Here is a 56,420-nt window from a genome sequence, read left to right as displayed (position 1 = left end):
AGGACCGGTTGGCGGCGTGTTCGTGAGCACCGCGGACAGCAGCGCCGTGGCCGCGGGCACGTGGTAGACCGTGGTCATGATGCGCGAGCCGTTGGCCAGCGGCACATACGACACGGTATGGGCGCCGATATTGCCGATGATCTCGTTGTCTATGCCCAGGATGCGTCCTTGCGCATCGAATGCGATGGCCGCCCGTATGACCTGGTCGCGCCCCTGGTAGTCGGACAGGAAGGCCTCGTTGCGGTCGCTGGTCCATTTCACCGGTTGCCCGACGCGGCGCGCGGCCCACAGCACCGCAAGCTGATCGGGATTCACGCAACTGCGCGGACCGAAGCCGCCGCCCACGTCAGGCGACACCACCCGCAATTTCGCCGGGGATATCCCCAATGCATCGGCGATGCACATCTGCTGGCGCGTCACGCCCTGGCTACCCGAGATCAGCAGGTATTCGCCGGAACTGGCGTCGAAGCTGCCCAGCGCCGAGCGCGGCTCCATCTGGCAATTGACGACGCGGCTGTTGCGAAATTCCCGGCGCACGACGCAATGGGCGCGGGCAAAGGCTTCGCGCACCGCGGCCTCATCGCCCACCCGGGCCTGGAAGCACAGATTGCGCGGGGCGCCGTCCCACAATTGCGGCGCCCCGTCTTCCATTGCCTGCACCGCGTCCACCACGGCGGGCAAGGGCTCATAGTCGATCTGCACCATTTCGCAGGCATCGCGCGCCTCGCGCATGCTGCGGGCCACCACCAGCACCACCGGCTCGCCGACGTGGCGCACGCGATCCACCACCAAGGGCAGATGCCGCTGATTGAAAATGCTGCCGGTCAGCGAATGCTGGAAGGCGCGCTCCTTGAAGGCAATGGCATCGGCGGGATTGGGAATGTGGTCCATGCCGCGCAGGCCGTCATCCAGGTAATCCTGGCCGCGCAGCACGGCGATCACCCCGGGCGCCTGCGCCGCCGCCTCGATGTCGATGCCGCGGATGATGGCATGGGCATGCGTGGACCGCACGAATGCGCCGTAGGCCTGGCCGGGCAGATTCACGTCGTCGGTATAGCGGCCCTGGCCCCGCACCAGCCGCTGGTCTTCGGCGCGCGGGCGCGGCTGGCCGACCAATCGGCTATCCATGCTGCCTCCCGACCGGCTTGCCCGCTTCGGCACGGGCACGAGCCGCGTGCTTGACCGCCTCGATGATGTTGACGTAGCCGGTGCAGCGGCAGATGTTTCCTTCCAGGGCGCGATGGATGCGCTCGTCGTCCAGCGAGCCGTCGGTATCCAGGTAGTAGTCGATCGCCATCATCATGCCCGGCGTACAGAAACCGCATTGCAGGCCATGGCAGGCGACGAAGGCCGCCGGCACCTCGCCCAGCTGCTGCGGCGTCGACAATCCCTCCACGGTCAGCACCTCGCCGCCGCTGGCCTGCGCGGCCAGCACCGTGCACGACTTGACCGCGGCGTCGTCGAGCTTGACCGTGCATGCGCCGCACTGGCTGGTGTCGCAGCCGACGTGGGTGCCGGTCAGGCCCAGCTCGCCGCGCAGCAGTTCCACCAGCAGGGTCCGGTCATCCACCTCGCGGCTCGTCGCCACGCCATTGACGCGCAGTTCCACACGACTCATGGCGCGACCTTCTCTTCCACCTTGGCGCTGAAGCGTTCGAAGAACTCGGCCGCCATCTTGTTGGCGACCGAGCCCACCAGCCGCGCGCCTATCTGCGCGAGCTTGCCGCCGACCTGGGCCTGCGCCACGTAGGTCAGCACCGTGCCCTCCCCGTCTTCGGCCAGCTCGACATCGGCCACCATTTTCCCGAAGCCGGCGATGCCGCCGTCGCCCTGGCCGACGATGCGATAGCCCTGCGGCGGGCGCTTGTCCGCGATGCTCAGGGTCCCCTTGAAGCGCGCCTTCACCGGGCCGATGGCGGCCACCACCACGGCGGCGTACTCGTCCTGCGCCGCTCCGGCGGTGAACGATTCGCAGCCGGGCACGCATGCCTGCAGGATTTCCGGGGTGTTCAGGTATTCCCATACCCGTTCGCGGGGCGCCCGCAACGTATGCGATCCTTTCAGTTCCATGACTTCTCCACCTTGCTCGGCCTCGCTCCGGGCCGTCCGCGATTCAAGATAATTGCGCCCAGGCGCGCCGCGCCATCACCCTCACCAGGTTGGCGCGATAGGCGGCGCTGCCCGCGCGGTCGTCGTTCAGTTCATCGGCATCCAGGGGAACCGTGGCCAGCGCCCCGGCGTCGCCGCCGGCCAGCGCCGCCTCCGCCTCGTGCCAGCGGAAAACACAGGGCCCGGCCCCGGTCACCGCCACCCGCACGCCCTGCGCGGTATCGGCGATGAACACGCCCGTTACCGCGTAGCCCGTGGCCTTGTGGCGATACTTGGCATAAGCGCTGCGGCGAGGAATGGGAAACTCGAAGCCCACGATGATCTCGCCCGGGACCAGCGCGGTCTCGAACATGCCGGTAAAGAAATCGTCGGCGGCGATGCGCCGGCCGCTGCTGACCACGGTCGCCCCCAGCCCCAGCACGGCGGCCGGATAGTCGGCGGAGGGATCGTTGTTGGCCACCGATCCGCCCATGGTGCCGCGGTTGCGCACCTGCGGATCGGCGATCAGGCCGGCCAGGGCCGCCAGGCCCGGAATGGTCTCGCCCACCAGGGCCGATTCGGCCACGTGTACATGGCGCGTGGCGGCACCGATTTTCAGCATGTCGCCGTCGCGCGAGATGCCTTGCAGCTCCGGCAGGCGCGTCAGGTCAACCAGGTGCGAAGGCGCCGCCAGCCGCTGCTTGAGCGTGGGCACCAGGGTCATGCCGCCCGACAGGGGGCGGGCTTCGGGCTCGCGGGCCAGGCAGTCCAGCGCTTCCTGCAAGGTGGCCGGACGCACATAGCTCAGGGGGTACACATCGTCTCCGTCATTATCGTGGGCGGCCGCGACATGCCGCGCCGCCTGATCCCCGCTAACTGTAGAAGAAACACCGCAAAGGCTGAAACACGGGTTTGCGATGGCCTCACAAACATTTTCGATAAGTGTCGAAAATGGCGCTCAATCCTGGTAGCGCTTGAGCATCGTACGGGCGATGACCAGTTGCAGGACCTGGGAGGTGCCTTCGTAGATGCGCAGCGCCCGGGCATCGCGGTACAGGCGTTCGACGTGGTGATCGGCCACGTAGCCCGAGCCACCGTGGATCTGCAGGGCCCGGTCGGCGATGCGCGAAAGCGCCTCCGAGCAGAAATACTTGGCGGCCGCCGCCTGGTTGCGCACGTCTTCTCCGCGCGCCAGGGCCTGGCCCGCCTGCATCACCAGCGCGTGTCCGGCCAGGTATTCGGTTTCGGAATCGGCCAGCATGGCTTGCACCAGCTGGAATTCGGAGATGGGCTGGCCGAACTGCTTGCGCTGCAGGGCGTAGCGCGCCGCCTCGTCGATCAACCGGCGCGCCATGCCTAGCCCCGAGGCCGCCACGCTGATGCGGCCGTGATCCAGCACCTGCATGGCGGTCCTGAACCCCTGCCCCAGCGCGGGCTCCCCGCCTATCACGTTGGATACCGGCACCCGCACGTTCTCGAAGATCACGTCGCTGATGGGCGAGCCGCGCTGGCCCAGCTTCTTCTCGGACTTGCCTATGTGCAGCCCCGGCGTATCCCGATCGACCAGGATGGCGCTGATGCCGGCCGCGCCCGGACGGGACGGGTCGGTGCGCGCCATGACGGTGAAGACGTGGGCACGCGTGGCGTTGGTGATGAAGCGCTTGGTGCCGTTGATGACCAGCATGTCGCCGTCGCGCTCGGCACGCGTCCTCAGGCTGGCCGCGTCCGAACCGGCGTCGGGTTCGGTCAGGCAGAATGCCGCGCGCAGCTCGCCGCTGGCCAGGCCCGGCAGATACTTCTGCTTCTGCTCCTCGGTACCGGCCAGCACCAGGCCCTTGCTGCCTATGCCCACGTTGGGCCAGAACACCAGCCGGAAGGCCGGCGAGGTATAGCTGAAGGCCATCTGCACCTGCAATTCCTGCATCAGGTCCAGTTCGCAGCCGCCGTAGGCCTCGGGAATCCCCAGGCCGAACAGGCCCATTTGCTTCATTTCCTCGATGACCTCGGGCGGCACTTCCTCCTTTTCCTCCACCTGCCGCTCCAGCGGCATCAGGCGTTGGCGGATGAAGCGCTCGACCGAGTCCATCAACTGAGGAAAGGTCTCGCTATCGAATGACGACATAAGATTGCTCTCCGTACAAGCGCGGCGCCCTCAGGACGCCGGCGCCGCGTCCATGACGAACAGCGCGTCCAGGGCCACGACGCCCTTGCCCGCGGGCAAGGCAATCAGCGGATTGATGTCGATCTCCGCGATCCCGGGATTGGCCAGCATCAGCGCGGACAGGCGCCGCACCACGGCCGCGACCGCCGCCACGTCCACCGGCGGCGCGCCGCGCAGGCCGGACAGTAGTTTGGCGCCCTTCAGGCGCTGCAGTTCACGCATGATCTGCGCCTCGGTCAGGTCGGGCGGCAAAAGGCGTACGTCGTGCAAGGCCTCGATCCATATCCCGCCCAGCCCCACCAGCGTCACCACGCCCCAATTGGGATCGCGGCGCCCGCCCACCACCAGTTCCAGGCCGGGGCTGGACATGGCCTCGACCAGCATGCCGTCCAGCGCGATATCCGGGCAATGCCGGGCCACCGAGGATTGGATGCGCTGCCACGCATCGCCCAGCGCCGCGGCATCGCGCAGGTTGACCGCCACGCCGCCCACGTCGCTCTTGTGCATGAGCGTGTCGGCCTGGGCCTTGAGCACCACCGGATAGCCGATCTCGCGCGCCAGCGCCTCGGCTTCGGCCGGCGTGCGGGCCAGCCCGCCCCGTGGCGTGGAGATGCCCAGCTCGCGCAGCCATTGCTTGCCCTTGAACTCGGCCAGCGGCCCCGGCTGAAGATCGTCGCGGCGCAGGCCGGATTCCGCCCCGCTGCGTTCGGCCGCCTCGGCGTGCAGGCGTCCGTAGCGGTGCACGTGGGCCATGGCACGCATGGCGCGGTCGGGCGACCGCAGGAACGGCATGCCGCTCGCATGGACCCGCTCCAGGAATTCGCTGCCCAGCGGGCCGCTGTCGCCCATGATGACGAAGCACACCGGCTTGCGCGATGCCTGCATCACCGGCAACAGTGAATCCGCCTTGGCCACTTGCTGCGCGGGCGAGCCGCCCATCAGCGGCATGATCAGGCTCCCCACGCCGGGATCGTCCAGGATGGCCCGCGCCGACAGCCCGAAGATCTCCGGTTTCTGCATGCCGATCGCCGTCAGGTCCAGCGGATTGTCGGGCGCCATGAAGTCCGGCAGGATCTGCGACAAGGCCTGCATCGTGGCGGGCTGGAAATCGGCCAGTTGCAGGCCGATGTCTTCGCAGAAATCCAGCGCCAGTCCGCGCAGGGCGCCCGAGTTCGAGGCCACGGCGGCCCGGCCTTCGGTCACGGGCTGCGGGTAGCGCGCCAGGATGGCCGTCACATCGAACATTTCGTCCATGCTGTCGACCACCACCACGCCTTCGCGCTCGACCAGCGTGCGCATGACCTGGTGGTCGCCCGCCAATGCGCCCGTGTGCGACTTGGCCGCCTCGCGGGCGCGCTGGCTGCGGCCCGGGTGCATCAGCACGATGGGCTTGCCCAGCTCGCGCGCGCGGCTCGCCACGCGCAGGAATTCGGCGGGCTTGCGCAGCATTTCGACGAACACCGCAAAAGCGTCGACGTCGGGCGCATCGACCAGCGCGGACAGGAAATCCTCGGCGCCCAGCACCGCTTCGTTGCCGGTCGAGATCGAGAACGAAACCCCCAGCCCGCGCCCCAGGAAGGCCTGGCGCAGGTTGCCGCTCATCGCGCCGCTCTGGGCCACGATGCCTATGCGCGGACCGCTGCGGACCGGCGCCGGCTGCACCGGCTCGAAGGTCAGCGGGACGGCATCCGCGAAATTGATGAACCCCAGGCAGTTGGGCCCCAGCACCGCCACGCCATGGCGGTGCGCGATGGCGGCCATGGCCTCCTGCGCGGCCCGGCCTTCGTCGCCCATTTCGGCAAAACCCGAGGCGAACACCACCGCCGCGCCCACGCCCCGGCGCCCGCAGGCCGCGACGGAATCGGCCACCGCCACCTGCGGCACCACCAGCACGGCCACGTCCACGCCTTCCGGCAGTTCGTCGATGGACTTGAAACAGCGGATGCCGTTGACTTCGTCCCGGCTGCGGCTGACCAGATGCAGTTGCCCGGCATAGCCGAAGCGCTGCAGGTTGGCCAACAGCAGGCCGCTGACCGAACCCGGCTCGGGCGAAGCGCCGACCACGGCGATCGACTTGGGCCGCAGCAGGCGGTCCAGAGCGAATGAAGACATGCGATACCCCTTCGTGCCGTCTTAGCGCTGATACGCGCCGAGGCCGGGCTTGAACGACTTCTCGTCCAGGAATTGCTTCATGGCATTGTCGCGGCCGCGCTCGGGATCGTGGAAGGTGGACTGGTCGACCTTGGCCATCAGGTAATCGGTCGCCTGCTCCCAGCTCATTTCGGCCGCCATGCGATGGGCGATCTTGGCCGTGCGCAGCACGGTGGGGTTCTTTTCCATCAGGACCTTGGCCAGTTGACGGGTCCGCTCGCGCAGGCGCTCGCGCGGCACGGCCTCGTTGACCAGGCCGATATCCGCGGCGCGGCGGCCGTCGAAGGTTTCGCCCGTCATCACGTAGTACATGGCTTCGCGTTCGCGCACCAGCGAGGCCACCGCGCGGCTGACGACGCCGGCCGGGATGATGCCCCAGTTGATCTCGGAGAGCCCGAACTGCGCTTCCTCGGCGGCGATCGCCAGGTCGCAGGACACCAGCGGCGTGAAGGCGCCGCCGAAGCACCAGCCGTTGACCATGGCGATGGTGGGCTTGGCGTAGAAGCGCAACTGGCGCCATTGCCACTGGGCGTTGGCGCGATACAGCTTGATGCGTTCCTTGGGATCGTTGTCCGTGCCGCGGAAGTATTCGCGCAGGTCCATGCCGGCCGAGAACGCGTCGCCCGCGCCGGTCAGCACCAGGACCTTGCAGCGGTCGTCCGCCTCGAGTTCCTCCAGCACCCGGACCATGTTGTAGACGATGCCCGGGTTGATGGCGTTGCGTTTCGTGGGCCGGTTCAAGGTGACCCATGCGATGCCGTCTTCGAAATCGACGAGTACGGGCGATTGGTCGTTGGACTGGGCGGCGGTCTGGCTGGTGCTCATGGCTTGTCTCCTCGTGGATGCCGGATGAATTGCGTACGAGTCATTATATAAGATTACTTTATATAAGGAAACATTCTTTTATCCGGCGATGGCTCGGGGTTTTCCTTGATCGTCGATATTGTTTTTATCCATATAATTTTATCGACAAAAATTTTCATTCAGAGTTTTATCGATTTTTTTTCCAGACCGCCTGAACGACAACGACAAGAGGCGCGTCCCGATCCCGTCGGGAATACCGCCATGGAGGAGGAACACATCATGAAGAACCCGGTTTTTCTGGCTGGGCTTTCCACAGCCTGCCTCGCAGCCCTGACCATCGCCGCGCCCGCCGCCGGCGGCGACACGTTTCCCGACCGTCCCATCAAGCTGATCCTGCCCTTTTCGCCCGGCGGCAACCCCGACACCGTGTCGCGCATCCTGGCCCAGGAAATGGGCAAGCGGCTCAAGCAGGCGGTCATCGTGGAGAACCGCGCGGGAGCCAACTCCATCATCGCGTCGGAGCTCGTGGCCAAGGCGCCGGCCGACGGCTATACCCTGCTCTACACGACCGGCTCGCACGTCATCAATCCCCTGCTGTACAAGTCCCTGCCCTACGACACCGCCAAGGATTTCGTCCCCGTCGTGCTGGTGGGATCGACGCGCGGCCAGGTACTCGTGGTCACGCCCTCCCTGCCGGTCAAGACCGTGCAGGACCTGGTCAAGCTCGCCAAGCCGGCCAACTCCAACATCCCCTACGGCTCGGCCGGCATCGGCAACACCATGCACCTGGTCGCCGAGTACTTCAACTACAAGGCGGGCACCCACCTGGTACACGTCCCCTACAAGGGCGCCGCCCCCGCCATGAATGCGGTCATGTCCGGCGAAGTGAAGCTGGCCTTCCTCAACCCGGTCTCGGCGATCGAACAGGTCAAGAGCGGAACGCTGCGCGCGATCGCCGTGACCGGCTCGACGCGTTTCCCGCAATTGCCCGACGTGCCGACGATGGAGGAAGCCGGCGTCGCCGGCTATGAAGTCCAGGGTGGCTGGCAGGGGGCGCTGGCCCCGGCGGGCACGCCGCCCGAGATCGTGGCCAAGCTGAACCGCGCCTTCAACGACGCGCTGGCCTCGCCCGCGATCAAGGAGCGCCTTGCCTCCATGGGGCTGGACGTGGCGGGCGGGTCGCCCCAGGACATGGCGAACTACCTCGCCAAGGAAACCGCGACCTACACCGACATCATGCAAGCCGCCAGGATCGAAAAACAATAGCCACACAAGCGGAGACCCGATCGTGACCGAACCGAACACCCCAGCCCGGCATCGAGCCGCCCCCCATGCCCTCGTCTTCGAAAAAGACGTCGAGATCCCGATGGACGACGGCATCGTCCTGAAGGCGAACGTTTTCCGCCCCGCCGAACCGGGGCGCTACCCTGTCGTCATGGCCCAGGGGGTATACGGCAAGGACGTCCACTTCGCCGACGGCTTCAAGCCGCAATGGGAGAAACTGCAGCGCCTGCATCCCGGCCTGTGCCAGGACGGCTCCACTGGCCGCTACCTGCGCTGGGAAACCGTGGACCCCGAGCGGTGGGTGCCCGACGGCTACGTCGTCATCCACGTCGACGCGCGCGGCAGCGGCAAGTCGCCGGGCTACCTCGACCCCATGTCGCCGCGCGAAATCCAGGACTACCGCGACGCCATCGAGTGGGCCGGCACGCAATCCTGGAGCAACGGCAAGGTCGGCCTGATCGGCATCTCGTACTATGCCGCCACCCAATGGCGTGTCGCCGCGCTGCGTCCCAGGCACCTGGCCGCCATCGTGCCCTGGGAGGGCCGGTCCGACCACTACCGCGACTACGGCTACCATGGCGGCATCCGCAGCAACGGCTTCCTGAACTCATGGTGGCCCAAGCAGGTGCTGTCCAACCAGCATGGCAACGGCGATACCCCCTATCGCGACCGCGACGACGGCCAGCCCACGACCGGCCCCGCGCTGAGCGCAGCCCTGCTGGCCGCCAACCGCAGCGACTATCCCGCGGAAATGGCGCGGCACGGCTTGTGCGACGCCTGGCACAAGGAACGCACGCCCGACCTTTCCCGCATCACCGTCCCCGTCCTGTCCGCCGGCAACTGGGGAGGCCCCGGCAACCACCTGCGCGGCAACATCGAAGGCTACCTGCGTGCCGGCTCCACGCAGAAATGGCTGTCGATGCACATCGGCACCCACTACGAAAGCTTCTACCTGCCCCGCTACATCGCGCTGCAAAAACAATTCTTCGATCACTTCCTGAAAGGCCTGCCCAACGGCTGGGACCAGACCCCGCCCGTCCTGCTGTCCATCCGGACCGTAGAGGGCGAAATCCGCCGCGCCGAACACGAGTTTCCGCTCGCGCGCACCCGGTGGACCAGGTTCTACCTGCATCCGGGCAACGCGACCCTCGATACCGCCGCTCCCGCCCAAGCCGCCAGCGCCGGCTTTCAGGCCCAGCACGAGCACCTGGACTTCACCACCCCGCCCTTCGAAGCCACGACCGAGATCACCGGCTTCATCCCGCTGCGCATCTGGGTGTCCTCCTCCACCCGGGATGCCGACCTCTTCGCCGTCCTCCGGCTTTTCGATCCCGACGGCAAGGAAATCGTCTTCGACGGCGCCCACGAACCGACGCCTCTGACCCGGGGATGGCTGCGCGCCTCGCACCGCAAGGTCGACGAACAGATGTCCATGCCTTACCGGATCTTCCATGCGCACGACGAGGTCCAGAAGATCGAACCCGGTACCGCCTATCCCCTCGACCTCGAAATCTGGCCCACCTCCATCGTCATCCCGCGCGGCTACCGCCTGCGCCTGACGATACAAGGCAGGGATTTCGAATTCGAAGGCATCAAGGGCCGGCTCACCCATACCGACCCCGCGGATCGCGGCGGCGAGGATTTCCAGGGCCGTACCACCGTGTACAGCGGACCGGAACAGGCGTCCTATCTGACGCTGCCCATCATCCCCGCCAGCGACTGACAGGCTATCGTGCCGCTTCGGGGGCGAACACGCGCAACCGATGCCCGTCCGGATCCCGCGCGACGAAGGAGCGGCCGAACTCCAGGGTCGTGGGAGGCATGAGCAGCGAAATGCCGCGCGCCGTCCAGTCCGCGCAGCGCGCGTCGACCGCCTCGTAGCTGTCCATGCGCAAGACGAGTTCGCTGCCGCCGGCCGGCGCGCCGGGCGGCGGCTCGACGGTGTGCCGCGACCACAGGCCGAGCATCAGGCCGGTATCCAGCGCGAACAGCACGAAGGTGGGCGAGGATTCGATCGGGCGGGCGCCCAGCAGGTCCGCATAGAACCGGCCGCTGGCCTCGGGTTGGTCGACGTAGAGAATGACGAAGTTGGGATGGTCCATGAAGTCGCTCCTGGTTGGTAGACGTGTCCAGGATAGCGACCCATGCTGCCAATTTCTGGCAGCATCAAACTTCCTGTGGAGGAATGCCCTCTTTCTCGCGCCATGCCTTCAGCAAGGCCTGGCGCCGGCGCGGGTAGCGCTGGTCCGTGGCGGTCATGGCCTGGATGCGGTCGGTCCGGAAATGGCGGAAATCCTGGCGCAGTTCGCACCAGCCCAGCACCACGCGCGACTGCTCGAAGAACCCCAGGCCGAACGGCCAGATGAGGCGATGCGAGGCGGCGCCGTCGCCGTCGCGGTAGACGATGTCGAGCTTGTGTTCGGCACGGATCGCACGGCGGATCTCGGACAGGTCCACCCGCTCCTGGGCGAACGCCGGCCCCACCAGCAGCGCGGACGTATCCAGGCCGCGGCGCAGCTCGTCGGGCAGGACGGCGGCGATCTTGGCCAGGGCATTGCGGGCCGCCCAGGCCAGCGGCCCGTCGGTGCGGCGGGCCACCCATCGCGACCCCAGCACCAGAGCCTCGATCTCTTCTTCCGAGAACATCATGGGGGGCAGCAGGAAACCCGGTTTCAGCACGTAGCCCAGGCCGGGCTCGCCCTCGATCTGGGCACCCTGGGCCTGCAGGCTGGCGATGTCGCGATAGAGCGTACGCAGGCTGACGCCCATCTCCTCGGCCAGCAGCCGCCCGCTGACCGGCCGCCTGCGGCGCCGCAGGGCCTGGAGCAAGGCGAACAGGCGCTCGGACCGGGACACGGCGGCAGGCTCGCGGCCGCTATCCGGCCAGGGCCCGCAACGAAGCCGGCACGGGAAAATCCGCGGCCATGTCGCGGAAGGCCCGGTCGGCCCAGGCGGCCCCGACCTCGGTCCCATGAGTGGCCTTCCAGGCGGGACGGCGGTCCTTGTCGATCAGCAAGGCCCGGATGCCTTCCTGGAAGTCGCCGCGGGTACAGCACCACAGGGCGACCTGGTACTCCAGCTGGAAGACCTGGGCCAGCGACATATGGCGCGTGCGATGCTGCAGTTCCCAGGCCAGCCGCGCGGTGCTCGGCGCGCCCTTGGCCAGGGCATCGCGCGCCCCCTCCAGCCACGGGTCCCCGCCGTCGTATTGCAGGATGGCGCCGATGACGTCGTCCAGCGCCGGTGCCCGGCACAGCGCCGCCACGGCATCCAGATTGCGCCGCAACGGGCCTTCCGCCGGATCCGGGGCGGCGTGGCAGGCATCGAGCACGTCGTGCAGCAGGAGGTCGTCGGTGCGGCGATCGCCGGCCCAGGCCTGCCTGGCCAGCGCATCCAGCACCTGCTGCTTGCGGGCATGGGCGATGTGGTAGTCGGCCCAGCCGGCGAACAGCGCGTCGGCGGCTTGCAGCGTCGCGCCGGTCAGCCCCAGGAACAGGCCCGACTTGCCCGGCATGCGGTTCAGGGCCCAGGACATGCCCACGTCGGGAAACAGGCCGATGACGATCTCGGGCATGGCCAGGCGCGACGTTTCCGTGACGACGCGGTGGCTCGCGCCCATCAGCAGGCCCATGCCCCCGCCCATGACGATGCCGTTGCCCCAGCACAGCAGCGGCTTGGGATAGACATGGATCGCGTGGTTCAGGCCGTATTCGCGCTCGAAGAAACGGGCGATGCGGCGCGGCGGACCGTCGCCCCGGTGTTCGAGCATCTCGCGGTACACGCTTCGCAGGTCGCCGCCGGCGCATAGCGCGCGCCCTTCCCCTTCCAGCACCACGACCGCGATGGCCGGATCGGCGGCCCAGGCATCGAGCTGCGCCGCCAGGCTTTCGGCCATTTCCAGCGACAGGGCATTGAGCGTGGCCTGCGCATCGAGCGTGGCCACGCCCAGGCGCCGCCCTCCGCCGGCGGAGATTTCACGGAAGTGGACCGGAGGCGTGGCGCGGGCCTGCATGACGGACTCCTATTGGGCGCCGCCCGCGAACAGCGATCGCGGACGCCGGCGCAGCATCAGGGCGGCAATGCCTGCCACGGCCAGCACCGCGAACAGCAGCACGCTCCATATCTCGTATCGTACGCCCAGCAGGTCCACCGCCGCGTCGGCGCAGGTCGCATAGATGCCGAACACCGCGGGCAGCGCCCCATCCAGGCCCGAGCCCGTCATGAAGCGGTCGGCGAAGGTCTGGTCGCAGCTCATCAGCTGGGACGCCACGTTGTGCTGGTAGATGGCGGTGGCGACGCCGGCCAGCGCCAGCACCGCCACGATGCCGGCGCAGGCCTTCTGCGCCGCCGCCAGCCGGCGAAGAACCAGCCCCAGCACTGCGAATACCGCAATCGCGAGATAGATCAGGCGTTGCAGCACGCACCAGGCGCAGGGCTGCATGTCGAAGACGTGCTGCGACACCAGCGCGACCGCCACGGCTCCCAGGCTGGCGATGGCGGCGAATGCGAGCAGGCGATCAACGAGTACGGTTTTCATGGATAAAGGCCGCGAGGGCTCTCAGGTAGGTGGGTGCAGCGGGACCTGGCGCAGTACGCTCAGGAGCAGTTCGGAGGCCCCATCCCATACGATCTGGACCCCGAGGCAAAGCAGAATGAATGCTGACAAGCGCAGGAACACGACAGTTCCCGTATCGCCCAGCAGACGCAGCAACTGCTGGGCATAACGGAAACACAGCAGCACCGATGCCGCCACCAGCGACAGCCCCAGCACCGCGCCGGCGATGCGGGTGCCGCTGATGAACAGCGAGGCGTGATCGTGCAGGCTCGCCCCCACGGTGATGGCCGCGGCGATGGAGCCCGGACCGCAGGCGATGGGGAACGTCAGGGGATAGAAGGCCCGGCGGTTGGCCATTTCAACGGTGAAACCCTCGGCCAGGCGGGCCGAGCGCTCCGCGCCGCCATCGCTGGAGTTGAGCAGGCGCCAGGCGCTCGCGACCACCAGCAGCCCCCCGCCCACGCGGACGATGGCCAGCGAGATGCCGAAGAAATCGAGCACGATGGACCCGATCAGCATCGCCGCGAACAGCAGCAGGAGAACGTTGCGGGCGATGCGGGCCGCGAGCACCTCCCGCACGCCGGGGGAAGCGCCCTCGGTCAGGGACAGGAATATCGGTGCCGTCGCCGTGGGATTCAGGATGGGGAGCAGTGTCGCCAGGGAAAACAGGAAACTCTTGCCCAGCGCGAGTCCGTAGTCTTCGATCAACATGACCGAAGTGTAAGAGAAATGAAGTCAGGCCGCAGCCGTCCGCCTCGTTTCCGCTTCCAGGCGGCCCGCGGCCTGCTCGAGCAGTTCGGCGTAGATCTCGCCCACCATGATGAGCGCCGGACCCGTGCCCAGCTGCTGCGCGGCCTCGGGCAGGCGCCCCAGCGTGGTCGGCAGCACGCGCTGGGCCGGCAGGCTGGCATTCTCGACCAGCACCGCCGGACGTCCCGGCGGCATGCCGGTGGCCATCAGCCCCTGGGCGATCGCCTCGGCTTGGCGGCTGGCCATGTACAGCACCACGGTATCGGCGCCCCGGGCGGCGTCCGCCCAGGCGTGGGGACGCTCGCCGCTGCCCACGGCGGGCGTCAGGAACACGACGCTGCGGCTCAGGCCGCGGCGCGTCAGCGACAGGCCCAGCGCCGAACTGGCGCCGAAGGCCGCGCTGATGCCGGGCACCACCTCGACCTCGATGCCCGCCTTGGCCAGGGCGGCGATCTCCTCTTGCGCGCGCCCGAACAGCATGGGGTCGCCCCCCTTGAGCCGCACCACGCAGGCATGCCGGCGGGCGGCATCGACCAGTTGGCGGTTGATGAACTGCTGCACCGTGGACAACTGCCCGCAGCGCTTGCCCACGGCCACGAGTTGGGCCCGGGGGGCCAGCGCCAGCACCTCGCCGTCCACCAGCGCGTCATGGAAGACCACGTCGGCCTGCTGCAGCAACCGGGCCGCGCGCACGGTCAGCAAGTCCGCCGCGCCAGGGCCCGCGCCCACCAGATAGACTTTGCCCATGGATCAACCCTGCCGCGCGGCGGGAACCGGATAGCTTTGCTGGTAGGCGGCCGTGAAGGTGCCGAAAGCCCGCAGGGCCTGCTCGGGATCGTGGCCGGGCTTGATCGCGAAGCTGTCGAAACCCGAGCGGGCCTGGTAGTGGACGGTGTCTATCATCACGTCGCCCACGGCTCGCAGCTCCCCCTGCCAGCCCAGCCGCGTACGCAGCAGGTAGGCGATGGAATAGCCCCGGCCATCGGTGTAGATGGGAAAATCGACCGCGATCAGCGCCAGTCCGGTCGGGTCTATCCTGCCCTCCTCGGCCAGCTCGGCGGGATCGTCGGCGGGCCCCAGCAGCACCCCCACGGGCCGGCGGCGTCCGCGCAGCTCGGCGCGCGCCGACCGCCACACGGACAGCGGCACGAGCCAGTCCTCGTCATCGGCCGGCAGCGGCCGGGTCTCGGTGGGCTCGAAACGCTTCCAGGTGTCGACCTCCAGGTTGCGGTGCCGGATCAGCGTGGCGGCTTGCTGCGACTCAGACATGAGCGGCCTCCACCTGGGCCGCCTTGGCCTGCTGGCGCTCGGCGTAGACGCGGGTCTTGAAGGGATCGATGCCCACGCGCTCGACCACGTCGATGAAGCGCTCGGCGTCGCTGTCGCGCAGGTCGATGTAGGTCTCCACCAGCGTGGCGACCACGTCGGCCACTTCCTCGCGCGCGAACGACGGGCCGATGACGCGGCCGATCGCCGCGCCGGCGCCCCGCATGGATTCGATGTCCGGCAGCGGCTTGGCGGCCCCGCTCTGGCGGCCGCCCAGCGTGACCTGGTACCACTCCTCGCCGGCCTTGTCCACGCCCAGGATGCCGATGTGGCCCACGTGGTGATGCCCGCAGGAATTGATGCAGCCGGAGATGTTCAGGTCCAGTTCGCCGATCTCGTGCAGGTAGTCGAGGTCGTCGAAGCGGCGCTGGATCGCCTCGGCCACCGGTATCGACACCGCGTTGGCCAGCGCACAGAAGTCGCCGCCCGGGCAGGCGATGATGTTGGTCAGGAAACCGATGTTGGGCGTGGCCAGGCCCAGTTGGTCGAGCTCCTTCCACAGTTCGTAGAGCTGGCTTCGCGCCACGTCGGTGAACACCAGGTTCTGCTCGTGCGAGACGCGCATCTCGCCGAAGCTGTAGCGGTCGGCCAGGTCGGCCACCGCGTCCATCTGGTCGGCGGTGATGTCGCCCGGCGGCACGCCCGTGCGCTTGAGCGACAGCGTCACGGCGGCATAGCCGTGGACCTTGTGGTGATGGGTATTGCGCCGCAGCCAGCGCGCGAAGCGCGGGTCATTGCCGGCGTGCTGGGCCGACGTGTCCGGGCCCGGGTCGGCGGCATAAGGCGTCGCCGTGAAGCGCTCGGCGATGGCCTGGATCCGCTCGGCGGTGACCGTCTCCGGGCCGTCCTTCAGATGCTGCCATTCGCGTTCGACCTCTTCGGCGAACACCTGCGGCGTCAATTCCTTGACCAGGATCTTGATGCGCGCCTTGAACTTGTTGTCGCGCCGGCCATGCAGGTTGTAGACCCGCAGGATGGCCTGCAGATAGGTCAGAAGGTGCTGCCAGGGCACGTACGGGTTGATCAGTTGCCCCACCAGCGGCGTGCGCCCCAGGCCGCCGCCCGCCCAGACGCGAAAACCGATCTCGCCGTCCTGCTCGACCGCCTGCAGGCCGATGTCGTGCACGCCCACCGCGGCCCGGTCGGTGACCGCGCCGCTGACCGCGATCTTGAACTTGCGGGGCAGGAACGCGAACTCGGGATGGAAGGTGGACCACTGCCGGATCAGTTCGCACCAGACCAGGGGATTGACGATCTCGTCCGGCGCGACGCCGGCGAACTGGTCCGTGGTCGTGTTGCGGATGTCGTTGCCGCTGGTCTGGATCGAGTGCATCTGCACCTTGGCCAGTTCGGCCAGGATGTCGGGCACGTCTTCCAGCTTGGGCCAGTTGAACTGCATGTTCTGCCGGGTGCTGAAATGCCCGTAGCCGCGGTCCCACTTGCGTGCGATGTATGCCAGCGTGCGGAGCTGGCGCGAGGCCAGCATGCCGTAGGGCACGGCGATCCGCAGCATGGGCGCGTGGCGCTGGATATACAGGCCGTTCTGCAGGCGCAGCGTGCGAAAGTCGTCTTCGCTGAGTTGCCCGTTCAGGAAACGCCGCGTCTGGTCACGGAACTGGGCGACGCGTTGATCGACCAGCAACTGATCGACGGGTTGATACTGGTACATGCAGCAAGCCTCTAGATGTGGCCGATTGGCGATGGGCGGAGCGCGCCGACGCTTCGGGCCGGAGCGGGCATGCGTATCCCGCGCGGGCGCGCACCCAGGCTTGCAGCTTACAAAGACCGGCTTATGAATAAAACGACCGGTTCGTAATGTGCATATACAGAAAAAGATCTAAAAAAAAGCGGAGGCAAAAACCTCCGCTCATATCGGCCCAGGGCGCCGCGGATCCGGCTTTGCCGGTCCGCCAGCGCCGCCCCCTTGAGGGGGCGGGCGTAGGGGGGTGGGGTCACATTTCGTTCGCGGCGGAGCCCATGTTGACGCGCAGGCCGCCGGCCCCGCTTTCCTCGCCACGGCTCTTGCGCATGCGCTCGATGTGGTCCAGGTACTCCGGCGTCACGTCGCCCGTCACGTAATGCCCGTCGAAGCACGACGACTCGAACTGGGTCAGCGCCGGATTCATGTCGCTGACTGCCTGGCGCATGGCGGCCAGGTCCTGGTAGATCAGCGCGTCGGCGCCGATCACCCGGGCGATCTCCTCGTCGGAGCGGCCATGGGCGATCAGTTCGCTGCGGGTGGGCATGTCGATGCCGTACACGTTCGGGAAGCGCACCGGAGGCGCCGCCGACGCGAAGAACACCTTGTTGGCCCCCGCCGCGCGGGCCATCTCGACGATCTCGCCGCTGGTGGTGCCGCGGACGATGGAGTCGTCCACGATCAGCACGTTCTTGCCCTTGAACTCCTCGCTCATGGCGTTGAGCTTCTGGCGCACGGACTTCTTGCGCACCGCCTGGCCGGGCATGATGAAGGTACGGCCGACATAGCGGTTCTTGATGAACCCCTCGCGGTAGTCCAGGTTCAGCCGCGCGGCCAGCTGCATCGCCGCCGGCCGGGCCGAGTCGGGAATCGGCATCACCACGTCGACGTCGCCCAGGCGCAAGTTGCGGGCAACCTTGTCCGCCAGGTATTCGCCCATGCGCAGGCGCGCGCTGTATACCGACACGCCGTCCATCAGCGAATCGGGCCGCGCGAAATAGACGTATTCGAAGATGCAGGGGCTCAGTTGCGGGTTGTCCGCGCACTGGCGCGAGGTAAAGCGGCCGTTCAGGTCGATGAACACGGCTTCGCCGGGCGCCACGTCGCGCTCGAACTTGAAGCCCATGCCTTCGAGCGTGACCGACTCCGAGGCCACCATCCACTCGACGCCGCCCTCGGTCTCGACCTTGCCCAGGCACAGGGGCCGGATGCCGTAGGGGTCGCGGAAGGCCAGCATGCCGTAGCCGGCGATCTCGGCCACCACCGCATAGGCGCCGCGCACGCGCTTGTGCACCGCCGACACGGCCCGGAAGATGGCGTCCTCGTCCAGCGACACGCCGTTCGAGGCGCGCTGCAGCTCGTGCGCCAGCACATTGAGCAGCACTTCCGAATCGGAATTGGTGTTCATGTGGCGGCGGTCGACGCGGAACAGTTCCTCGCGCAGCGACTCCCAGTTGGTCAGGTTGCCGTTGTGGGCGAAGGTGATGCCGAACGGCGCGTTGACGTAGAACGGCTGGGCTTCTTCCGCGCTGGAGCTGGAACCGGCGGTCGGGTAGCGGACCTGGCCGATGCCCGAGTTTCCGGGCAGCGAACGCATGTTGCGCGTACGGAAGACGTCGCGGACCAGGCCATGCGCCTTGTACATATTGAAGGTATTGCCCTGGGACGTGGCGATGCCCGCCGCATCCTGACCGCGATGCTGCAGCAGCAGCAGACTGTCGTAGAGCAACTGATTAACCGGCGCGTGCGAGACGACACCGACGATTCCACACATGAGAGCCTCTTATCAGCAGCACAAACTTCTTAATAGCGGATCCAGTCCGCGAACTGTTCCGGCACATACGGCTTGACCGCCCGCACGCCCTCTTCCGCATAGGGAGACAGGACGGCTCCGGTCCACCACGGCTCCTTGGGCAAGGGCGTGAATCCCGCCGCCACCACCAGGACCATCACGATGACCACGCCGCGCACCAGGCCGAACACGGCACCCAGGCCGCGATCGGCCAGCGACAAGCCGGTGGCCTTGAGCAGCAGCCCCAGCGCCACGTTGACCAGGCCTACCGCCAGCAGCACGGCAATGAACACGCCCGCGTAGGCCACGATCGCGCGCAGGCCCGAATTCTCGATATACGCCGCCAGCCACTCGTAGGCCAGCGGTCCGTAGCGCACCGCCACCACGAATGCGGCGACATAGGCGATCAACGACAGGACTTCCTTCACCAGGCCGCGGAACAGGCCGATCACCACCGACGCGCCCAGGATCAGCAGGACGCCGTAGTCGAAACTGGTCACAGCGGCACGATGGAACTACTGAAACCGGCCGAGCTGACACGCGCCCGGGCGGCATCGGCCGCCTCGCGCGAGGCGAAGGGACCGACCCGGACGCGGAACACGTCGCCCTTGCCGGTCTTCACGCGCTCGGTGAAACTCTTGATGCCTGCGGCGCTGAGCCGGTCGCGCATGTCGTTGGCGCGCTCCTCGGTGGAAAACGCCGCGATCTGCACCGCGAAACTGCCCTTGCTGTCGGGCTTGGGCGCCGCCGGGGCGGACGTGCCGCCTTCCAGCAAGGCGCGGGCCCGGGCAGCCTCGGCGCGCGCGGCATCGGCGCGGGCCGTGTCGCTGGGCGCCGGCTTGGGCGGCGCGGGCTTGGGAGGTTCGGGCTGGGCCAGCGGCTTCGCCGGCTCGGGCTTGGGCGCCTCGGGCTTCGGAGGCTCCGGCTTGGGCGCGGGGGGCGCCGCGGGCTCCGGCTTGGGCTGCGGCGCGGGCGTCTCGGCCGGAGGCGGCGCGGCGGGCGCCTCGGGTGCCGGCGCCTTGGCCACCGGTTCGGGCGTGGCCAGGTTGCGGTCGGGAATCTGGATGGGGATGTCGTCCGGCAGCATGGGCGGCTCGGAATCGAGCACCATGGGCAGCACGACGACCGCCGCCAGGACCAGGGCGATGGCGCCTACCAGGCGGCGCCTGGCGCGGCGGCGCGCTTCCTGGGCGGGATCCTGCGAATCGGCCCCGGCTGCATAGCCGGCGCGGCTGGATTTGGCCGTGGTCGTGGCCGCCTTCTTCTTGCGCTCGAGCAATCCCATTGATACGTCCGGCTGAAACGGGCGGCAGGGTCTTGCGCCGCCCCCTGAGGGGGCTCCGGCTCAGACCGCGCGGGCGGGCCTGGCCGCACGCATCGACGCCAACACGCCTGCCACGGTAAGGAAAGATCCGAAGACCAGGATTCTATCACCCTCGCCCATCCTTTCCCGCGCCGCCGCATAGGCCGCGGCGGGGTCGGCGTAGGCCTGGATCGACGAGTCCTTGTCTTCCTTGACGCCTCGGGCCCGCAGGCGCGCGGCCAGCTCCTCGCCGCCCAGCCCGCGCGGCCCGGGCAGGCCGGCGCAATACCAATGGTCGACGCGGTCGCCCAGCTTGGCGATGACACCGTCGATGTCCTTGTCGCCCAGCATCCCGAACACCGCATAGGTGTACGGATAAAACCCCATGTTGTCGAGGTTGTCGGCCAGCACGGCGGCGGCGTGGGGGTTGTGCGCCACGTCCAGGATCACCGTGGGCTGCCCGGGCAGGATCTGGAAGCGGCCGGGCAATTGCACCTGCAACAGGCCCAGCCGCACCGCCTGCTGGGGCACCGGCAGCCGGTCGTGCAGGGCCTCGAGCGCGGCCAGCGCCGCCGAAGCGTTCAGCAACTGGTTGGCGCCGCGCAGCGCCGGATAGGCCAGCGCGTTGCGGCGCTGGTGGCGGCCGCCATAGTTCCATTGCTGCTTGTCGCCCGCGTAGTTGTAGTCGCGCCCGAAGCGCCAGAGGTCGGCGCCTATGCTCCCGGCGTAGTCCACCAGCGATTGCGGCGGCATGGGATCGGCGCAGATGGCGGGCTTGCCGGGGCGGTAGATGTGGGCTTTCTCCCAGCCGATCTTCTCGCGGTCGTCGCCCAGCCACTCGACATGGTCCAGGTCGACGCTCGTCACGATGGCGCAGTCCGCGTCGACGATGTTGACCGCGTCCAGGCGGCCGCCCAGCCCGACTTCCAGGATGACCGCGTCCAGCCCCGACTGCGCGAACAGACGCAGGATGGCGAGCGTGGTCAGTTCGAAATAAGTCAGCGACGTATCGCCACGGGCCGCGTCCACGGCGGCGAACTGCTCGGTCAGCGCGGCGTCGCTGGCGGGTTCGCCGTTCACGCGCGCCCGTTCGTTGAAATCCAGCAGGTGCGGCGAGGTGTAGAGCCCGACCTTGTACCCGGCGCTCAGCAGCATGGCCTCGAGCATGGCGCAGGTCGAGCCCTTGCCGTTGGTGCCCCCCACCACGATGGTGACCGCATCCAGGGCCAGCCCCAGGCGCCCGGCCACCTCGCGCACGCGGTCCAGGCCCATGTCTATCGGCCGGCTGTGGATGGATTCGAGATAGGCCAGCCACTGCGCCAGGGGGCTGTGGGCGTCGGGGCGTGAAGCGGAAGCGGAAGACGGCATGGATACGACCGGCAGGACAAGAGGATGACTGGGAAACACGCGCCGCGCCGATACGGACGCGGCGGCGGGAACGGCATGGCCCGGCGCTGCGGGCCACGGACAGAACGGAAATCTCAGCGGCGGTTCGGCCAGGCGGTCAGGATATCGTAGCCGTCGTCCGTCACGGCCACCATGTGCTCCCACTGCGCGGACCACGAACCGTCCACGGTCACCACGGTCCAGTCGTCGTCCAGCACCTGTACCTCGTGGCGCCCGGCGTTGAGCATGGGCTCGATGGTGAACACCATCCCCTTCTTCAGGCGCAGGCCGCTGTTCGGCCGGCCGTAGTGCAGTACCTGGGGCGCCTCGTGGTACTTGCGGCCGATGCCGTGCCCGCAGAAATCGCGCACCACCGAGAACCCGGCATCTTCGGCATAGGTCTGGATGGCCGCGCCCACGTCGCCCAGCGTCGCGCCCGGCCGCACCGCGGCGATGCCGCGCAGCATGCTTTCCAGCGTGACGTTGACCAGGCGCTCGGCCTCCGGCGACGGCGTGCCGGCGTAGAACATGCGGCTCGTGTCGCCGTGCCAGCCGTCCCGGATCACGGTGACGTCGATGTTGATGATGTCGCCGTCGCGCAGCACGTCCTCGGGCTTGGGTATGCCGTGGCAGACCACGCCGTTGATGGACGTGCACAGCGTCTTGGGAAAGCCGTGGTAGCCGACGTTGGCGGGAATGGCCTTCTGGACCTGGGTGATGTATTCGTAGCAGCGGCGGTCGAGTTCTTCGGTCGAGACGCCCGGCTGGACATACTCGCCTATCATCTCCAGGACCTCGGCCGCCATGCCGCCCGCCACGCGCATCGCTTCGATTTCCTGCGGGGACTTGAGGGTGATTGCCATGCGGGGAACTCCGTGTTTGCCCGATTTTACCGCCGGCCTTCGCCGGCCTCTTCCGCATCCCCGCCGCGCGCGGTGCGCGGGGCGCGAACCGGCGAGGCCTTGGCGGCCCAGCGGTCCAGCGTGCGCATCACCGCGCGCGGCCGGGCCAGCGGGTCGTGGAGGCCGCCATAGCGGGCCTGCATGTCTACCCGCGCGGCAGAGGCCGCGCTTCGCGCCTGCGCCGCATGCGCGGCCGCCCAGCGGCGATCCACGCCCAGGGCCAGCGCATGCGGCAGGTAACGTTCGTAGCGGGCGAGCGCGCTTTCCGCATCGGCCGGCGCAAGGACCGGCGGACGGGCGAGGAACCTGCGGAAGCCGTCTATCCGGGCCCGCAGGGCCCGCCCTTGCGCGGTATAGCCGCGCAGGCCGAGAAAGCCCGCGCACACCAGCACCAGCGAGGCCAGCGGCGCCAGCCCGATCAGCAGCAGCCTGGCCGACTCCACGTGCGTGGCCAGCACCGCGAGCCCGCCCGCCAGGCACAGCAGTCCCAGCACGCTCAGCACCGTGCGGCTCGCCAGGCTGGTCGCCCCGGCCCGCCACTGCGCATAGACCGCGAACCAGGCCGGCACCGCGGGCAGCGGCAGCAGGATGCCCCAGGCGGCCCACGACAGCGGATTGCCCTCGCGGACGATGGCGAGTCCGACCAGGGCCACCGTCATGGCGATCCAGAGATAGGCCCCCTTGCGCGCGCGATCGCCGTAGACCACGAACAGCGAGCGGGCATAGGCCTCGTCCAGCCATTCACGCTGGCCGCCTTGCGCTTCGTCGTAGCAGCGCCGGTACAGTCCGTCCAGGCGCAGCAGGGTGCGGCCGCCCGCGAAAAAACGGCCCAGCATGGCGTTGAGCAGCGGATCGTGGCGCGCATCGCTGCCGGTCTGGTTGGGAAGGCGCTCGAGATAGCGTCCGTCCGCCCGCTCCAGCACCTGCACCGAACGGCGGGCCAGCAATTCCATCATGCCGGACAGGAAGGCCCAGCGGTCATAGCCCTTGCGGTATACGTAGCGCAGCGCGGGCGCGGACAGGCCTTCCGGCGGATCGGCCTGCGGCGTCCTGTCATGCCGCCCCAGCCGCCACGCCTGCGTGGCGGCGGCCAGGTAATAAAGCAGCAGCAGCGCGAGCCCGACGCCGGCGACCCAGAACTCGGCGTGGTCCTGCACACCGTACCACCAGGCCTTGAGCGGCCCAGGCCGCCGCACCTCGCCCGCCGGCCAACCGAGTTCGACCGTCATGTTCTGGCCTGGCTCCAGCACGCGCGTGGAGACGAACACCACGCGTCCGGCCTCCTTTTCCTGCACCCGCCCCGGCGCGCCGGCGCCGCCGGCCACCGCGGCCTGCCGGACCGGTTCGTCCGACGGCAGCACGACCCGCACGCGCACCCGGTCGATGGGCAGGGACCAATCCGTGCCCGTCACGTCCCAGGCCAGCCTGTCCTCGGCGCCGGCCGCCTGCAACTGCCGCGTGACGCGATACACCAGGGTGTACTGGTATTCGCCGGGACGGAACACCACGTCCGGACGGCCGGTGGAGATCCGCACGCCGTCCCGCAGGCGCGACGAAACGAACGGTTCGGCCCGGCCGTCGCGCCGCACCGAGACGACGTCCAGCCCGGCGGCCGCGCGGCTGCCATCGGCGCGCCGGTACAAGCGCGCGAAATCCCGCTGCAATCCGTACTTGATCTGCTTGCCTTCGGAGCGTACGCGCAGGTTCTCGGTCACCAGGAGGTCGCCGCTGCGCTCGACCTTGATGTCGCTGAAGAATTCGAGGATGCGTTCGTCCGCGCGCGCCGGCCCGGCCAGGACGAACAGCCAGCACAGGGCCAGCAGACAGGATCTCATGCCCGGCCTCGTCACCGGGCGGATCGAGGAAGCGGCCCTCGCGGCGCGGATCCGCGAGCCGGCCCGGCGGCGGCCATTACGGGGAAAGTGACGACGTGGGCCGCCTTGGCCCGGGGATGCGATCCGCTCTCAGACATGACACCAGCCTTGTTTTGGCAGGACTGTACCATCGACCGCGCGCCCGGGCGCTCGCGCCCGTCTCAAGTTGTTTCCTCGTCACAGCGGCGCCTGCGTGCGTGCCCTTTCCTGGCCAGGCGCAGGTGTTTTTCCCATTGACATCCGGTTGCCGCCTCTTTAGAATTTTTTGAACTTATCGTTCATTTTTGTACAACGCAGCACGGCACAGGAGAAGTTCCATGGCATCGCCCCTCATCGGTATCAGCGGCGCAGGCATAGGCGGGCTGGCAGCGGCGATCGCCCTGCGCAAGCTCGGCCTGGAATCGGTGGTTTTCGAGCAGGCCCCCAGGTTCGCGCGCGTCGGCGCCGACATCAACCTCACCCCGAACGCCGTGCTGGCGCTGGATGGCCTGGGCGTGGGCGACGAACTGCGCAAGACCGCGGCCCGCCCCACGCACCGCATCAGCCGCACCTGGGATACGGGCGAGGAAACCTCCCGCCTGGAAATGTCGCAGGCCGCCGAAACGCGCTATGGCGCGCCCCAGCTGACCATGCACCGGGCCGACCTGCTGGCCGCGCTGGAGCAGGCCGTGCCCGCCGCCACGATCCACCTCGGCAAGCGCACCGTGGGCATAGACGAAGGCGCGGACGGCATCACCGTACGCTTCGAGGACGGCACGTCCCAGCGCGTGGACGTGCTGGTCGGCGCGGACGGCATCCACTCCACGGTCCGCAAGCACCTCCTGGGCGACGAGTATCCCGACTTCACCGGCGTGGTGGCCTATCGCGCCGTGGTGCCGGCCTCGCGCCTGGAAGGCGTGCCCAACCTGGGCGCCTTCACCAAGTGGTGGGGCCCCAATCCCGAGACCCAGATCGTCACCTTCCCGCTCAACCTGGGCCGCGATATCTTCATCTTCGCCACCACGCCCCAGGACAGCTGGCGCCATGAGTCGTGGACCATGCCGGGCAGCGTCGACGAACTGCGTGCCTCCTACGCCGATTTCCATCCCGAGGCGCGCGCGCTGCTCGCGGCCTGCGACGAAGTGCTGAAGTCCGCGCTGTACGTGCGCGACCCGCTGCCTTCCTGGTCGCGCGGAAACATCACCCTGCTGGGCGACGCCTGCCATCCCATGATGCCCTTCATGGCCCAGGGCGCCGGCATGGCGATCGAGGATGCCGTGGTGCTGGCCCGCTACCTGGCGGACACCCCCGATGCGCCCGCGCAAGCCCTCAAGCGCTACGAGGCCGCCCGCCACGACCGCACCGCGCGGGTCCAGATCGGCTCGCGCGGCAACAACTGGCTCAAGGAAGGCGGCAATGCCGACTGGGTGTACGAATACAATGCCTGGACCGTGCCCCTGGCCTGATCTTCCATGTCATTTTCCGCAGAACCCCTGGACAGCGACGAATCCGCCGGCAAGCCCGGCGCCCTGGTCTCGCCGGTGGTCAGGGCGTTCCGGCTGTTGCGCTACGTGGTCGACGGCGGCAGTACGTCCAACCTGAGCGAGGTCGGCCGCAGCATCGACGTCAACCGCGTCACGGTCATGCGGCTGATCGCCACGCTGGAACACGAAGGCGTGCTGGAAGCCCTGCCCCAGGGGGGGCACCGCATCGGCCTCCCGTTCCTGAAACTGGCCACCGCCGCCACCGCGGCCAACGACATGCTGGACCTGGGCCGCCGGGTGCTGGCCGACGTGCGGCGCCAGTTGAACGTCTCCGCCTACCTGGCCGCGCTCGATGGCGGCCACGTCGTCTACCTGCTGCGCGACATGCCCGAGGCCGGCCTGATCAGCAGCGTGCGCGTCGGCAGCCGCGTCGCCGCGCACCTGACCACGCCGGGCCGCATGCTGCTGGCCTGGCAACCGCCGGCCATTCTGGATGCGCTGCTGGCCGCGGATCCCGCGGCGGCGGCCCAGGCCGGCAAGCTGCGCGCCCAACTGGCGGCCGACCGCGAACGCGGCTGTGCCTGGAGCTTCTCGGGATTCGAGCAAGGCATCAACTCCTGCGCCGCGCCCGTGTTCGGCGCGCTGGGCGAGGCCGCCGCGGCCATCAGCGTGGCGGGCCCCGAGGCGGCATTCGGCACCGATGCCGATTCCCGCACCCGCACCGAACAGGTCGTCCTGCAGGCCGCGCGCGACCTGTCGTCGCTGCTGGGCAGCCGGGGCTACCCGCCCGCCAACTGAGCGGTCAACGGCCGGCCGCGCCGGACTCCCCGTCCGGCAGCACGCTCAATAGATTCGTCCCCGTACGCGACAGGTGCTGCCGCAGGATGTCGCACGCCAGTTCGGCATTGCGGCCCAGGGCGGCCTGGTAGATGGCCTCGTGCTCCGCCGGCACGTTCCGGTCGGGCGAATTGCTGGCCAGGAACAGGCGGCGGTAGCGGTCGCTCAGGTCATGCAGCGTATTGCAAAAACGCAGCAGCAGCGGCATGCCGCAGGCCGAAAACAAGGTGATGTGGAAGGTGCGGTGCGCCTTCTCCCAGGCCGGCAGCTTGTCGCCGCTGCGGTCCGCGGCCTCGAGCCGGCTCAACCGGTGGTACGCGGCCACCAGCGCATCTTCCCAGTTTTCGTCGCCGCGCCGGATCGACTCGCCCAGGGCCATGACCTCCAGGTTCATCCGCAGGGCCGTGACCTCGCGGAAATCGTCGGCCGAGACCGGCGCCACCCGGTAGCCCTTCTTGTCGTTGGTCACGACCAGCCCGTCGGACACCAGGCGCGTCAGCGCTTCGCGCAGCGGGCTCAGGCTGACGTCGTACTGCTCGCGCAACTCGTCCAGCCTGAGCTTGCTGCCGGGCAGCAGCGTGCCGCCAAGAATCGAACCCCGCAGGGCCTCGACCAGGGTGGTGGACAGCGTGGGGGCGCTTGCGGAAGACGTATCGGTCAGTGTGGTCATGCTGGAACTCGGAATGAAAGCGCGTGGCGCAACGTGCATTCTAGCGGCTTCGATACGTCCTCGTAAGAATTATCGATGAAAACAAAAAATTGAAGAAACAAAAAATAATCGATTACTATATTTAAATCGATCAAGGAGATTTCATGCAGCGCTCGCGTCCCGATCCGGATTTCGTCCAGCAAACCTTCGGCTCCTATGCCGACCCCCTCGCCACCAAGGAAGAGCGCGCCGCCAGCTACCGCCAGATGGCCGGTTTCCTGCCCCCGCGGGTCGAGGCCCGGCTGGACGTGACCGGCGCGCTGGATCCGCTCATGGTGGAGTTGCAGGAGAAGGTCCGGGCGCACGCGCTGGAGACCGCCCATTTCGACGACAAGCAGGTGCAGTTGCTGATCTTCGCCATGCTGGTGGCCGAGCTGAGCGACGCCGCGGTCATCCATGGCGTGGCCGCCCGCCGCGCCGGCGCAAGCTGGCACGAGATGCAGGCCGTGGTGAACCTGGCCTTCGTATTCCGGGGTGTCTCGGCCGCCAACCGCGGCGCCGAGATGCTGATCCGCATCGCCGAACGCGAGCGCGAACTGGCCGCCCAGGCCTGAACAAGGAACCCGCCATGCAAGCCTGCCCCGGCCCGGACCGCGATACCCGCGCGCCCGCCTTCGCCGTGCCCCCCGGCTCCTGCGACTGCCACGCCCATATCTTCGGTCCCCGGGACCGCTTCCCGTTCTCGCCCGACCGCAGCTATACGCCGGAAGACTGCTCGGCCGACCAGTACCGCGACATGCTGGCCACGCTGGGATTCGACCGCGGCGTGCTGGTCCAGGGCGGCGCCCACGGCACGGACAACGCCGCGATGCTGGACGCCATGGAACGGCTCGGCCCCCGCATCAAGGGCATCGCCGTGCTGCCGCCCGGCACGCCGCTGCGCGAGCGCGAGGCGCTGCATGCGCGGGGCGTACGCGGCTTCCGGATGTCGACCGTGGTCTCCGGCGGCGTAGGCTTCGACCAGTTGGAAGCCCTGGCCGCCGAGGCCGACGAAATGGGCTGGCACCTGCTGCTGCACTTTCACCGTTCCGAGGAACTGGTGGCTGTCGCCGACCGGCTGCGCGGGCTGCGTTGCCACTACGTGCTGGATCACCTGGCGCGCATCCGCGCGGACGAGGGGCTGGATTCGGCGTCCTTCGCGACGGTGATGTCGCTGCTGGACACCGACCGCTGCTGGATCAAGCTGGCCAGCCTGTATCGATTGTCCAGCCAGCCCTACCCGCACGCCGACATGCTGCCGATGATCCACCGCGTGGTGGCCGCGCGCCCCGATCGCATGATCTGGGGCAGCAACTGGCCCCATCCCATCCATACCGGCCCGATGCCCAACGACGGCGACCTGGTCGACCTCATCCCGCTCTGGGTACCCGACGCGGCCGACCGCCACCGGATGCTCGTCGACAACCCGCAGGCGCTGTACGGCTTCGAGCCTGTGCCGCGGCAGGCGTGATCCGCGCCCCTTCCCCACCATAAATATCCAGGAGACCCCCCATGCCCTTGAACCCGCGCTTCCTGCTGGCCGCGGCCATGCTTGCCGCCGGCGCGTCCGCCCACGCCGCCTATCCCGAAAAACCCATCACCTTCGTCGTTCCCTTCCCGCCGGGCGGCACGACGGACATCATCGCCCGGTCGCTGGCGGCGCGCCTGGGAACGGAACTCAAGCAGACGGTGGTCGTCGAGAACCGTCCCGGCGCCGGCGGCAACATCGGCGCGCAGGCCGTCGCACGCGCCCAGCCCGACGGCTACACGCTGCTGCTGTCCACCGCCGGCCCGCTCAGCATCAACCAGCACCTGTACAAGAACCCCGGCTACGACCCGGCCACCAGCTTCGCGCCGGTCGCCCTGGTGGCCGCGGTGCCCATCATGCTGGTGGCCAATCCGTCCGCGCCGTTCAAGACGGTGGCCGAACTGGTGGACTACGCGCGCAAGCACCCGGGCAAGCTGTCGTACGGCTCGCAGGGCAACGGCACCACCAGCCATCTCACGATGGAACTCCTGAAGACCCAGGCGGGCATCGGCATCCAGCACATTCCCTATCGCGGCAGCGCGCCGGCGGCGACCGACCTCATGGGGGGCGTGGTGCAGGTGATGTTCGACAATTCCCCCAGCACGCTGCCCTTCGTCAAGGGCGGCAAGATGCGGGCGCTGGGTGTCGCTTCGCCCAGGCGCGTGAAGGGCATGGAGGACATCCCCACCGTGGCCGAGACGCTGCCGGGCTTTGCCTCCGAAGCGTGGTTCGGCCTGGTCGCCCCGGCCTCGACGCCGGCCGCCACGGTGGACACGCTGAACAAGGCCGTCAACAAGATCCTGTCCAGCGCCGACTACAAGCAGGAACTGGCGGCCTCGGGCACCGAGCCGCTAGGCGGCACGCCGGCGGACTTCGCCAAGTACCGCAGCGCCGAAGCGGCCAAGTGGGGAGAAATCGTGCGGGCCGCGGACATCCGCCTGGATTGATCCGGCGGATGCGGCGGGCGCGAGCCTAGCGCTCGTCGCCCAGGAACAGCGCGCGCACCTGGTCCGCGGTCGCCATCCTGCGCCCCAGCGCACCGGCGACCTCGGCCACCTGCCGCACCAGCGCGGCGTTGTCGCCGGCGACGGATCCATCGCGCAAGTACAGGTTGTTCTCGAACCCCACGCGCGCATGCCCGCCCAGCGCGGCCGCCGCCGCCGCGCAGGCGTGCTCGTGGCGGCCGAACGCGCACATGGCCCATGGATGGGCATGGTCGTAGGCGGCCAGGAAAGGCAGCAGGTCGGACGGCGACGAGGTCTGGCCGGCGCTGTAGCGCCCCAGCACGAACAGCACGAACCACGGCGCGTCGGGCACCACGCCCTGGCGGCGGTAGTCCATCCAGCGTTCGACGTCGCCGGTGTCGTACAGGATGACCTGGGTCATGACCCTTTCCCGGGCCAGCCAGGAAAACAGCGAGGCGACGCGGGCATCGGCCTGCGGGCCCAGCGCGATCTCGCGCAGCCCCACGGACACGGCCTCGGGCTTGACGGCCATCACCGAGGCGACCTGTTCGTCGGGAGCGTACACGCCCGCGGCTTCTGTGGTGATCTGCACCACCAGTTCGTTGCCCACGGCCTGGCGCACGGCGCGCGTGGCGGCCAGGTAGGCCTCGGGCTCCAGGCTGTGCGACTGGTCGGCCTTGCGCACGTGCATGTGCAGCATGGCCGCGCCGGCGTCCAGGCAGCGCTTGGCGGTCTCGGCCAGTTGGCCGGGGGTGACCGGCACCGCGGCGTGGTCGGCGGTCTTCTTGTAGGCCCCGTTGGGCGCCACGGTGACGATCAGCGGGGCATCCAGGCTGGACGGGGCGGAAGCGGGCATGTTCATTTTTCCTTCTCTCAGGCGCCGACCGGCTCGCGCATGGTGACGAACTCCTCGGCCGCCGTCGGGTGCAGGCCTATGGTCTGGTCGAACTGCCGCTTGGTCGCGCCGCATTTCATCGCGATGGCCAGGCCCTGGATGATTTCGGGGCCATCGGGGCCGACCATGTGGCAGCCCACCACCCGGTCGCTGGCGTCGTCCACGACCAGCTTCATCATGGTCTGTTCGTCGCGGCCCGACAGCGTGTTCTTCATCGGCCGGAAGCGCGAACGATAGACGCGGACCTTGCCGTAGCGCTTGCGGGCATCTTCTTCGGACAGGCCGACCGTGGCCACCGGCGGCTGGCTGAATACGGCCGCGGGCACGTTCTCGGCATCGGCCTGCATGGGATTGTCGTTGTACAGCGTCTCGGCCAGGGCCCGCCCTTCGGCGATGGCCCAGGGCGTCAGGTTCAGGCGGTCGGTAACGTCGCCGACGGCGTAGATGCTGGGCACGCTGGTGCGCGACTGGCCGTCCACCTTGATCTCGCCGCGCTCGCCCAGCGCCACGCCGCAGGCCTCCAGCCCCAGGCCGCGGGTATTGGGCGCGCGGCCCGTGGCCATCATCGCCTGGTCGACCATCAAGATCTCGCCATCGTCGATCTGCACGGCGATGCGGCCGTCGCGCCGCGCCATTCCCACCACGCGGGTGTGCGGCCGGATGACGACGCCGCGCCGCTGCAGCCCTTCGGCCACGCTCTGGCGGATGTCCTGGTCGAATCCGCCCAGCACCTGGTCACGCCGGATGGCCAGGGTCACGCGCGCGCCGGCGCCGCGGAAGATGCCCGCGAATTCCAGCGCGATATAGCCGCCGCCCACGATCAGCACGTCATCCGGAAGCTTGTCCAGCGACAGCGCCTCGTTCGAGGTGATCGCCAGTTCGATGCCGGGGATGTCGGGCAGCACGGGATGGCCGCCGGTGGCGATCATGATGCGCTCGGCCGTATGGCGCTTGCCGGCGACCTCGACCGTATGCGGGTCCACCACTACGGCCCGGCCTTCGATCAGCGTCACGCCGGCCTGGTCCAGCATCCGGCGGTAGATGCCTTCCAGGCGATCGATCTCGCGGTTCTTGGCGGCCACCAGGGCGCCCCAGTCCAGGCTCGCGTCCGGGACGCTCCAGCCGTAGCCGGCCGCGTCCTGGAAGGCATCGGCGAACTGCGAGCCGTACATCAGCAGTTTCTTGGGCACGCAGCCGCGGATGACGCAGGTCCCGCCCACCCGGCCGTCCTCGCAGATCGCCACGCGGGCGCCGTACGACGCGGCCCGGCGCGAACCGGCCACGCCGCCCGAACCGGCGCCAATGGTGATAAGGTCGTAGTCGAACGCAGGCATCAGGCAGGTCTCCGCGACAAGATCGTATACGTAGGCCCTGGATCATAACCCGCACGGCCCACGCCGCCGAACCCCATGACCGACCCCCACCGAGACATTTCCGCCCCCACGCTGGACTACTACGAACGGAACGCCGCCGCCTTCTGGGAGGGCACGCGCGACCACGACGTCGGGCAGAACATCGACGCGCTGCTGCGGCACCTCGCCGCGCCCCCGCCCCTGGCCATCCTGGACTTCGGGTGCGGGCCGGGCCGCGACCTGAAAACCTTCCGCGAGCGCGGCCACGAGGCCGTGGGCCTGGACGGCTCGCCGTCCTTCGCCGCCATGGCGCGCTCGCACAGCGGCTGCGAGGTATGGTGCCAGGACTTCCTGGCGCTGGACCTGCCCGCCGGCCGCTTCGACGGCATCTTCGCCAACGCCTCGATGTTCCACATCCCCAGCCAGGACCTGCCGCGCGTGCTGGCGGCGCTGCGCGGCACGCTCAAGCCCGGCGGCGTGCTGTTCTGCTCCAACCCGCGCGGCAACAACGAGGAAGGCTGGAACCGGGGCCGCTACGGCGTCTACCACGACCTGGAGCAATGGCGCCGCTACCTGGACGCCGCCGGCTTCGACGAACTCGAACATTATTACCGGCCCGCCGGCCTGCCCCGCGCCCAGCAACCCTGGCTCGCCACGGTCTGGCGGCGCCGGGCCGCGCCGATGGAGTAGACTCGGCCCCCTTCGCCCTTGCCTTTTCCCGCCGTGACGACTGCCGACGACATCCTGCACTGGAACGATCCCGAACCCCGCGAGGCGGCATGGCTGTCGGCCGGGGGGCATCCTCCTCCCCGGCGCGTCGCGGCCGCCGACGACCGCATGCCGGCCGACCAGGCATACCGCCTGGCCTGCGAAGGCACGGCGCTGTTGTGGCGGGGCGACTTCCAGAACGCCCGCCTGTTGCTGCAGGCCATGGCGCGGCGAGCGGACCGCCGGCCGTTCAAGCCGGGCGCGACCATCACCCAGACCTTCCATCTGTACCGGCAGGCCCAGTTGCAACGGGCACGTGCGCTGGGCATGCTGCTGGTACCCCTGGACGCGGATTTCGGCATTCCGCTGCGGCGGGCGCCCGACGTGCGGCAGGCCTGCCGGGAAGCCTACGGCGAGATCGGCCGCGACGCCGTGGTCTCGCTGCGTGAATTGCAGGGCGTGGTCGGCGCCCACGAATGGCGCAAGAAAGGCGTGCCCGTGGCGGCGCTCGGCGCCCGCATCCATCCGCATCACGGAGTCTTCTCGCCGATACGCGGCGAATACGTGGATCTGGTGGCCCAGGCGCCGCTGCCCGGCCAGGACACCGCCTTCGACATCGGCACCGGCACCGGCGTCCTGGCCGCCGTGCTGGCCCGGCGCGGCGTGCGCCGCATCGTGGCGACCGACGCCGATCCCCGCGCGCTGGCCTGCGCGCACGAAAACATCGACCGGCTCGGCGTGGCGGACCGTGTCCGCGTCGAAGCGGCCGATCTCTTTCCCCCGGGCCGCGCGCAACTCATCGTCTGCAACCCTCCCTGGGTGCCCGGCCCCGCGCACGCAGGCCTGGACCGCGCGGTCTTCGACCCCGACAGCCGCATGCTGCGCGGCTTCCTGGCCGGGCTGGCCGCACATCTGGCACCGCAAGGCGAAGGCTGGCTGATCCTGTCGGACCTGGCCGAACACCTGGGCCTGCGCTCCCGGGACGAACTGCTGTCCCTGGTGGAGAACGCCGGCCTGCGGGTGATCGACCGGATCGAGACCCGCCCCCGCCATCCCAAGGTCCGGGACGGGAACGACCCGCTGCACGCGGCCCGGGCCGCCGAAACCACGGCGCTGTGGCGGCTCGCGGCGCGCTAGACGAACCACTTCCACGCACGCACCAAGGAGCTTCCATGATCAAGCACATCGCCATGTGGCGCTTGAAACTCGAGGAAGGCGAGACCCGCGAATCGGTCTTCGCCATCATCCGCGAAACCATCGCGGCACAGCGCGGACGCATCCCGGGCCTGCTGGAATCCGAGGCGGGCCTGAACTTCAGCACGTCCAGCAAGGCGCTGGACGTCGTGGTCTACACGGTATTCACCGACCGCGACGCACTGCAGGCCTATCACGCCCATCCGGTCCACATGGAAACGCGCGCCAGGATGGATCGCTATCTCAGCTCCGGCTGCATGGTCGACTACGAAATCGCCTGATTCCCTCGCCGCGCCCACGCCCGAGGCGCGGCTCCCCTCCCCCTTTCGGCCTAGTTCCGGCCCGCCGTTTGCCATATTCAGCGGCCTGCGGTTCCTCCCTACCATCCCCTGCACGAACCCCTGATCCGATTCGGACCGCGGTTCAACACCAGTCCGCGTCGCACGGCCCACCCTCTTTCACCAGGATGGTCCGCGCGCCGCGCATTCATGGCATGCGCCCCCAGGGGGGGACGTCAGGGAGCACGATGATGAAACTGTTTTCCAGGAATGGATTGATGGCGCTGCTGGTCGCGGGATTCCTCGCGGGCTGCGGCGGAGACGGGGCGGTCACCTCGAGCGGCGGAGGCGACCCGGGCACCCCGCCGCCGCCCGACCCCTACGCCGACAGCACCGCCAAGCCGCCCGCGCCGATCACCGATCCCACCATCACGGCGGCCGGGTCCGTCGCCGCTAGGACCGATGGCAGCGGCCTGTTCGACATCAACATCGCGGGTTTCGCCGCGCCGACCGCCACGACCTTGTCGGCCCGGCAGTTGTCCATGCGCTCCGGTCCCAACAAGTTTGCGGCCACCCGCGCGAACCTGACGCGCGCGGGCGTTCCCGACCTGGAAGCGGATGACTTCGTCGTGGTGGAGAACGGCATCGTCAAGGGCCACACCGTGCGCCGCATCGGCGAGGATTCGACGCGAGCCAAGGCGGACGTGGTGTTCGTGTTCGACACGACGGGCAGCATGAGCGGCGCCCTCAAGAGCGTGCAGACGTCCATCATCGAGTTCGCCGACTTTCTCGGCAAGAGCGGCCTGGACGTCCAGCTGGGCGCGGTCACCTTCGGCGATGCGTTCGACACCAAGACCACCGGCTCCCCGCGCCTCGGCACGGGCAGCACCCAGCCGCCGGCCTTCGACCCGAGCGAACGCCAGGTCTTCGCGCCCACCACCGATTTCGCCAAGTTCAAGCAGTTCATCACCGAGGAAACCGCGACGGGGGGCGGCGACGGCCCCGAGAACGGAGTCGGCGCACTGCAGTTCGCCTACGACAAGACGCCCTGGCGTACCGGCGCACAACGCGTGCTGATCGTGGTCACCGATGTGGTATCGCACAACGGATCGACCTATTCCGAGGCCAGCATCAGCGGTCGCTGGATCCCTCCTCTGGCGGCCGATCTCATCACCAAGCTCAAGGGCAAGGCTGTCGTGCACGTGGTATCGCCGGCGATCGACAATCCGCGGCAGCACACCGACATGAAGGTTTTCGCGGGCGCCGCGGGCACCGGCGGAGCCTACTTCGAATGGGACGAAAAGGAATTCAGCCTGATCGACCTGCCCATCGCCGAAGTCGCGGCCGGCGGCTACATCGTCACCTATCGCGGCAAGGCGGACGGCAAGCCCAAGACCGTACGCGTGGTCATCAACAACGGCACGGACATCCGCGGGGAGATCACGCTTACGGCGGAGTATTGAGCCTCGGGGGGTCTTGAAGAGCGGAAATATTCGCAGATTCAGATTGATCACGAACCCGCGATATTGGGGATGGTACGGAGTTCGCGCCATCCTTCGCCAGGGTCATACTGGTGTTGGGTGCAGTCATTTGCCGCTCTGTCGAGCGGCTTTTTCTTATGAGGACCTGGCGGCGCCCGGGTAACCCAGGCGATGGGACAGGGTTGCGGCGGCCTGGCGGACCGCGGTGGCTATGGGGCCGGCGGGGTCGGAATCGAAGCGGGCGCTGTTGCCCAGGGCGGTGATGGCCAGCACCATGCGCGAGTCGTAGTCGAAGACGGGGGAGCTGACCGAGTCCACGCCGGGCAGGACGTCGCCGGTGACTCGGCCCAGGTGCAGCGCGCGCACGCCGTCCAGCAGTTCCGCGACTTCCCGGTCGTCCGAGGGGTATGCGCCCTCGGCCGCCCGCTCCTTCAGCTCTTCCTCGACCAGCGACGCTGTCAGCGGCGGCTCCATGAAGGCGGCGAACACCCGCCCGGTGGCCGACGACAGCAACGGCAGGACCGACCCGGGGCGCACGTTCACCATGACCGGCCGGGGCGAGTCGCGCCACTGCACCACGGTGGGCCCGCGGTTGCCCCAGACCGCCGCCAGCACGGTCTCGCCCAGCGCGTTGCTGAGCTCGTCCAGCAGCGGCGTGACCAGCCGGACGGCGTCCAGGGAGGCCAGGCTGGCCAGGCCGATGCGCAGCGCGCCGCGCCCCAGGCTGTAGCGCCCCTGCGGATCCTGCTCCACGTAGCCGCGCTTGACGAAGCTGGCCAGGTAGCGATGCACCTTGGCCGGATGCATGCCGGCCGCCAGGGCGACTTCCTTGAGCATCATGGGGCGAACGACGTCGGCGAAGGCGTCGAGCACCGTCAGGCCGGTTTCCAGCGCCTGCACTCCGCTGCCCGCGCGCGCGGGCGCCTCGTCCTCGCCCGCGTCCGTTCTTTCCTTGGTGGCCACGCCGCCCTCGCACGATTACGTTTAACGTAATCCTAGCACGCATGACGTAATTACTTGACGCCGCAGCCAACAAAAATTACGCTTAACGTAAACGTATTACTTTCAACGTAAATCCCGCTCCCCTACCGAAGACGACCATGACCACGCCTGCCCACCCCGCCGAAACCGCCGCCAGCACCGGCTACATGTCGGGCTTCGGCAATGAGTTCGCCACCGAAGCCCTGCCAGGCGCCCTGCCCGTGGGACGCAACTCCCCGCAACGCGCCCCTTACGGACTGTATGCCGAGCAATTGTCCGGCACGGCCTTCACCGCGCCGCGCAGCCACAATCGCCGGTCGTGGCTGTACCGGATACGTCCCGCCGCGGTGCACCTGCCCTTCGAACCCATGGAAAGCCCGCGCCTGGTGAGCGATTTCAGCCAGGTACCGCCGACTTCGCCCAACCAGTTGCGTTGGGATCCTCTGCCCATGCCGCAGGCGCCGACCGATTTCGTCGACGGCTGGATCACCATGGCGGGCAACGGTTCGGCCGACGCCATGCAGGGCTGCGCCATCCACCTTTACGCCGCCAACCGCTCCATGCGGGACCGCTATTTCTACAGCGCCGACGGCGAACTGCTGATCGTGCCGCAGCAAGGCCGCCTGCGCATCGCCACCGAGCTGGGCGTGATCGACCTCGAACCGCAGGAGATCGCGGTCGTGCCGCGCGGCTGCCGCTTCCAGGTGTCGCTGCCCGACGGCGAGGCACGCGGCTACATCTGCGAAAACTTCGGCGCACTGCTGCGCCTGCCGGACCTGGGGGTGATCGGCTCCAACGGCCTCGCCAACCCGCGCGACTTCCTGACGCCCCGCGCCGGCTATGAAGACCGCGAAGGCCGCTTCGAGCTGGTGGCCAAGTTCGGCGGCCGCCTCTGGCGCGCCGACATCGGCCATTCGCCGCTGGACGTCGTGGCCTGGCACGGCAACTACGCCCCCTACAAGTACGACCTGCGGCGCTTCAACACCATAGGCTCGATCAGCTACGACCATCCCGATCCGTCCATCTTCCTGGTGCTGCACGCCCCCAGCGACACCCCGGGCGTGGACTCGCTGGATTTCGTCATCTTCCCGCCGCGCTGGCTGGCGGCCGAGGACACCTTCCGCCCGCCCTGGTTCCACCGCAACGTGGCCAGCGAATTCATGGGCCTGGTGCACGGCGCCTACGATGCCAAGGCCGAGGGCTTCGTGCCGGGCGGCGCCAGCCTGCACAACTGCATGACGGGCCACGGCCCCGACGGCGACACCTTCGAGAAAGCCTCGCGCGCGGACACCTCCCGGCCGCACAAGGTCGGCGATACGATGGCGTTCATGTTCGAGACCCGCCACGTCATCAAGCCCACCCGCTACGCGCTGGACACGGCCCAATTGCAAAGCCAGTACTTCCAGTGCTGGCAGAACCTGACCAAGCATTTTTCCCCGGAGACCCGATGAACTCCGCCGATCCCACGATCGCCCCCGGCCTGAAAAGCTGGGTCGAGTCGGCCAATGCCGCCGACAGCCACTTCCCCATCCAGAACCTGCCCTACGGCGTATTCAAGCCGTCCGCGGACGCCGACGCCCGGGTGGGCGTGGCCATCGGCGACCAGATCCTGGACCTGGCCCGCCTCGAACAGACCGGCCTGCTGCGCACGCCCCGCCCCCTGTTCGCCGCGGGCAGCCTGAACGCCTTCATGGCCGCCGGCCGGGACACCTGGCGCAGCGTGCGCGGCCAGGTCAGCACGCTGCTGGCCGCCGATACCGCCACCCTGCGCGACGACGCCGCGGCGCGCGCCCGGGCGCTGGTGCCGCAGGCAGGCGCCACGTTGCTGCTGCCGGTCGAGATCCCCGGCTATACCGACTTCTATTCCTCGAAGGAACACGCGACCAACGTCGGCGCCCTGTTCCGCGATCCCAAGAACGCGCTGCTGCCGAACTGGCTGGAGATCCCCATCGGCTACAACGGCCGCGCCTCGTCGGTGGTCGTCAGCGGCACGCCCGTGCGGCGTCCCAACGGGCAGATCAAGCTTCCCGACCAGGAAAGGCCGGTGTTTTCGCCCTGCCTGAAGCTGGACTTCGAACTGGAGACCGGCTTCTTCGTCGGCGTGCCCAACGGCATGGCCGAACCGGTGTCCAGCGACGAGGCCGAATCGCGCATCTTCGGCATGGTCCTGCTGAACGACTGGAGCGCCCGCGACATCCAGGCCTGGGAATACGTGCCGCTGGGCCCCTTCAACGCCAAGGGCTTCGCCACCACCATCTCGCCCTGGGTAGTCACGATGGACGCCCTGGCCCCCTTCCGCACCCGGCAGCCCCGCCAGGAACCTGAACCCCTGCCCTACCTGCGCCACGACGGCCAGCACGCCTTCGACATCCACCTGGAAGTCTCGCTGCGCCCGCAAGGCCGGGAACAGGCCGCCACCCTCGCCGCCACCAACTTCAAGTACATGTACTGGACGATGGCTCAGCAACTGGCGCACCATACGGTGTCCGGCTGCAACACCCGGGTGGGGGACCTGATGGGATCCGGCACGATCAGCGGGCCCGACGCCGGCTCGTACGGGTCGCTGCTGGAACTTACCGTCAACGGCAAGCATCCGGTGGACATCGGCGGGGCGACCCGCGCCTTCATCGAGGACGGCGATGAAGTCATCCTGACCGGCTGGTGCCAGGGCGACGGCTACCGCGTAGGCTTCGGCTCGTGCGCCGGCACCATCCTGCCCGCTTTGCCCCAAGCATGACAATTCCAAGGAGACAAGCATGAAAAATACGTGGACGACGGCACTGGCGGCTTCGACGCTGGTCCTCTGGACCGGCGCGGCCGCGGCGGCCGACGCCTATCCCTCCAAGCCCGTCCGTTGGATCGTTCCCTACGCGGTGGGCGGCGGCTCCGACTTCCTGGCCCGCACCATCGGCGCCCAGTTGTCCGAGATCATCAAGCAGCCCGTCGTGGTCGACAACAAGCCCGGCGGCAACACGGCCATCGGCGCGGTCGAGACGGCGCGCGCCGCGCCCGACGGCTACACGGTGCTGTCGGCCGACAACGGCACGCTGGTGTTCAACCCCGCCCTGTACAAGAACCTGAGCTACAACCCCACGCGCGACCTGGCGCCCGTCACGCTCATGGGCAAGTTCCCCATGATCCTGATCGTGGGGCCGAACACCGAGTTCAAGGACGCCAAGGATTTCATCGCCAAGGTCAAGAGCCAGCCTGGCAAGTACAGCTACGCCTCGGCCGGCGCGGGCAGCCCGCACCACCTGGCCATGGAGCTCTTGAAGGAACGCACCGGCATGCGCATGCTGCACATCGCCTATCGCGGCGCCGCGCCCGCGCTGGTCGACGTGGCGGGCGGCCAGTTGCCGGCCATGATGACCGACCTCGCCGCCGGCAACGCCTTCATCAAGGGCCACAAGGTCCGTCCGCTGGCCGTGGCCAACCCCACGCGCCTGCCGCAGTTGCCCGACGTGCCTACCTTCGCGGAACTGGGCATCCAGGGCGTGGAAGCCTCGGCCCAGGTCGGCATGGTCGCCCCCGCGAACACACCGCCCGAGGTCATCGCCACGCTGCAGAAACAAGTCACCGCCGCCATCAAGACCCCGGCCGTGAACAAGAAGCTGGTCGAGTTCGGCATCGAGCCCGTCGGCAGCACGCCCCAGGAATACGCCGCCCTGGTCAAGAGCGAAAGCGACCTCTGGCAAAAACTGATCCGCGACCTCAAGATTACCCTGGACTGATCCCCCCCTACGCGCTTACGCGCGCCCCCCAGGGGGCGGCACTGGCGGACCGGCAAAGCCGGATCCGCGGTGCCCTGGGTCGGGGACGCGTCAGTTCCTGACGGAGGTCTCTACGCTAGCGCGTCGGGATAGGGACTGGTGTCAATGTGATGGAGCATGTCGCGCGCCAGGGCCTGCATCATGTCGGCCTTCACGCCCGCGTACCCGGCATCGTCCCACAGGTTCCTGGCCTCGATGGGATCCCGTTCCAGGTCGTACAGCTCGCCCCACTCGGCGCCGTCGTAGATCGTCAGGCGATAGCGGTCCGAACGCAGGGTACGGCAGCGGATGCGGGCATCGAAGCCCAGGATGACGCGCTGGCCCTCTTCCTCGATCATCAGGTGTTCGCGCACGCGCTCGGCCTTGTCGGCCATGACGTCCAGCAGGCTCTTGCCCTGGATGCCATTGAAGCCGGCCACGCCCGCGCGCGCCAGGATCGTGGGCGCGACGTCGATGGTGCTGGCCAGTGCGCTGCCGGCGCCCCGCACCGGCTGCCGCGGGTCATGCCAGATGAACGGCACCCGCACCAGGCCGCGATAGTGGATGGGGCCCTTCAGCATCAACTGGTGGTCGCCCAGATAGTCGCCGTGGTCGCTGGTGAAGATCACCACCGTGTCGTTCTCCAGCCCCAGCCGCTTCAGCGCCGCCAGTACCCGGCCGATCTGGTGGTCGATGTTGGTGATCGACCCGTAGTTCAGCGCCAGCGCCTCCTTGGCCTCGCGTTCGGTGCAGGCGAAGATGGCGGGCGTATGCTTGACCGCCTTGCCGCTGTCGCGCTGCCGGTACAGCCATTCGACGTGGGGCAGCGGCGCCTCGCCGGTGTGGAAGGACGGCGGCAGCTTCATTTCGTCGGGGTCGTACATGTCCCAGTACTTGCCCGGCGGCGTGAAGGGATGGTGGGGATCGGGGAACGAGCACTGGATGAAGAACGGCTGGCCGCCGGCGCGCTCCAGGCGCTCGATGGTGCGGTCGGCGATGTAGGCGCTGGGATAGAGCTCCTCGGGCACCGCCGTGCGCCAGGCCTGGCCGAACGAGGTCAGCACGTAGTCCGGCGCGGGCGTGGCGGCCTTCGGCCCGATCAGGGCCTCCACCTCGGGATGGTGCCGGCGCAGCCATTGGCGGTAGTGGCCGTGGACGGAGTCGCTGTGATCGTCCACCAGGTCCACGTCCTCGAAGCCGTAGAACGGATAGTCGAGGTCGTAGCCCTCCTGGGTCAGCCACTTGTTGCGGTTCTCCTGGTCGTAGCGCCCGGGCCCGCGCACCTTCGCCTCGCGCGCCAGCCGGTCGGCGGGATTGGGCGGCCACGGCGGCGGATTGTCCGTCATGTTCTGGAAATGCGCCTTGCCCACCAGCGAGGTGCGGTAGCCGGCCTGGCGCAGCACGTCCACGAAGGTGGCCGATTGCAGGTCGAGCGGAATGCCGTTGTGGCGCGCGCCATGGGCCGAGGGGTAGCGCCCGGTCAGCAGGCTGGCGCGGTTGGGCATGCAGATGGGCGTGGCGACGTGCATCTCGTCGCCGCGCCAGCCGGCGGCGGCCAGCGCGTCCAGGTTGGGCGTGGCGACGACACGGTTGCCATAGGCGCCCAAATGGTCGGCGCGATGCTGGTCGGTGATGAACAACAGGAAATTGACGGGGCGTTGCGATTGCGGCATCGGGGATTCCATCGAAGCGTAGTCGGCCGGGCTCATTCGGCGGTGGCGCCGGAAATCTGCACCGCCCGCTTCCACTTGGGCATGTCGGCGGCGATCTGGCGGCCCATGTCGGCCGGGCTCATCGGGCGGGGCACCATGCCCAGCTCGGCCATGGTCTGCGCGAAACCCGGCTTGTCCAGTGCCTTGCGCACGTCGGCATTGATCCGGTCGACCACGGCGGCGGGCGTGCCGGCCGGCGCCGTCAAGCCCATCCACGAGGTCACGGACACCTCCGGCGCCACGTCCTTGAACAGCGGCACGCCGGGCAGCGTGGGGAACGGCTCGGGGTTGGCCACGGCCAGCACGCGCACCGCGCCCGACTTGATGAACGGCGCCGCGGGCGCGATGCCGCCCATCATCAGCGGCACGTGTCCGGCCGCCAGGTCGGCCATGGCGGGACCGGCACCCTTGTAGCCCACGTGCACCACGTCCAGGTGGGCGGCCGCCTTCAGCAGTTCCATGCCCATGTGATGGACCGTGCCCGACCCGGGCGAGGCATAGCTGTACTTGCCGGGCGTCTTGCGGATCAGTGCCACCGCTTCCTGGAACGTCGTCGCCGGGAACGACCGGTGCGCCAGCAGCACCACGACGTTGTCGGCCACCATCGCCACCGGCGCGAAGTCCTTGACCGGGTCGTAGGGCAGTTGCTTGAACAGAAAGCTGTTCACGTCATGCGTGTTCGAGGTCGCCATCAGCAGCGTGTAGCCGTCGGGCGCGGATTTGGCCACCGCCTCGGAGGCGATCAGGCCGGAGGCGCCGGGCTTGTTCTCGACGATGACGGTATAGCCCTGCTGCTCGGACATCACGCGCGCCAGTTGCCGCGTCATCACATCCACGGCACCGCCCGGGGCGAAAGGCACGACGATGCGCACGGGACGGGACGGAAAGGCCGCCGGCTGCGCGGCGGCGGTCGCGGCCACGGCGAATGTGGCACAGGCCGCGACGAGGATACGGGTCGCACCCATGTTGTCTCCTTGCATGATGGATTTGTGCCCGGAGTATGGATGCAAGGGCCCGGACTGGATAATGACTAATGGGCCCGCTGCCATGAATTCTGGTTATTCCGGCCGCCGGCCGACCGCCTGGGCCGCATGCCTGAGGCAGGACAGGAAATCCTCCAGCACGGGCGTCGGCATCGTGCCCGCCCGCCGCAGCACGCCCACCGTGGCCCGGCGTCCCAGCGCCAGAGGCAGGACCTTCAGCCGCTCCAGCCGGGACAGCGCCTGCACCACGGCGTCCGACATCACCGCCAGCATCTCGTCGTCCTGCAGCAGCGAGGCGATCAGCACCACCGACGAAGCCTCGATGGCGGCGCGCGGCGGCGGCTCGCCCACCGCGGCCAGGGCCAGTTCCATCTCGCGCCGCAGGGGCGTGCCCGACTGGGGCATCGCCCACGGATAGTCGCGGGCCTGAGCCCAGCTCACCTTGCGCAGCCGCGCCAGCGGGTGGCCCCGGCTGGCCACCACGCATATACCTTCGTCCAGCAGCGGCTCGGCCACGACCGCCGGATCGACCGGCGCCTCGATGCGGGACACGATGCAATCGAGCCTGCCCTCCTTGAGCTGGGGCAGCAGCTTCTCCAGCGAATTCTCGTGGACGACGGTGCAGATGCCCGGCCGCAGGCGGCGGTAGTTGCCCAGGCAGGCGGGCAGCAGTCCGCTGGTCCCGATGGGCGTGGTGCCGACCAGCAACTGCCCGTCCGAGCCGTCGCTCATCGCGCGCAGCGTCTCGCCGGTGCGTTCCAGCTCCCCCAGCACCACCCGCGCGTGCTCGACCAGCGTATCGCAGAAACGCGTGGGCACCAGCCCGCGCGAGTGCCGCTCGAACAGCTCCACGCCCAGGTCGGTTTCCAGCTCGCGCAGCCATTTGGACAACGCGGGCTGGGTCATGTGCATCCGCGCCGCGGTCAGGCTGAGGTTGGCCGTCTCGTGAAGAGAGACCAACACATACAGTTGCCTGACACGCAGGCGTTGAATCCAGTCCATGAAACCTCCGCACCCCGACGACGCCTCATTCTGGCACAGCCGGGGGGCGGAGGCCCCGAGGGATGCGGCGGCTACGCCGCCTGCGGCGCCATGGGCACGAATGCGTCGCAATGGAAGCGGTCGGTGGCCAATCCCCGCTCGTGCACGAAGCCCTGGCGCGCCGCGCTTATCATCGCGGGCGAGCCACAGGCATAGACCTCGTGATCCGCCAGCGAGGCGAAGTCGTCCATCACCGCCTGGTGGACGAACCCGCGGCGGCCCTGCCAGCCTTCGTCCGGCGGGCTGTCGGACAGCACGGGCACGAAGCGGAACCAGCCGTGCTTGTCGGCCCATTTGCGCGGCAGGTCCGCCAGGTACAAGTCCTCTTCCCGGCGCGCGCCCCAGTAAAGCGTCATCGGCCGCTCGAGCTTGCGCTTGATGGCGTCCTCCACCATGGACTTGATGGGGGCGAAACCCGTGCCGCTGGCCACCAGCACCGCCGGCCGGCCGGTCTCGCGCAGGTAGAAATCGCCGAACGGCAGCGACACGTCCAGCAACTGGCCGGCCTGCACCGACTCCGCCAGGTAGCCCGAGAACTTCCCGCCTGGAACGTGGCGGATGTGCAGCTCCACGCCGTCGCTCTGCTGCGGCGGATTGGCCATCGAGAAATGGCGTATGGTGCCGTCCGCCATCCGCACGTGCAGGTACTGCCCCGCCTTGAAGCGCACCCGCGTGCCGGCGGGAAAACGCAGATGCAGCACCGTCACGTCGTGGGCGGCGCGCGCCAGCCGGTAGACCTTGGCGGCCACGGTCTTGCTGGCGGCGGGATCGCGGCGCTCGATGTCGCGCACCGCCACGTCCAGGTCGGAACAGGGCCGGGCCTGGCACAGCAGCGTCCCGCCCTCGCGCCGCTCGTCGTCGTCCAGCACGCCCTCGCCGGCGCCGCCGCGGAGGTCCCCGCGCACGATGCGGCCCCGGCAACTGCCGCAGATGCCGGTGCGGCAGGAATACGGGATCTCGTAGCCGGCGGCCAGCGCGCCGTCCAGGACGGTCTGGCCGTCCTCGCAGGGAAATTCGATGTCTCGTTGATCGATGCGTATGGTGTATTGCATGGATTCCATCCCGGTCCGGCGGACCTAGTGATCGGCCAGCCCGGCCAACAGGCGCACGGTACGCAATACCGCGGCCGGGTCGGCCGTGCCCTGTCCGGCGATGTCGAAGGCGCAGCCGTGCCCGACGCTGCTGAAACGCACGCCGCCGCCCAGGGAAAGCGCGCTGGCCTGGCGGGGGCTCAGCAGCTTGACGGGAATGTGCCCCTGGTCGTGGAACATGGCCAGGTACACGTCATGCCCGCGTTGCGCCAGCATCAGGTCTGCTCCTTGGGGACCGTCCACCTCCAGGCCCATGGCGCGCAGGCGCGCCACCGCGGGCTCGGTGATGGCCTGGTCCTCGTCGCCGAACAGACCGCCCTCGCCCGCGTGCGGATTGATGCCGAAAATGCCCAGGCGCGGCCGCTCGATGCCGATCGCCCGCGCGCCGTCGATGACGGCCAGCGCCGCGTCCACGACCAGTTGCGTGTCCAGCCGGGCCAGTGCATGCCGCACCGGTTCGTGCAGCGTCACGTGGCCGATCCTGAGGTCGGGCGTGACCAGCATCAGGAACACCCGGTCGGCCGGCGTCCCCGTCAGTTGCGCGATCAGCCCCGGATAGCCCGAGAACGCAATGCCGGCCCGCGCCACGGATGTCTCCGAATGCGGACAGCCGACCACGGCATCGACCAGGCCGGCGCGGGCCAGCCGCACCGCCTCGCGCACGTAGGCCACCATGGCCGCGCCCGCGGCGGCGCGCACCTCGCCCGGCCGATACTCCGACGGCGGCAGCGCCGCCACCTCGGCCCACGACACCTGGTCCGGCAGGCGCGCCGCGCCCGGGTCGAAGGCCGCCAGCGCCATGCCGGGAGCGTGGCGCGCCACCTGCTCGCGCAACACGAAGCCATCGCCCACCAGCACGCAATCGACCGGGGCGCCGCGCAGCGCGTGGACGGCCTTGACGGCGATCTCCGGGCCGATGCCGTTGGCATCGCCCAGCGCGATGGCAATGCGCTTGCGCACGGTTCCGGCGGATGGTCGGGCGTCGGCGCTCATAGCGGTATCGCCAGCAGGGTATCGAAGTTCCGGCTGTCGCAGATGACCAGCCGCTCGGCGAAGCTCAACTGCCCGTCCGCGCCCTCGACCACGCGATCCTGGTAGCGGCCCGAGGCGAACACCTCGGTGGCGCCGTCGCGCATGATGCGCACCACGAGGAACGGCGTCTCGACGCTGGCCACCCCGTCCTGCACGCCCAGCATGAACGGCAGTCCGACGATGTGGCGATAACGGTGGCGCTCGTAGACGTTGGCCTCGCGCAGCGCCGATACGCGGTCCCGCAGCATGGCGCGCGTGTCGGCATAGATCACGCCCGCCTGCATGCCCGCCGCGTGGTTCTCGGCGGTATTGATGACGTACAGGCAGCGCTCCTGGAAGAACGCCGGCCAGGCCTCGACCTCGTCGTTGTCGATGCAGCGCGCGTAGGCGGCGTTCAGCGCGCCCAGCCGCTCTTGCGTAAATTCGGCCATGCTCTTCAGATCTCCATATAGCCGCGATAGGCGTTCCAGAAACCGCGCACCGACGCTTCGGTGGTGCGGTTCTCCTGCGTCTCGATGCCGCTGCCTCCCATTTCCAGCACGGCCGCCTGGCCATCGCTGCCCGCGATGCCGCGCTGCACGAAGCCACCCACCGCGCCATCCTCCATGGAAACGAATCCGGCCGGCCCGGTCAGGTTGGACTGCTTCAACCGCATGCGCCGCAGTTCCGGCGTGTCGTCCTGGAACCCCAGGTAGGTCCAGTTCAACACCGTCCGGTCCAGCCCGTCCGGCAGGATCTGGCGAATCGCCAGGGTGTTCTGGATCTGCGCCAGCACGAAGCCGGGGAACACCGACAGGATCTGCAAGGTCACGCCGTCGCCGAACTCGTCGCAGCCGTCCAGCATGCTCGGGTCGGCCAGCGCATAGCCCTCCTTGTCCGAGCGCAGTTTTTCGGCGCTGTATTCGGCATTGGGCTGCGGCTGGTGCGAGACCTTGGAATAGCTGACGTGGTGGGCGCCGGTCTCGCTCACGATCACCCCGCCCTTCTGCGACAGGCGGTTGATGTTGAAGGTGGTGAAGAACACGTGCAGCAGGCTGGCGTGGTAGGAGTCCTTGACGTTCTCCATGTACAGCTTCCAGTTGTTCGGAATGGTCTGCTTGAAGCGGCCGATCACCTCCACCGGCTTGCACAGCACGCGCTCGATACGCTCCAGGATCTCGTCGCCCAGGTACTCCTCGATCGGCGGCACGTCCTCGTCCAGGCTGCCGAACACCATGCCCGCCACGCTGGCGGTGCGCAGCTTGCGCGGGTGATGGTCTTCCATGCGGAACTCCGGCGGCATGCCGCCCTTGCCGTTCACGCCCTGCTGGAACGCGACGCCGCGCAGGTTGCCCTGCAGGTCATAGCGCCAGGCGTGGTAGACACAGGCGAAATCGCGCGTCTTGCCTTCGTCCTCCAACGCGATCAGCGCGCCGCGGTGGGCGCAGCGGTTTTCGAAAGCCTGCAGTTCGCCGTCCTCGTCGCGGGCCACGATGACCGGCATGGCGCCCACGAAGGTGGTGCGATAGGAGCCGGGCTCGGGAATCTCGGCCTCCAGGCACAGGTAGTTCCAGGTCGGCCCCTGGAAGACGCGCCGTTGCTCGGCCTCGTGGATTTCCTGGTCGCGGTAGAGCCAGTAAGGCACGCGGGTCAGGCCCGGCTCCCAGGTCCGCCGGGATTCTTGGGTTTCGCTGTGGGACATGGACTTCCTCGTTGCTGCAAGCATCAGTTGATGGTGACGTCGGCCGTGTCGATGGCCTGCTTCCACTTGGCGCGCTCGGCGCGCATGAATTCGGCCATCTGGGCCGGCGTGTCGCCGACGACTTCGGCGCCTTGCTCGATGAACTTCTGCCTGACGTCGGGCATCTTCAGTACCTCGACGATGGCGGCGTTGAGCTTGCGTACCACCTCGGGTGGCGTGCCGGCCGGCGCGACCACGCCGAACCAGGTGCTGACGTCGAAGCCGGGCAGCCCCGACTCGGCCAGCGTCGGCGTCTTCGGCAGCAAGGGGCTGCGCTGCGCGCTGGTCACGGCCAGGATGCGCACCTTGCCCGACTCATGCTGGCGAAAGGTCGAACTGATGTTGTCGAAGAAGGCGTCCACCTGTCCGCCCATCAGGTCGGCCAGCGCCGGCGCCGTGCCCTTGTACGGCACGAACACGAAATCTAGGCCGGCCTGGGCCGCGACCAGGGCACCCGTCAGGTGCGAGGTCGTGCCGTTGCCCTGCGTCGCCACGGTCACCTGCCCGCCGTTCTTGCGGGCATAGCCGATGAAATCCTGCGCCGACTTCACCGGCAGGCCGGTCTTGACGGCCAGCACGTTGGGCACGCGCGCCAGCACGGTCACCGGCGCGAAGCGCTCGGGATCGAACGGCAGGTTCTTGTACAGATACTGGTTGATGGTCAGCGGCGCCGGCGGCGTGGCCATCAGCGTGTAGCCGTCGGGCGCCGCCTTGGCCACCATGTCGGCGCCGATATTGCCGCCCGCGCCCGGCCGGTTGTCGATGATGACGGGCTGGCCCCATGCCGCGTTGAGCTTCTCGCCGATGATGCGGGGCAGCACATCGGCCGTGCCCCCGGCCGAGAAAGGCACGACGATGCGTACCGGGCGATTGGGGAAAGCGCCGTCGTCGGCCTGCGCCGGGCTGGCGATCGCCGCCCATACCGCGACGGCACAGGCTGTCCATGCAGTTTGTCTCATCCTTGACCTCGTTTGGATAAATCGAACAGAAAGTCGCAAAGCGAACGTTAGTTCGCAGATATCCCACGATCAAGAAAAGTGGTTAGAATGTTCGCAAAACGAACACCTCGCGACCATGAGCACCGTGCCCGAACCCCGCAGCAAAGAAGACAAGGAATACGTCGCCGGCCTGGAGAAAGGCCTGGCGATCATCGAGGCCTTCGGCCTGCGCAGCGGCCCGCTCACCCTGAGCGAGGCGGCCGAGATCACCGGGCATCCGCGCGCCACGGCGCGCCGTTCACTGCTGACGCTGCAACGGCTGGGCTATGTGGAAAGCGACGGCAGGTACTTCCGGCTGGCGCCCCGCGCGCTGCGCCTGGGGCACGCCTATGTCAGCTCCAGCCCCCTGCCCAAGCTGGTCCAGCCGGTGCTGGAAACCATCAGCGAGCGCACCAAGGAATCCAGTTCCCTGGCCGTGCTGGACGGCGGCGAAGTCGTCTTCGTGGCGCGCGCCGCGACCCGGCGCAGCCTATCGGACGGCCTGGGCATGGGCTCGCGCCTGCCCGCCCATTGCGCGGCCACCGGACGCGTGCTGATGGCCGCCCTGCCGGACGAGGAAATCGCGCGCCTGCTGGGCCGCATGCCGCGGCGCGCGCTCACGCCCCGCACCCGCACGGGGATCCCCGAACTGACGGCGGTGCTGGAGGAAACGCGGCGCCTGGGTTATGCCACCAGCGACGAGGAACTCGAACTGGGCCTGCGCTCCATCGCTGTTCCCATCCACGATCAGGCCGGACGCACCGTCGCGGCGATGAGCCTGGTAGCGGGCACCGGCCGCTATACGCTGGACAGGATGGTGGAGGTCCTGCTGCCCGAACTGCTGGGTGGCCGCCGGATGCTCAGCGCCATGCTCTAGCGCAGTGCCTAGGCCACCGCCTGCTTCACGCGGTCCCGCCCGGCCAGCTTGGCCAGATAAAGCGCCCGGTCGGCCCGGCGGAACACGTCGTCGAAATCCCGGTCGCGCGGCTCGCAGCTGGCCACGCCTGCCGAAATCGTGATGGGCACCGGCGCGCCGTCGATGCTGAAGCGGCTGTCCGCCACGGCGACGCGGATACGCTCGAGCGCCGCGACTGCCGCCGGCAGGTCCAGGTCGTCCATCAGCACCACGAACTCCTCGCCGCCCGTGCGCGCGACCAGGTCGCCCTTGCGCGCCGCCTGTTTCAGGCAATCCGCGGTGAAGGCCAGCACCTCGTCGCCCACGCCGTGGCCGTGGGTGTCGTTGATCCTCTTGAAATGGTCGATGTCGATCACCCCGACCGCCAGGCCGGCGCCGGTCGCCCGCGTCCGGCGGAACGCCATGTTCCCGTCCTCGACCAGCGTGCGCCGGTTCGGCAGGCCGGTCAGGTAGTCGGTGGCCGCCGCGATCTCCAGTTGACGCTTCACCCGTTCGGCGCAAAGCAGGACGAACGCCGTGGTGCCGATCACCGGCAGCAGGGCCACGAACATGGGCGAGACCAGATTGATGCCGTAGTCGTTGGTCGCGATCGTGGCCTCGCGCGGCACGTCCAGATGCAGGTAGACGGCCACCCGGCCGATGACGTAGACGACGACCAGGCCATAGATCACGATCAGCATGCGCCGGCTGCGGGACTCGTCCTCGGTGCGCATCTCGTGCAGCAGCCACATCGACCGGAGCAGCAGCAGCGACCAGGCGGCCGACGTCAGCCCGATGCGGCAGATGAAGCACGGCTCGATGGCCGACAGCCAGAACGTGCCGGCCACCGCGGCCGTGGCGATCACGATGTCCACCGGCGACGAACGGCGGCCGTAGAAACGCTCGAACGCCCGATGGTAGGAACCCAGGCCGAACAGCAGCGTGCCGTTCGCCAGGGTCACCATGACCGGCATGGGCATGCCGCTGCCGAACGCGAAGAAGCCGCTGCCCAGGGCGACCAGGGCCGTTCCGGCCTGCCAGCGGATGGCGGCGGGCCGCAGCGTCCACGGAAGGCCTCGGTAGACGTTCGCCAGCACGGCCCCGTTGGCCAGCACCATCAGTGCAACCGTCGCGAAGACCGACTTGGCGTCCATGCCCTTGCGGCCCCTCCGGTCAGGGCCTGTGCGCGGGAGCGCCGATCGGCGGCATCATGTCGAGCACGTCGGACAGGCCGCCGGCATCGCAGGCCTTGCCGAAATACCATCCCTGCAGCAGGTCGCACCCCATGCGGGACAGAAGCCTGGCCTGTTCCGCGGTTTCCACGCCCTCGGCGGTCACCGTCTTGCCCAGGCTGTGCGCGATGTCGATGATGCCCCGCACGATGGCCTGGTCCTCGGCCGACGCCACCAGGTTGGCGACGAAGCTGCGGTCTATCTTCAGCCGGTCGATGGGCAGCAGGCGCAGGTGCGTCAACGAGGCATGGCCCGTACCGAAATCGTCCAGGGCGATCTCCACGCCGGCCTCGTGCAGCCGGCGCAGGCCGTCCTCCACCCGCTTCTGGTTCAGGCCCAGGAACATGCTTTCCGTCACCTCGACACAGAACCGGTCCGGCCCGATCCCGCTGTCGCGGACCAGCGCGAAGAAGCGGTCGAGAAAGGCCTCGGAACGAAAATCGGAGTTCGTCAGGTTGATCGCCACGCGCCCGAGCCGGATGTTCCTCGCGTACAGCGCGTCCACGTCCCGGAACACTCGCTCGAGCATGAACATCCCCAGCGCCGCGCGGACCGCGGGATCGGCGAAGCCTTCCTGGAACGCGGCCGGCGGCAGGAGGCCGCGCTGCGGATGCCGCCACCGCATCAGCGCCTCCAGCGCGACCTTGCCGCCCGGCGCGACGGGAACGATGGGCTGGTAATGCAATTCGAACGCGTCGCGCCGCAGCCCCGTCTCGATCTCGGCCAGGAGCTCCGACTTGCGCTCCGCCACTTCCCTGAGCTTGGGCTGGAAGCATTCCAGGCGGTCGCGGCCCAGCGACTTGGCATGGTAGAGCGCCAGATCGGCGGCCCGGAACATGCTTTCGCTGTCCTCGCCATGCCCGGGAAACGCGGACACGCCCAGGCTGGCCGAACAGCGCCGCGACGTCTCGGCGATGCGCAAGGGATCGCGCACGCTTTCCAGCGCCCGCTCGAATACCTCGGTGGCCTCGTCGTCCGTCGCGCCGGCCAGGACCAGTCCGAACTCGTCACCCCCCATCCGGGAAACCGACAGGCGCGGGTCGTCCACCGCCCTCAGCCGCCGGGCCACCTCGCGCAGCAATTCGTCCCCGGCCAGGTGGCCGAAGAAATCGTTGATTTCCTTGAAGGCGTCGACGTCCATCAATCCCAGGTGAAAGCCCGTTCCTGTCCGCCGGCACTCGCCGACCAGCGACGCCACGTGCTGGTGGAACCAGCTGCGATTGGGCAGCCCCGTCACCGGATCGACATAGGCGATGCGACGCAGGCTCTCCTTGCTGGTCCTCAAGGCGTCCTCGAGCAGCTTGCGCTCGGTGATGTCCAGGCAGATCGAGGTGTAGCTGTCCACCGTGCCGTCCGGCAGGACGCGGGGCACGATGGTCGTTTCCATCCAGTAGAGCGAGCCGTCCTTGCGCTGGTTGCAGATCTCGCCATGCCAGACGCGGCCTTGGGCGATCTCGCGGTACATGGCGCGGAAGAACGCCGTGCCATGCAGGCCGGACTTCAGCATCCGGTGGTTGGAGGCGAGCAATTCCTGCCGGGTATAGCCGCTGATCTCGCAGAACCGCGCGTTGACATAGGTAATCGTGCCCCGGGCATCGGTACTGGCCACGATGGCGGCGCAGTCCAGCGCGTAGCGTATGAAATCCGTCTCCGGCTCCAGGCCGCCCGGGAACCTCGCGTCGTTGGCGGGTTCCCTCGTGCCGACTTTCCGCCGGCTGTTGTTGTACTGCGGGGGCACGCGCTCCCTCCTCCACGGCTGGGCCGGTCTTCCCCCGAAAGGCGCGAAGCCGATCCGGCGCGCAGGGGGAAGGACGATCCGCCCCGATATTCTATTGATTGGAATTCCCCCATGATCCAGGAAATAACGCTTGTTTTCCATCACCCCGTGCGGAATCGTCCGCCACGGCCGCCCGGCCGGACCGGAGACCGCGGCCGTTTCCGGTATGCTTGACGCCCCCAGAACAAGGAGACATCCCATGTTCCGCAAATGCCTTGCCATCGCCGCGCTGGCGCTGGCCGCCACCGGCGCCCATGCCCAGGCCTATCCCGCCAAGCCCATCCGCCTGCTGATTCCCTTCCCGCCGGGTGGCGGCACCGACATCCTCTCGCGCCTCGTCGCCACCAGGCTGGGCGAGTCCGAGAAATGGACCATCGTGGCCGAGAACCGCGCGGGCGCGGGCGGCACCATAGGCATCGCCGCCGCCCTGCGCGCCGCGCCCACCGGCTACGAGATGGTGATGGGCCAGAAGGACAACCTCGTGGTCGCGCCCTGGCTGTACAAGAGCGTGGCCTACGATCCGACCAAGGACCTGGTCGCGGTGGCGCACGTCGGCTATACGCCCATCGTCATCGTCACGCAGGCGAATTCCCGCTTCAAGACCCTGGCCGACGTGGTCGCCGCGGCCAAGGCCGCGCCGGGCTCCATTACGTACGGATCCCCCGGCAGCGGCACCACCATCCACCTGGCCGGCGAGATCTTCAAGGACGCCGCGAAGATCGACATCCGGCACATCCCCTACAAGGGCTCGAACGCCGCCATGATGGACGTGCTGGCCGGCAACGTCGATCTGCTGGTCTCCTCGGTGCCGTCGGCCATGGCGCAGATCCAGACCGGCAAGCTGCGCGCGCTGGCCGTCACCAGCGCCAAGCGCAGCACCTCGCTGCCCGACGTGCCCACCGTCGCCGAACTGGGCTACAAGGGCTTCGACGTCAGTACCTGGTACGGCCTGTTCATGCCCGCCGGCACGCCCAGGGAGATCGTCGCCACCATGAACACCGCGGTGAACAAGTTGCTGGCCCAGCCCGAGACCCGCGAAGCCATCCACGCCCAGGGCGCCGAGGCGCAAGCCATGTCGACCGAGGAGTTCGCCCAGTTGCTCAAGACCGACTATCTGAAATGGAAGGACATCGTGCGCGCCGCCAACGTCACGGTGGAATGAGGCCGATCCGCTGAAACACGCTGCAATACCTGCATGGCCCGGCGGGGCTGGCGCGGCCATGCGCGAGGCATAGAATCGACGCAACGCCTGTGTTCCGGGCGTCGCACTGCCTCAAGGAGATCATCATGGCACCCAAGCGTCTGCTGGCGCATCTGCTGACCGGTATCCTGCTCGCGGCCTCGACCGCGTCCTACGCGCAGGGCGGCCCTCCCGGCGGACGGCCCGGCGGCGGCCCTGGCCATGGCGGACCGGGACATCCCGGCATGGGCCATCCGGGGCCCGGCCCCCGCCACGACATGGGGCGCGGCCCGGGCGGCGCGCCTGGCCACGACCACCGGGGCCCGCCGGGACGCGGGCCCGGAGATCCCGCCTATCGGCACTGGTCCAAGGGCGACCGCGTCCCCTACCCCTATCGCGGGCCGCAGTACGTGGTGGATAACTGGCGCGTGCATCGCCTGTCCCCGCCTCCCCGCGGCTACCACTGGATCAACGTCGGCGCCGACTATTTCCTGATCGGTGTGGCCACCGGCGTCGTGCTCCAGGCCATTCTGAACCCGTAGTCCCGCACCGCAGGCCTCCCATCCCGCCGGAACGGGGGCCTGCGCGCCCTAATCCACCCGCACGCCCGCCGCCTTCACCAGCTTGCCGAACCGCTCCGTGTCGGCGCGCACCAGCGCCGCGAACTCCTCCGGCGTCATGGTCTCGGTCCCGTCCACGCCCATCTTCACCAATTGCTCGCGCACGTCGGGCGCCGCCATGGCCTTGGCAATGCCGTCGTGCAGGCGATTGACGATGGCGGCCGGCGTGCCCCTGGGCGCGAACACACCGTACCAGGTGGCGAAACGGTAGTCGGGCAGGCCCGACTCGGCCACCGTGGGCAGGTCGGGGAATTCCGCCAGCCGGCGCGCGCCGGTCACGGCAAGCGCGCGCAGCTTGCCCGTCTTCACATAGGGTGCCGTGGTCGGATAGGTATCGAACCCGACCTGCAGGCGCCCCGCCAGCAGGTCCGGCATCGATTGCCCGGTGCTTTTGTACGGCACGTGCAGCAACTGCACCCCCGCCATGCTCTTGAACATCTCGCCGGCGATGTGCGGCGTGGTGCCGCTGCCGGCGGACGGGAAACTGAGCTCGCCGGGATGCGCCTTCGCGTAGGCGATCAGCTCGGGCACGCTGTGCACCGGCACCGATGGATGCACGGCGATGAAATGCGGCACCGAGGCCGTCAGCGTCACGGGCGCGAAATCCGTGGCGGTGTCGTACGGAATGTTGTTGAACAGATGCGGCAGGATGGTGTTGACCGACACCACCCCCATCATCAAGGTATAGCCGTCGGCCGGCGCCTTGGCCACCATCCCGCCGGCCACGATGCCGCTCGCCCCCGGCTTGTTCTCGACCACGACCGACTGGCCTAGGATCTCGGACAGCCGGGGCGCGATGACCCGCGCCACCACGTCGGTCCCACCTCCCGGCGCGAACCCCACCAGCAGCCGGATCGGCCGGCTCGGAAACGTCTCGTCCTGCGCCCGGGCGTACGAGGCCACGCCCAGTACCGCCACCACTCCCACCCCCAACGCACACCGCAGCATTCGGTTCATGGCCCAGCTCCTCAATCGACGAATCAGCCTATCGTTTCACGCAACAGCCTCATCCAGTTGCCCCCCATGATCTTGTCGATGTCGGCCCGGCCGAAGCCTCGCCGGTCCAGTTCGACAATGATGTTCTGCACGCCGGCGGGCGTGCGCATCCACTCCGACCAGCCTTCGTGCGGCGCGATCTCCATCTCCTTGGCCGGCGCGCTCTGGCGCGACCACTTCGCGTAGCGCCACCAGGTCCGTACCGAACGCGGATGACCGGGGCAGTAATCGGTGCCGATGGCCACCGCGTCGATCCCCAGCAGGTCCACCGTCCACGCCACCATGTCGCCGAACTGCTCCAGCGTCGTCGCCGCGCCATGCCGGGTCATGTTGCGATTGGGCGTCAGGCCGATCACGCCGCCGCGCCGGGCGAGCTCGCGCAAGGCCTCGGTCTGCTTGAGCCGGCCCGCGCCATATACCGGCGTGCCCACGTATTCACGCGGGTTGGCATGCGTGATGGCCACCGGCTTGGCCGACATCTGGATGGCCTCCAGCGTCGTGCGCTCGCCGCAATGGGACAGGTCGATCAGGATGCCGAGCTGGTTCATTTCCTCCAGTGCCAGCTTGCCGAACCGCGACGAGATACCGGTGTCCTTTTCTTCCCAGTAGCCGCAGCCGATGTAGTTCTGCAAGTTATAGGTCAGCTGCATCACGCACACTCCCAGCTGGCGGAACATGGCGAAGAGGTCCAGGTTGTGCTCCACCGGCGCGGTATTCTGGAACCCGAACATCACGGCCGTGCGGCCCGAGGCGGCCACGGCCTCGATCTCGGCCACGCTGGCGGCGGGCGCGACGATGTCCTGGTTCTGCTCCAGCACCACGCGCCACTTGCCCAGCAGGCCCAGGGTCTCGGCGGCGTTCTCCCACACCGCCACCGTGGTGTTGACGCAGCCGATGCCGGCTTCGCGCCATTCCTCGAACCAGCGCCGCTCCGGCACCGGCATCGACAATCCGTCGACGATGATGCCGG

General features: G+C 68.6%; 54 protein-coding genes (2 of these 54 running past the window's edge). 17 read left to right on the top strand and 37 right to left on the bottom strand.

From position 1 onward, the window contains the following. The 7 genes from CDO46_RS24860 to CDO46_RS24830 form a co-directional block, all read right to left on the bottom strand. On the bottom strand, positions 1–1,128 hold the 5' portion of the coding sequence (locus CDO46_RS24860; RefSeq protein WP_243724609.1) for a xanthine dehydrogenase family protein molybdopterin-binding subunit. The gene continues 1,233 nt to the left of window position 1, outside the view; only the first 1,128 of its 2,361 coding nucleotides appear in the window; it begins with the start codon at positions 1,126–1,128; the stop codon falls past the left edge of the window. Further along, the gene (locus CDO46_RS24855; RefSeq protein WP_087841253.1) at positions 1,121–1,618 is read right to left on the bottom strand and encodes a (2Fe-2S)-binding protein; all 498 of its coding nucleotides are present in this window, start codon (positions 1,616–1,618) and stop codon (positions 1,121–1,123) included. The genes CDO46_RS24860 and CDO46_RS24855 overlap by 8 nt, the downstream gene beginning before the upstream one ends. Then, positions 1,615–2,070: a CoxG family protein gene (locus CDO46_RS24850; protein ID WP_087841252.1), complete on the bottom strand. Its 456-nt coding sequence runs from the start codon at positions 2,068–2,070 to the stop codon at positions 1,615–1,617. Before CDO46_RS24850 ends, CDO46_RS24855 begins: the two co-directional genes overlap by 4 nt. Positions 2,071–2,113: 43 nt before the next feature. Further along, positions 2,114–2,905, bottom strand: coding sequence for a xanthine dehydrogenase family protein subunit M (locus CDO46_RS24845; protein ID WP_087841251.1), 792 nt, complete (start codon positions 2,903–2,905; stop codon positions 2,114–2,116). A 141-nt stretch (positions 2,906–3,046) separates the two neighbouring features. Then, a complete protein-coding gene (locus tag CDO46_RS24840; RefSeq protein ID WP_087841250.1) occupies positions 3,047–4,210 on the bottom strand; it encodes an acyl-CoA dehydrogenase family protein in 1,164 nt (387 codons plus the stop codon). Positions 4,211–4,240: 30 nt separating this feature from the next. Continuing rightward, positions 4,241–6,361 carry an acetate--CoA ligase family protein gene (locus tag CDO46_RS24835; protein ID WP_087841249.1) on the bottom strand — a complete coding sequence of 707 codons (2,121 nt, stop codon included), beginning with the start codon at positions 6,359–6,361 and terminating at the stop codon, positions 4,241–4,243. A gap of 21 nt (positions 6,362–6,382) precedes the next feature. After that, positions 6,383–7,225 (bottom strand): p-hydroxycinnamoyl CoA hydratase/lyase, encoded by an 843-nt coding sequence (locus CDO46_RS24830; RefSeq protein ID WP_087841248.1) that lies wholly within the window; start codon positions 7,223–7,225, stop codon positions 6,383–6,385. Positions 7,226–7,483: 258 nt separating this feature from the next. Here CDO46_RS24830 and CDO46_RS24825 point away from each other — a divergent pair, with 258 nt between their 5' ends. After that, entirely contained in the window at positions 7,484–8,470 is a 987-nt protein-coding gene (locus CDO46_RS24825) for a tripartite tricarboxylate transporter substrate binding protein (RefSeq protein ID WP_165963265.1), read from the top strand. Positions 8,471–8,492: 22 nt separating this feature from the next. Next, entirely contained in the window at positions 8,493–10,211 is a 1,719-nt protein-coding gene (locus tag CDO46_RS24820) for a CocE/NonD family hydrolase (RefSeq protein WP_338618761.1), read from the top strand. A 4-nt stretch (positions 10,212–10,215) separates the two neighbouring features. On the opposite strand, the gene CDO46_RS24815 is transcribed toward CDO46_RS24820, so the two are convergent. The 14 genes from CDO46_RS24815 to CDO46_RS24750 form a co-directional block, all read right to left on the bottom strand. Next, entirely contained in the window at positions 10,216–10,590 is a 375-nt protein-coding gene (locus CDO46_RS24815; protein WP_087841245.1) for a VOC family protein, read from the bottom strand. A gap of 64 nt (positions 10,591–10,654) precedes the next feature. Then, positions 10,655–11,344, bottom strand: a complete 690-nt coding sequence (locus CDO46_RS24810) for a YafY family protein (protein ID WP_087841244.1) — start codon at positions 11,342–11,344, stop codon at positions 10,655–10,657. Between the two features lie 19 nt (positions 11,345–11,363). Then, complete coding sequence (locus CDO46_RS24805) at positions 11,364–12,500, bottom strand: enoyl-CoA hydratase/isomerase family protein (protein WP_087841243.1); 1,137 nt, start codon at positions 12,498–12,500, stop codon at positions 11,364–11,366. A 9-nt stretch (positions 12,501–12,509) separates the two neighbouring features. Then, positions 12,510–13,025, bottom strand: coding sequence for a disulfide bond formation protein B (locus CDO46_RS24800; RefSeq protein WP_087841242.1), 516 nt, complete (start codon positions 13,023–13,025; stop codon positions 12,510–12,512). A gap of 21 nt (positions 13,026–13,046) precedes the next feature. Beyond that, the gene (locus CDO46_RS24795) at positions 13,047–13,754 is read right to left on the bottom strand and encodes a MarC family protein (protein ID WP_087841241.1); all 708 of its coding nucleotides are present in this window, start codon (positions 13,752–13,754) and stop codon (positions 13,047–13,049) included. 24 nt (positions 13,755–13,778) lie between these two features. After that, positions 13,779–14,540 carry a uroporphyrinogen-III C-methyltransferase gene (gene cobA / locus CDO46_RS24790; protein WP_087841240.1) on the bottom strand — a complete coding sequence of 254 codons (762 nt, stop codon included), beginning with the start codon at positions 14,538–14,540 and terminating at the stop codon, positions 13,779–13,781. Positions 14,541–14,543: 3 nt separating this feature from the next. Then, positions 14,544–15,062 (bottom strand): DUF934 domain-containing protein, encoded by a 519-nt coding sequence (locus tag CDO46_RS24785; RefSeq protein WP_087841239.1) that lies wholly within the window; start codon positions 15,060–15,062, stop codon positions 14,544–14,546. Then, on the bottom strand, positions 15,055–16,788 hold the full coding sequence (locus CDO46_RS24780) for a nitrite/sulfite reductase (protein ID WP_087841238.1): 1,734 nt from the start codon (positions 16,786–16,788) through the stop codon (positions 15,055–15,057). The genes CDO46_RS24785 and CDO46_RS24780 overlap by 8 nt, the downstream gene beginning before the upstream one ends. A gap of 283 nt (positions 16,789–17,071) precedes the next feature. Then, positions 17,072–18,592, bottom strand: a complete 1,521-nt coding sequence (purF, locus tag CDO46_RS24775) for an amidophosphoribosyltransferase (RefSeq protein WP_087841237.1) — start codon at positions 18,590–18,592, stop codon at positions 17,072–17,074. A gap of 29 nt (positions 18,593–18,621) precedes the next feature. Further along, on the bottom strand, positions 18,622–19,110 hold the full coding sequence (locus tag CDO46_RS24770) for a CvpA family protein (RefSeq protein WP_087841236.1): 489 nt from the start codon (positions 19,108–19,110) through the stop codon (positions 18,622–18,624). Then, entirely contained in the window at positions 19,107–19,895 is a 789-nt protein-coding gene (locus tag CDO46_RS24765; RefSeq protein WP_087841235.1) for an SPOR domain-containing protein, read from the bottom strand. Before CDO46_RS24765 ends, CDO46_RS24770 begins: the two co-directional genes overlap by 4 nt. 60 nt (positions 19,896–19,955) lie before the next feature. Continuing rightward, the gene (gene folC / locus CDO46_RS24760; protein WP_087841234.1) at positions 19,956–21,281 is read right to left on the bottom strand and encodes a bifunctional tetrahydrofolate synthase/dihydrofolate synthase; all 1,326 of its coding nucleotides are present in this window, start codon (positions 21,279–21,281) and stop codon (positions 19,956–19,958) included. Between the two features lie 113 nt (positions 21,282–21,394). Continuing rightward, on the bottom strand, positions 21,395–22,162 hold the full coding sequence (map, locus tag CDO46_RS24755; RefSeq protein WP_087841233.1) for a type I methionyl aminopeptidase: 768 nt from the start codon (positions 22,160–22,162) through the stop codon (positions 21,395–21,397). 26 nt (positions 22,163–22,188) lie between these two features. Then, positions 22,189–24,036, bottom strand: a complete 1,848-nt coding sequence (locus CDO46_RS24750) for a DUF2207 domain-containing protein (RefSeq protein WP_087841232.1) — start codon at positions 24,034–24,036, stop codon at positions 22,189–22,191. Positions 24,037–24,392: 356 nt separating this feature from the next. Here CDO46_RS24750 and CDO46_RS24745 point away from each other — a divergent pair, with 356 nt between their 5' ends. Together CDO46_RS24745 and CDO46_RS24740 are read left to right on the top strand one after the other, a co-directional pair. Next, on the top strand, positions 24,393–25,520 hold the full coding sequence (locus tag CDO46_RS24745; protein WP_087841231.1) for an FAD-dependent monooxygenase: 1,128 nt from the start codon (positions 24,393–24,395) through the stop codon (positions 25,518–25,520). A 6-nt stretch (positions 25,521–25,526) separates the two neighbouring features. After that, a complete protein-coding gene (locus tag CDO46_RS24740) occupies positions 25,527–26,336 on the top strand; it encodes an IclR family transcriptional regulator (protein WP_087841230.1) in 810 nt (269 codons plus the stop codon). Between the two features lie 4 nt (positions 26,337–26,340). Here CDO46_RS24740 and CDO46_RS24735 read toward each other — a convergent pair whose 3' ends face one another. Beyond that, on the bottom strand, positions 26,341–27,045 hold the full coding sequence (locus CDO46_RS24735; protein WP_087841229.1) for a GntR family transcriptional regulator: 705 nt from the start codon (positions 27,043–27,045) through the stop codon (positions 26,341–26,343). A gap of 143 nt (positions 27,046–27,188) precedes the next feature. Between CDO46_RS24735 and CDO46_RS24730 the strand changes: the two genes are divergently transcribed. Genes CDO46_RS24730 through CDO46_RS24720 form a run of 3 tightly spaced genes read left to right on the top strand, consistent with a single transcriptional unit; the run spans position 27,189 to position 29,538 of the window. Continuing rightward, positions 27,189–27,638 (top strand): carboxymuconolactone decarboxylase, encoded by a 450-nt coding sequence (locus CDO46_RS24730; RefSeq protein ID WP_087841228.1) that lies wholly within the window; start codon positions 27,189–27,191, stop codon positions 27,636–27,638. Between the two features lie 14 nt (positions 27,639–27,652). Continuing rightward, positions 27,653–28,534, top strand: a complete 882-nt coding sequence (locus CDO46_RS24725; protein WP_087841227.1) for an amidohydrolase — start codon at positions 27,653–27,655, stop codon at positions 28,532–28,534. 41 nt (positions 28,535–28,575) lie between these two features. Next, positions 28,576–29,538, top strand: coding sequence for a tripartite tricarboxylate transporter substrate binding protein (locus CDO46_RS24720; protein ID WP_087841226.1), 963 nt, complete (start codon positions 28,576–28,578; stop codon positions 29,536–29,538). 25 nt (positions 29,539–29,563) lie between these two features. Here the strand turns inward: CDO46_RS24720 and CDO46_RS24715 are convergent, their stop codons facing one another. Continuing rightward, positions 29,564–30,418: a 3-keto-5-aminohexanoate cleavage protein gene (locus CDO46_RS24715; RefSeq protein WP_087841225.1), complete on the bottom strand. Its 855-nt coding sequence runs from the start codon at positions 30,416–30,418 to the stop codon at positions 29,564–29,566. An 11-nt stretch (positions 30,419–30,429) separates the two neighbouring features. Beyond that, entirely contained in the window at positions 30,430–31,785 is a 1,356-nt protein-coding gene (gene gor, locus CDO46_RS24710; protein ID WP_087841224.1) for a glutathione-disulfide reductase, read from the bottom strand. 75 nt (positions 31,786–31,860) lie between these two features. On the opposite strand from gor, the gene CDO46_RS24705 reads away from it, so the two are divergent. From CDO46_RS24705 to CDO46_RS24690, 4 genes are all read left to right on the top strand, one after another. Then, positions 31,861–32,493 carry a bifunctional 2-polyprenyl-6-hydroxyphenol methylase/3-demethylubiquinol 3-O-methyltransferase UbiG gene (locus CDO46_RS24705; protein WP_087841223.1) on the top strand — a complete coding sequence of 211 codons (633 nt, stop codon included), beginning with the start codon at positions 31,861–31,863 and terminating at the stop codon, positions 32,491–32,493. Positions 32,494–32,547: 54 nt separating this feature from the next. Continuing rightward, a complete protein-coding gene (locus CDO46_RS24700; protein WP_243724619.1) occupies positions 32,548–33,648 on the top strand; it encodes a class I SAM-dependent methyltransferase in 1,101 nt (366 codons plus the stop codon). A gap of 35 nt (positions 33,649–33,683) precedes the next feature. Further along, on the top strand, positions 33,684–33,986 hold the full coding sequence (locus tag CDO46_RS24695; protein WP_087841222.1) for a Dabb family protein: 303 nt from the start codon (positions 33,684–33,686) through the stop codon (positions 33,984–33,986). 275 nt (positions 33,987–34,261) lie between these two features. Next, positions 34,262–35,446 (top strand): vWA domain-containing protein, encoded by a 1,185-nt coding sequence (locus tag CDO46_RS24690; protein WP_087841221.1) that lies wholly within the window; start codon positions 34,262–34,264, stop codon positions 35,444–35,446. Between the two features lie 153 nt (positions 35,447–35,599). Here CDO46_RS24690 and CDO46_RS24685 read toward each other — a convergent pair whose 3' ends face one another. Then, the gene (locus CDO46_RS24685) at positions 35,600–36,427 is read right to left on the bottom strand and encodes an IclR family transcriptional regulator (protein ID WP_087841220.1); all 828 of its coding nucleotides are present in this window, start codon (positions 36,425–36,427) and stop codon (positions 35,600–35,602) included. A 137-nt stretch (positions 36,428–36,564) separates the two neighbouring features. Between CDO46_RS24685 and hmgA the strand changes: the two genes are divergently transcribed. The 3 genes from hmgA to CDO46_RS24670 are packed head-to-tail and all read left to right on the top strand — an operon-like array spanning position 36,565 to position 40,176. Continuing rightward, a complete protein-coding gene (gene hmgA / locus CDO46_RS24680; protein WP_087841219.1) occupies positions 36,565–37,896 on the top strand; it encodes a homogentisate 1,2-dioxygenase in 1,332 nt (443 codons plus the stop codon). Then, the gene (gene fahA / locus CDO46_RS24675; protein ID WP_087841218.1) at positions 37,893–39,182 is read left to right on the top strand and encodes a fumarylacetoacetase; all 1,290 of its coding nucleotides are present in this window, start codon (positions 37,893–37,895) and stop codon (positions 39,180–39,182) included. The genes hmgA and fahA overlap by 4 nt, the downstream gene beginning before the upstream one ends. 19 nt (positions 39,183–39,201) lie before the next feature. After that, complete coding sequence (locus tag CDO46_RS24670; protein WP_087841217.1) at positions 39,202–40,176, top strand: tripartite tricarboxylate transporter substrate binding protein; 975 nt, start codon at positions 39,202–39,204, stop codon at positions 40,174–40,176. Positions 40,177–40,286: 110 nt separating this feature from the next. Here CDO46_RS24670 and CDO46_RS24665 read toward each other — a convergent pair whose 3' ends face one another. From CDO46_RS24665 to CDO46_RS24630, 8 genes are all read right to left on the bottom strand, one after another. Next, positions 40,287–41,867: a sulfatase gene (locus CDO46_RS24665; protein WP_087841216.1), complete on the bottom strand. Its 1,581-nt coding sequence runs from the start codon at positions 41,865–41,867 to the stop codon at positions 40,287–40,289. A 32-nt stretch (positions 41,868–41,899) separates the two neighbouring features. Continuing rightward, positions 41,900–42,871 carry a tripartite tricarboxylate transporter substrate binding protein gene (locus CDO46_RS24660; RefSeq protein ID WP_243724610.1) on the bottom strand — a complete coding sequence of 324 codons (972 nt, stop codon included), beginning with the start codon at positions 42,869–42,871 and terminating at the stop codon, positions 41,900–41,902. Positions 42,872–42,964: 93 nt separating this feature from the next. After that, positions 42,965–43,891, bottom strand: a complete 927-nt coding sequence (locus CDO46_RS24655; protein ID WP_087841215.1) for a LysR family transcriptional regulator — start codon at positions 43,889–43,891, stop codon at positions 42,965–42,967. Positions 43,892–43,962: 71 nt separating this feature from the next. Further along, entirely contained in the window at positions 43,963–44,991 is a 1,029-nt protein-coding gene (locus CDO46_RS24650; protein WP_254914677.1) for a 2Fe-2S iron-sulfur cluster-binding protein, read from the bottom strand. A gap of 15 nt (positions 44,992–45,006) precedes the next feature. After that, positions 45,007–46,014 carry a PdxA family protein gene (locus CDO46_RS24645; protein WP_087841213.1) on the bottom strand — a complete coding sequence of 336 codons (1,008 nt, stop codon included), beginning with the start codon at positions 46,012–46,014 and terminating at the stop codon, positions 45,007–45,009. Then, positions 46,011–46,484 (bottom strand): aromatic-ring-hydroxylating dioxygenase subunit beta, encoded by a 474-nt coding sequence (locus tag CDO46_RS24640; protein ID WP_087841212.1) that lies wholly within the window; start codon positions 46,482–46,484, stop codon positions 46,011–46,013. The genes CDO46_RS24645 and CDO46_RS24640 overlap by 4 nt, the downstream gene beginning before the upstream one ends. Before the next feature lie 5 nt (positions 46,485–46,489). After that, positions 46,490–47,734: an aromatic ring-hydroxylating dioxygenase subunit alpha gene (locus tag CDO46_RS24635; RefSeq protein WP_087841211.1), complete on the bottom strand. Its 1,245-nt coding sequence runs from the start codon at positions 47,732–47,734 to the stop codon at positions 46,490–46,492. 23 nt (positions 47,735–47,757) lie between these two features. Continuing rightward, positions 47,758–48,732, bottom strand: a complete 975-nt coding sequence (locus tag CDO46_RS24630) for a tripartite tricarboxylate transporter substrate binding protein (RefSeq protein ID WP_087841210.1) — start codon at positions 48,730–48,732, stop codon at positions 47,758–47,760. Positions 48,733–48,847: 115 nt separating this feature from the next. Between CDO46_RS24630 and CDO46_RS24625 the strand changes: the two genes are divergently transcribed. Continuing rightward, on the top strand, positions 48,848–49,627 hold the full coding sequence (locus tag CDO46_RS24625) for an IclR family transcriptional regulator C-terminal domain-containing protein (protein ID WP_087841209.1): 780 nt from the start codon (positions 48,848–48,850) through the stop codon (positions 49,625–49,627). Between the two features lie 8 nt (positions 49,628–49,635). On the opposite strand, the gene CDO46_RS24620 is transcribed toward CDO46_RS24625, so the two are convergent. Then, a complete protein-coding gene (locus tag CDO46_RS24620) occupies positions 49,636–50,799 on the bottom strand; it encodes a GGDEF domain-containing protein (RefSeq protein ID WP_087841208.1) in 1,164 nt (387 codons plus the stop codon). 19 nt (positions 50,800–50,818) lie between these two features. Then, positions 50,819–52,615: a bifunctional diguanylate cyclase/phosphodiesterase gene (locus tag CDO46_RS24615; protein WP_132980301.1), complete on the bottom strand. Its 1,797-nt coding sequence runs from the start codon at positions 52,613–52,615 to the stop codon at positions 50,819–50,821. A 238-nt stretch (positions 52,616–52,853) separates the two neighbouring features. On the opposite strand from CDO46_RS24615, the gene CDO46_RS24610 reads away from it, so the two are divergent. Next, a complete protein-coding gene (locus CDO46_RS24610) occupies positions 52,854–53,816 on the top strand; it encodes a tripartite tricarboxylate transporter substrate binding protein (RefSeq protein ID WP_087841286.1) in 963 nt (320 codons plus the stop codon). Between the two features lie 125 nt (positions 53,817–53,941). Beyond that, complete coding sequence (locus CDO46_RS24605; RefSeq protein ID WP_087841206.1) at positions 53,942–54,376, top strand: RcnB family protein; 435 nt, start codon at positions 53,942–53,944, stop codon at positions 54,374–54,376. A 48-nt stretch (positions 54,377–54,424) separates the two neighbouring features. Here CDO46_RS24605 and CDO46_RS24600 read toward each other — a convergent pair whose 3' ends face one another. Together CDO46_RS24600 and CDO46_RS24595 are read right to left on the bottom strand one after the other, a co-directional pair. Then, positions 54,425–55,411, bottom strand: coding sequence for a tripartite tricarboxylate transporter substrate binding protein (locus CDO46_RS24600; RefSeq protein ID WP_087841205.1), 987 nt, complete (start codon positions 55,409–55,411; stop codon positions 54,425–54,427). 23 nt (positions 55,412–55,434) lie between these two features. After that, positions 55,435–56,420 carry the 3' portion of a dipeptidase gene (locus CDO46_RS24595; RefSeq protein WP_165963266.1) on the bottom strand. It continues 22 nt past the right edge of the window, so the window shows 986 of its 1,008 coding nt (coding positions 23–1,008); its start codon lies off the right edge, out of view — the gene reads right to left on this strand; the stop codon is at positions 55,435–55,437.

The sequence above is a fragment of the Pigmentiphaga sp. NML030171 genome, from assembly GCF_002188635.1.
GTDB classification, from domain to species: domain Bacteria; phylum Pseudomonadota; class Gammaproteobacteria; order Burkholderiales; family Burkholderiaceae_B; genus Pigmentiphaga; species Pigmentiphaga daeguensis.
This window is presented reverse-complemented; position numbering and strand designations above follow the sequence as displayed.

Bases quoted from the DNA above. Each gene is read 5' to 3' on its own strand.
- CDO46_RS24660 (WP_243724610.1), bottom strand. From the start codon at position 42,871: ATGGGTGCGACCCGTATCCTCGTCGCGGCCTGTGCCACATTCGCCGTG.
- CDO46_RS24815 (WP_087841245.1), bottom strand. From the start codon at position 10,590: ATGGACCATCCCAACTTCGTCATTCTCTACGTCGACCAACCCGAGGCC.
- CDO46_RS24600 (WP_087841205.1), bottom strand. From the start codon at position 55,411: ATGAACCGAATGCTGCGGTGTGCGTTGGGGGTGGGAGTGGTGGCGGTA.
- CDO46_RS24630 (WP_087841210.1), bottom strand. From the start codon at position 48,732: ATGAGACAAACTGCATGGACAGCCTGTGCCGTCGCGGTATGGGCGGCG.
- CDO46_RS24840 (WP_087841250.1), bottom strand. From the start codon at position 4,210: ATGTCGTCATTCGATAGCGAGACCTTTCCTCAGTTGATGGACTCGGTC.
- CDO46_RS24725 (WP_087841227.1), top strand. From the start codon at position 27,653: ATGCAAGCCTGCCCCGGCCCGGACCGCGATACCCGCGCGCCCGCCTTC.
- CDO46_RS24670 (WP_087841217.1), top strand. From the start codon at position 39,202: ATGAAAAATACGTGGACGACGGCACTGGCGGCTTCGACGCTGGTCCTC.
- CDO46_RS24830 (WP_087841248.1), bottom strand. From the start codon at position 7,225: ATGAGCACCAGCCAGACCGCCGCCCAGTCCAACGACCAATCGCCCGTA.
- CDO46_RS24730 (WP_087841228.1), top strand. From the start codon at position 27,189: ATGCAGCGCTCGCGTCCCGATCCGGATTTCGTCCAGCAAACCTTCGGC.
- CDO46_RS24745 (WP_087841231.1), top strand. From the start codon at position 24,393: ATGGCATCGCCCCTCATCGGTATCAGCGGCGCAGGCATAGGCGGGCTG.
- CDO46_RS24715 (WP_087841225.1), bottom strand. From the start codon at position 30,418: ATGAACATGCCCGCTTCCGCCCCGTCCAGCCTGGATGCCCCGCTGATC.
- gor (WP_087841224.1), bottom strand. From the start codon at position 31,785: ATGCCTGCGTTCGACTACGACCTTATCACCATTGGCGCCGGTTCGGGC.
- cobA (WP_087841240.1), bottom strand. From the start codon at position 14,540: ATGGGCAAAGTCTATCTGGTGGGCGCGGGCCCTGGCGCGGCGGACTTG.
- CDO46_RS24705 (WP_087841223.1), top strand. From the start codon at position 31,861: ATGACCGACCCCCACCGAGACATTTCCGCCCCCACGCTGGACTACTAC.
- CDO46_RS24650 (WP_254914677.1), bottom strand. From the start codon at position 44,991: ATGGAATCCATGCAATACACCATACGCATCGATCAACGAGACATCGAA.
- CDO46_RS24850 (WP_087841252.1), bottom strand. From the start codon at position 2,070: ATGGAACTGAAAGGATCGCATACGTTGCGGGCGCCCCGCGAACGGGTA.
- CDO46_RS24605 (WP_087841206.1), top strand. From the start codon at position 53,942: ATGGCACCCAAGCGTCTGCTGGCGCATCTGCTGACCGGTATCCTGCTC.
- CDO46_RS24610 (WP_087841286.1), top strand. From the start codon at position 52,854: ATGTTCCGCAAATGCCTTGCCATCGCCGCGCTGGCGCTGGCCGCCACC.
- CDO46_RS24635 (WP_087841211.1), bottom strand. From the start codon at position 47,734: ATGTCCCACAGCGAAACCCAAGAATCCCGGCGGACCTGGGAGCCGGGC.
- CDO46_RS24720 (WP_087841226.1), top strand. From the start codon at position 28,576: ATGCCCTTGAACCCGCGCTTCCTGCTGGCCGCGGCCATGCTTGCCGCC.
- CDO46_RS24620 (WP_087841208.1), bottom strand. From the start codon at position 50,799: ATGGACGCCAAGTCGGTCTTCGCGACGGTTGCACTGATGGTGCTGGCC.
- CDO46_RS24750 (WP_087841232.1), bottom strand. From the start codon at position 24,036: ATGAGATCCTGTCTGCTGGCCCTGTGCTGGCTGTTCGTCCTGGCCGGG.
- CDO46_RS24780 (WP_087841238.1), bottom strand. From the start codon at position 16,788: ATGTACCAGTATCAACCCGTCGATCAGTTGCTGGTCGATCAACGCGTC.
- CDO46_RS24655 (WP_087841215.1), bottom strand. From the start codon at position 43,891: ATGGACTGGATTCAACGCCTGCGTGTCAGGCAACTGTATGTGTTGGTC.
- CDO46_RS24800 (WP_087841242.1), bottom strand. From the start codon at position 13,025: ATGAAAACCGTACTCGTTGATCGCCTGCTCGCATTCGCCGCCATCGCC.
- CDO46_RS24735 (WP_087841229.1), bottom strand. From the start codon at position 27,045: ATGACCACACTGACCGATACGTCTTCCGCAAGCGCCCCCACGCTGTCC.
- CDO46_RS24645 (WP_087841213.1), bottom strand. From the start codon at position 46,014: ATGAGCGCCGACGCCCGACCATCCGCCGGAACCGTGCGCAAGCGCATT.
- hmgA (WP_087841219.1), top strand. From the start codon at position 36,565: ATGACCACGCCTGCCCACCCCGCCGAAACCGCCGCCAGCACCGGCTAC.
- CDO46_RS24825 (WP_165963265.1), top strand. From the start codon at position 7,484: ATGAAGAACCCGGTTTTTCTGGCTGGGCTTTCCACAGCCTGCCTCGCA.
- purF (WP_087841237.1), bottom strand. From the start codon at position 18,592: ATGTGTGGAATCGTCGGTGTCGTCTCGCACGCGCCGGTTAATCAGTTG.
- fahA (WP_087841218.1), top strand. From the start codon at position 37,893: ATGAACTCCGCCGATCCCACGATCGCCCCCGGCCTGAAAAGCTGGGTC.
- CDO46_RS24835 (WP_087841249.1), bottom strand. From the start codon at position 6,361: ATGTCTTCATTCGCTCTGGACCGCCTGCTGCGGCCCAAGTCGATCGCC.
- CDO46_RS24695 (WP_087841222.1), top strand. From the start codon at position 33,684: ATGATCAAGCACATCGCCATGTGGCGCTTGAAACTCGAGGAAGGCGAG.
- CDO46_RS24690 (WP_087841221.1), top strand. From the start codon at position 34,262: ATGGCGCTGCTGGTCGCGGGATTCCTCGCGGGCTGCGGCGGAGACGGG.
- CDO46_RS24765 (WP_087841235.1), bottom strand. From the start codon at position 19,895: ATGGGATTGCTCGAGCGCAAGAAGAAGGCGGCCACGACCACGGCCAAA.
- CDO46_RS24640 (WP_087841212.1), bottom strand. From the start codon at position 46,484: ATGGCCGAATTTACGCAAGAGCGGCTGGGCGCGCTGAACGCCGCCTAC.
- CDO46_RS24625 (WP_087841209.1), top strand. From the start codon at position 48,848: ATGAGCACCGTGCCCGAACCCCGCAGCAAAGAAGACAAGGAATACGTC.
- CDO46_RS24855 (WP_087841253.1), bottom strand. From the start codon at position 1,618: ATGAGTCGTGTGGAACTGCGCGTCAATGGCGTGGCGACGAGCCGCGAG.
- map (WP_087841233.1), bottom strand. From the start codon at position 22,162: ATGGCAATCACCCTCAAGTCCCCGCAGGAAATCGAAGCGATGCGCGTG.
- CDO46_RS24785 (WP_087841239.1), bottom strand. From the start codon at position 15,062: ATGTCTGAGTCGCAGCAAGCCGCCACGCTGATCCGGCACCGCAACCTG.
- CDO46_RS24665 (WP_087841216.1), bottom strand. From the start codon at position 41,867: ATGCCGCAATCGCAACGCCCCGTCAATTTCCTGTTGTTCATCACCGAC.
- CDO46_RS24795 (WP_087841241.1), bottom strand. From the start codon at position 13,754: ATGTTGATCGAAGACTACGGACTCGCGCTGGGCAAGAGTTTCCTGTTT.
- CDO46_RS24740 (WP_087841230.1), top strand. From the start codon at position 25,527: ATGTCATTTTCCGCAGAACCCCTGGACAGCGACGAATCCGCCGGCAAG.
- CDO46_RS24805 (WP_087841243.1), bottom strand. From the start codon at position 12,500: ATGCAGGCCCGCGCCACGCCTCCGGTCCACTTCCGTGAAATCTCCGCC.
- folC (WP_087841234.1), bottom strand. From the start codon at position 21,281: ATGCCGTCTTCCGCTTCCGCTTCACGCCCCGACGCCCACAGCCCCCTG.